52 protein-coding genes and 1 pseudogene are annotated in these 52482 nt (G+C 59.4%); 29 read left to right on the top strand and 24 right to left on the bottom strand.

All coding sequences use genetic code 11. The features are described 5' to 3' along the window. Positions 1 to 93 precede the first annotated feature (93 nt). Both ACW9JC_RS06730 and ACW9JC_RS06725 read right to left on the bottom strand, forming a co-directional pair. Positions 94 to 588, bottom strand: a complete 495-nt coding sequence (locus ACW9JC_RS06730; protein WP_338582494.1) for a SprT family zinc-dependent metalloprotease — start codon at positions 586 to 588, stop codon at positions 94 to 96. Positions 589 to 742: 154 nt separating this feature from the next. Continuing rightward, positions 743 to 1345, bottom strand: coding sequence for a Yip1 family protein (locus tag ACW9JC_RS06725; protein WP_338582493.1), 603 nt, complete (start codon positions 1343 to 1345; stop codon positions 743 to 745). A 268-nt stretch (positions 1346 to 1613) separates the two neighbouring features. Here ACW9JC_RS06725 and ttcA point away from each other — a divergent pair, with 268 nt between their 5' ends. Together ttcA and ACW9JC_RS06715 are read left to right on the top strand one after the other, a co-directional pair. Further along, entirely contained in the window at positions 1614 to 2438 is an 825-nt protein-coding gene (gene ttcA / locus ACW9JC_RS06720; RefSeq protein WP_217873618.1) for a tRNA 2-thiocytidine(32) synthetase TtcA, read from the top strand. A gap of 129 nt (positions 2439 to 2567) precedes the next feature. Beyond that, positions 2568 to 3242, top strand: a complete 675-nt coding sequence (locus ACW9JC_RS06715) for a DNA-3-methyladenine glycosylase I (protein ID WP_457454281.1) — start codon at positions 2568 to 2570, stop codon at positions 3240 to 3242. 114 nt (positions 3243 to 3356) lie between these two features. Here the strand turns inward: ACW9JC_RS06715 and ACW9JC_RS06710 are convergent, their stop codons facing one another. The 3 genes from ACW9JC_RS06710 to arsC are packed head-to-tail and all read right to left on the bottom strand — an operon-like array spanning position 3357 to position 4731. Beyond that, a complete protein-coding gene (locus ACW9JC_RS06710) occupies positions 3357 to 3782 on the bottom strand; it encodes a DUF2069 domain-containing protein (RefSeq protein WP_457454280.1) in 426 nt (141 codons plus the stop codon). A gap of 2 nt (positions 3783 to 3784) precedes the next feature. Beyond that, positions 3785 to 4381 carry an NAD(P)H:quinone oxidoreductase gene (gene wrbA / locus ACW9JC_RS06705; protein ID WP_338582490.1) on the bottom strand — a complete coding sequence of 199 codons (597 nt, stop codon included), beginning with the start codon at positions 4379 to 4381 and terminating at the stop codon, positions 3785 to 3787. Next, entirely contained in the window at positions 4378 to 4731 is a 354-nt protein-coding gene (arsC, locus tag ACW9JC_RS06700; protein WP_416129719.1) for an arsenate reductase (glutaredoxin), read from the bottom strand. Before arsC ends, wrbA begins: the two co-directional genes overlap by 4 nt. Before the next feature lie 114 nt (positions 4732 to 4845). Between arsC and ACW9JC_RS06695 the strand changes: the two genes are divergently transcribed. Further along, the gene (locus tag ACW9JC_RS06695) at positions 4846 to 5313 is read left to right on the top strand and encodes a TlpA disulfide reductase family protein (protein ID WP_338582488.1); all 468 of its coding nucleotides are present in this window, start codon (positions 4846 to 4848) and stop codon (positions 5311 to 5313) included. A gap of 89 nt (positions 5314 to 5402) precedes the next feature. Here ACW9JC_RS06695 and ACW9JC_RS06690 read toward each other — a convergent pair whose 3' ends face one another. Continuing rightward, on the bottom strand, positions 5403 to 5807 hold the full coding sequence (locus ACW9JC_RS06690) for an META domain-containing protein (protein WP_457454279.1): 405 nt from the start codon (positions 5805 to 5807) through the stop codon (positions 5403 to 5405). Next, a complete protein-coding gene (locus ACW9JC_RS06685; protein ID WP_007988765.1) occupies positions 5807 to 6241 on the bottom strand; it encodes a hypothetical protein in 435 nt (144 codons plus the stop codon). Before ACW9JC_RS06685 ends, ACW9JC_RS06690 begins: the two co-directional genes overlap by 1 nt. A gap of 134 nt (positions 6242 to 6375) precedes the next feature. Between ACW9JC_RS06685 and ACW9JC_RS06680 the strand changes: the two genes are divergently transcribed. Then, positions 6376 to 6774, top strand: a complete 399-nt coding sequence (locus ACW9JC_RS06680) for a hypothetical protein (RefSeq protein ID WP_457454278.1) — start codon at positions 6376 to 6378, stop codon at positions 6772 to 6774. Between the two features lie 5 nt (positions 6775 to 6779). Here ACW9JC_RS06680 and ACW9JC_RS06675 read toward each other — a convergent pair whose 3' ends face one another. Continuing rightward, positions 6780 to 7769 carry a 2-hydroxyacid dehydrogenase gene (locus tag ACW9JC_RS06675; RefSeq protein ID WP_457454277.1) on the bottom strand — a complete coding sequence of 330 codons (990 nt, stop codon included), beginning with the start codon at positions 7767 to 7769 and terminating at the stop codon, positions 6780 to 6782. A gap of 175 nt (positions 7770 to 7944) precedes the next feature. After that, the gene (locus tag ACW9JC_RS06670) at positions 7945 to 10698 is read right to left on the bottom strand and encodes a response regulator (RefSeq protein WP_457454276.1); all 2754 of its coding nucleotides are present in this window, start codon (positions 10696 to 10698) and stop codon (positions 7945 to 7947) included. Between the two features lie 215 nt (positions 10699 to 10913). Between ACW9JC_RS06670 and ACW9JC_RS06665 the strand changes: the two genes are divergently transcribed. From ACW9JC_RS06665 to ACW9JC_RS06655, 3 genes are all read left to right on the top strand, one after another. Further along, positions 10914 to 11633, top strand: a complete 720-nt coding sequence (locus ACW9JC_RS06665) for a response regulator transcription factor (RefSeq protein ID WP_457454274.1) — start codon at positions 10914 to 10916, stop codon at positions 11631 to 11633. Next, positions 11623 to 12981 carry a histidine kinase sensor domain-containing protein gene (locus ACW9JC_RS06660; RefSeq protein WP_457454272.1) on the top strand — a complete coding sequence of 453 codons (1359 nt, stop codon included), beginning with the start codon at positions 11623 to 11625 and terminating at the stop codon, positions 12979 to 12981. Before ACW9JC_RS06665 ends, ACW9JC_RS06660 begins: the two co-directional genes overlap by 11 nt. Positions 12982 to 13112: 131 nt before the next feature. Then, the gene (locus ACW9JC_RS06655; RefSeq protein ID WP_457454271.1) at positions 13113 to 13616 is read left to right on the top strand and encodes a hypothetical protein; all 504 of its coding nucleotides are present in this window, start codon (positions 13113 to 13115) and stop codon (positions 13614 to 13616) included. Positions 13617 to 13666: 50 nt separating this feature from the next. Here the strand turns inward: ACW9JC_RS06655 and ACW9JC_RS06650 are convergent, their stop codons facing one another. Continuing rightward, the gene (locus tag ACW9JC_RS06650; protein ID WP_457454270.1) at positions 13667 to 14047 is read right to left on the bottom strand and encodes a hypothetical protein; all 381 of its coding nucleotides are present in this window, start codon (positions 14045 to 14047) and stop codon (positions 13667 to 13669) included. Between the two features lie 653 nt (positions 14048 to 14700). On the opposite strand from ACW9JC_RS06650, the gene cysM reads away from it, so the two are divergent. The 6 genes from cysM (at position 14701) to ACW9JC_RS06620 (ending at position 21975) form a co-directional block, all read left to right on the top strand. After that, the gene (gene cysM, locus ACW9JC_RS06645; protein WP_457454268.1) at positions 14701 to 15603 is read left to right on the top strand and encodes a cysteine synthase CysM; all 903 of its coding nucleotides are present in this window, start codon (positions 14701 to 14703) and stop codon (positions 15601 to 15603) included. Further along, positions 15603 to 16955, top strand: coding sequence for a 23S rRNA (uracil(1939)-C(5))-methyltransferase RlmD (rlmD, locus tag ACW9JC_RS06640; RefSeq protein WP_457454267.1), 1353 nt, complete (start codon positions 15603 to 15605; stop codon positions 16953 to 16955). Before cysM ends, rlmD begins: the two co-directional genes overlap by 1 nt. Before the next feature lie 121 nt (positions 16956 to 17076). After that, positions 17077 to 19320 carry a GTP diphosphokinase gene (gene relA / locus ACW9JC_RS06635; protein ID WP_338582476.1) on the top strand — a complete coding sequence of 748 codons (2244 nt, stop codon included), beginning with the start codon at positions 17077 to 17079 and terminating at the stop codon, positions 19318 to 19320. 130 nt (positions 19321 to 19450) lie between these two features. Beyond that, on the top strand, positions 19451 to 20284 hold the full coding sequence (gene mazG / locus ACW9JC_RS06630) for a nucleoside triphosphate pyrophosphohydrolase (RefSeq protein ID WP_457454283.1): 834 nt from the start codon (positions 19451 to 19453) through the stop codon (positions 20282 to 20284). A gap of 28 nt (positions 20285 to 20312) precedes the next feature. Beyond that, the gene (locus tag ACW9JC_RS06625) at positions 20313 to 20855 is read left to right on the top strand and encodes a DUF2058 domain-containing protein (protein ID WP_416129728.1); all 543 of its coding nucleotides are present in this window, start codon (positions 20313 to 20315) and stop codon (positions 20853 to 20855) included. Between the two features lie 172 nt (positions 20856 to 21027). Next, entirely contained in the window at positions 21028 to 21975 is a 948-nt protein-coding gene (locus ACW9JC_RS06620; RefSeq protein WP_457454265.1) for a hypothetical protein, read from the top strand. A gap of 59 nt (positions 21976 to 22034) precedes the next feature. On the opposite strand, the gene ACW9JC_RS06615 is transcribed toward ACW9JC_RS06620, so the two are convergent. From ACW9JC_RS06615 to ACW9JC_RS06590, 6 genes are all read right to left on the bottom strand, one after another. Beyond that, positions 22035 to 22223, bottom strand: a complete 189-nt coding sequence (locus tag ACW9JC_RS06615; RefSeq protein ID WP_150704355.1) for a hypothetical protein — start codon at positions 22221 to 22223, stop codon at positions 22035 to 22037. A gap of 376 nt (positions 22224 to 22599) precedes the next feature. Further along, complete coding sequence (gene fabB / locus ACW9JC_RS06610; protein WP_338582471.1) at positions 22600 to 23820, bottom strand: beta-ketoacyl-ACP synthase I; 1221 nt, start codon at positions 23818 to 23820, stop codon at positions 22600 to 22602. An 11-nt stretch (positions 23821 to 23831) separates the two neighbouring features. Continuing rightward, the gene (fabA, locus tag ACW9JC_RS06605) at positions 23832 to 24347 is read right to left on the bottom strand and encodes a 3-hydroxyacyl-[acyl-carrier-protein] dehydratase FabA (RefSeq protein ID WP_003227150.1); all 516 of its coding nucleotides are present in this window, start codon (positions 24345 to 24347) and stop codon (positions 23832 to 23834) included. A 247-nt stretch (positions 24348 to 24594) separates the two neighbouring features. Next, positions 24595 to 26496 (bottom strand): ATP-binding protein, encoded by a 1902-nt coding sequence (locus ACW9JC_RS06600; protein WP_457454264.1) that lies wholly within the window; start codon positions 26494 to 26496, stop codon positions 24595 to 24597. Next, positions 26493 to 27425, bottom strand: a complete 933-nt coding sequence (locus ACW9JC_RS06595; protein WP_457454263.1) for an ABC transporter substrate-binding protein — start codon at positions 27423 to 27425, stop codon at positions 26493 to 26495. Before ACW9JC_RS06595 ends, ACW9JC_RS06600 begins: the two co-directional genes overlap by 4 nt. Before the next feature lies 1 nt (position 27426). Next, the gene (locus tag ACW9JC_RS06590) at positions 27427 to 29550 is read right to left on the bottom strand and encodes a TonB-dependent receptor plug domain-containing protein (RefSeq protein ID WP_457454262.1); all 2124 of its coding nucleotides are present in this window, start codon (positions 29548 to 29550) and stop codon (positions 27427 to 27429) included. A gap of 195 nt (positions 29551 to 29745) precedes the next feature. Here ACW9JC_RS06590 and ACW9JC_RS06585 point away from each other — a divergent pair, with 195 nt between their 5' ends. From ACW9JC_RS06585 to ACW9JC_RS06540, 10 genes are all read left to right on the top strand, one after another. Then, positions 29746 to 30771 carry an NAD(P)H-dependent glycerol-3-phosphate dehydrogenase gene (locus ACW9JC_RS06585; protein WP_416129734.1) on the top strand — a complete coding sequence of 342 codons (1026 nt, stop codon included), beginning with the start codon at positions 29746 to 29748 and terminating at the stop codon, positions 30769 to 30771. 30 nt (positions 30772 to 30801) lie between these two features. Beyond that, positions 30802 to 31149, top strand: coding sequence for a DUF4389 domain-containing protein (locus ACW9JC_RS06580; RefSeq protein WP_150704360.1), 348 nt, complete (start codon positions 30802 to 30804; stop codon positions 31147 to 31149). Further along, complete coding sequence (gene sixA, locus ACW9JC_RS06575; protein WP_448109001.1) at positions 31146 to 31601, top strand: phosphohistidine phosphatase SixA; 456 nt, start codon at positions 31146 to 31148, stop codon at positions 31599 to 31601. The genes ACW9JC_RS06580 and sixA overlap by 4 nt, the downstream gene beginning before the upstream one ends. A 168-nt stretch (positions 31602 to 31769) precedes the next feature. Further along, positions 31770 to 33425 carry an AMP-binding protein gene (locus ACW9JC_RS06570; RefSeq protein WP_457454261.1) on the top strand — a complete coding sequence of 552 codons (1656 nt, stop codon included), beginning with the start codon at positions 31770 to 31772 and terminating at the stop codon, positions 33423 to 33425. A gap of 32 nt (positions 33426 to 33457) precedes the next feature. Beyond that, the gene (locus tag ACW9JC_RS06565) at positions 33458 to 33901 is read left to right on the top strand and encodes a hotdog fold thioesterase (RefSeq protein ID WP_103397693.1); all 444 of its coding nucleotides are present in this window, start codon (positions 33458 to 33460) and stop codon (positions 33899 to 33901) included. 113 nt (positions 33902 to 34014) lie between these two features. Further along, the gene (locus ACW9JC_RS06560) at positions 34015 to 34818 is read left to right on the top strand and encodes an alpha/beta fold hydrolase (RefSeq protein WP_457454260.1); all 804 of its coding nucleotides are present in this window, start codon (positions 34015 to 34017) and stop codon (positions 34816 to 34818) included. After that, entirely contained in the window at positions 34815 to 35669 is an 855-nt protein-coding gene (locus tag ACW9JC_RS06555; RefSeq protein WP_338582463.1) for an alpha/beta hydrolase, read from the top strand. Before ACW9JC_RS06560 ends, ACW9JC_RS06555 begins: the two co-directional genes overlap by 4 nt. 50 nt (positions 35670 to 35719) lie before the next feature. Then, on the top strand, positions 35720 to 36379 hold the full coding sequence (locus ACW9JC_RS06550; protein WP_457454259.1) for a glutathione S-transferase family protein: 660 nt from the start codon (positions 35720 to 35722) through the stop codon (positions 36377 to 36379). An 8-nt stretch (positions 36380 to 36387) separates the two neighbouring features. Further along, a complete protein-coding gene (locus ACW9JC_RS06545) occupies positions 36388 to 37194 on the top strand; it encodes a DUF4892 domain-containing protein (protein WP_448108996.1) in 807 nt (268 codons plus the stop codon). 69 nt (positions 37195 to 37263) lie between these two features. Continuing rightward, a complete protein-coding gene (locus tag ACW9JC_RS06540) occupies positions 37264 to 38316 on the top strand; it encodes an AI-2E family transporter (RefSeq protein ID WP_457454257.1) in 1053 nt (350 codons plus the stop codon). A gap of 136 nt (positions 38317 to 38452) precedes the next feature. Here ACW9JC_RS06540 and ACW9JC_RS06535 read toward each other — a convergent pair whose 3' ends face one another. Continuing rightward, a complete protein-coding gene (locus ACW9JC_RS06535; protein WP_457454255.1) occupies positions 38453 to 39769 on the bottom strand; it encodes a putative porin in 1317 nt (438 codons plus the stop codon). A gap of 282 nt (positions 39770 to 40051) precedes the next feature. Here ACW9JC_RS06535 and ACW9JC_RS06530 point away from each other — a divergent pair, with 282 nt between their 5' ends. Then, entirely contained in the window at positions 40052 to 41176 is a 1125-nt protein-coding gene (locus tag ACW9JC_RS06530; protein WP_457454254.1) for a GNAT family N-acetyltransferase, read from the top strand. A gap of 15 nt (positions 41177 to 41191) precedes the next feature. On the opposite strand, the gene ACW9JC_RS06525 is transcribed toward ACW9JC_RS06530, so the two are convergent. From ACW9JC_RS06525 to ACW9JC_RS06510, 4 genes and pseudogenes are all read right to left on the bottom strand, one after another. After that, positions 41192 to 43024 (bottom strand): ABC transporter ATP-binding protein, encoded by a 1833-nt coding sequence (locus tag ACW9JC_RS06525; RefSeq protein ID WP_457454253.1) that lies wholly within the window; start codon positions 43022 to 43024, stop codon positions 41192 to 41194. Between the two features lie 93 nt (positions 43025 to 43117). Beyond that, positions 43118 to 43675, bottom strand: coding sequence for a peptidylprolyl isomerase (locus tag ACW9JC_RS06520; RefSeq protein WP_046816816.1), 558 nt, complete (start codon positions 43673 to 43675; stop codon positions 43118 to 43120). A 3-nt stretch (positions 43676 to 43678) separates the two neighbouring features. Beyond that, a pseudogene (locus ACW9JC_RS06515) lies at positions 43679 to 44484 on the bottom strand (alpha/beta fold hydrolase). A 14-nt stretch (positions 44485 to 44498) separates the two neighbouring features. Beyond that, on the bottom strand, positions 44499 to 45422 hold the full coding sequence (locus tag ACW9JC_RS06510) for a LysR family transcriptional regulator (RefSeq protein ID WP_457454252.1): 924 nt from the start codon (positions 45420 to 45422) through the stop codon (positions 44499 to 44501). Positions 45423 to 45472: 50 nt separating this feature from the next. Between ACW9JC_RS06510 and ACW9JC_RS06505 the strand changes: the two genes are divergently transcribed. The 3 genes from ACW9JC_RS06505 to ACW9JC_RS06495 all read left to right on the top strand — a co-directional run bounded on the left by ACW9JC_RS06505 (position 45473) and on the right by ACW9JC_RS06495 (position 47761). Then, positions 45473 to 45802, top strand: coding sequence for a 3-phosphoglycerate kinase (locus tag ACW9JC_RS06505; RefSeq protein ID WP_457454250.1), 330 nt, complete (start codon positions 45473 to 45475; stop codon positions 45800 to 45802). 150 nt (positions 45803 to 45952) lie between these two features. After that, on the top strand, positions 45953 to 46552 hold the full coding sequence (locus tag ACW9JC_RS06500; protein WP_457454248.1) for an FMN-dependent NADH-azoreductase: 600 nt from the start codon (positions 45953 to 45955) through the stop codon (positions 46550 to 46552). A 342-nt stretch (positions 46553 to 46894) separates the two neighbouring features. Further along, complete coding sequence (locus ACW9JC_RS06495) at positions 46895 to 47761, top strand: carboxylate/amino acid/amine transporter (RefSeq protein WP_457454247.1); 867 nt, start codon at positions 46895 to 46897, stop codon at positions 47759 to 47761. An 82-nt stretch (positions 47762 to 47843) separates the two neighbouring features. Here the strand turns inward: ACW9JC_RS06495 and ACW9JC_RS06490 are convergent, their stop codons facing one another. Continuing rightward, positions 47844 to 49142 (bottom strand): mechanosensitive ion channel family protein, encoded by a 1299-nt coding sequence (locus ACW9JC_RS06490; protein WP_457454245.1) that lies wholly within the window; start codon positions 49140 to 49142, stop codon positions 47844 to 47846. Positions 49143 to 49334: 192 nt separating this feature from the next. Between ACW9JC_RS06490 and ACW9JC_RS06485 the strand changes: the two genes are divergently transcribed. Further along, entirely contained in the window at positions 49335 to 50675 is a 1341-nt protein-coding gene (locus ACW9JC_RS06485) for a DEAD/DEAH box helicase (RefSeq protein ID WP_448108976.1), read from the top strand. A 63-nt stretch (positions 50676 to 50738) separates the two neighbouring features. On the opposite strand, the gene ACW9JC_RS06480 is transcribed toward ACW9JC_RS06485, so the two are convergent. Both ACW9JC_RS06480 and ACW9JC_RS06475 read right to left on the bottom strand, forming a co-directional pair. Beyond that, positions 50739 to 51014, bottom strand: coding sequence for a hypothetical protein (locus ACW9JC_RS06480; protein ID WP_457454244.1), 276 nt, complete (start codon positions 51012 to 51014; stop codon positions 50739 to 50741). Between the two features lie 100 nt (positions 51015 to 51114). Further along, positions 51115 to 51849: a DUF899 domain-containing protein gene (locus ACW9JC_RS06475; protein ID WP_416129751.1), complete on the bottom strand. Its 735-nt coding sequence runs from the start codon at positions 51847 to 51849 to the stop codon at positions 51115 to 51117. Positions 51850 to 52022: 173 nt separating this feature from the next. Here ACW9JC_RS06475 and ACW9JC_RS06470 point away from each other — a divergent pair, with 173 nt between their 5' ends. Then, entirely contained in the window at positions 52023 to 52412 is a 390-nt protein-coding gene (locus ACW9JC_RS06470; protein WP_457454243.1) for a transcriptional regulator, read from the top strand. Positions 52413 to 52482: the final 70 nt, after the last annotated feature.

Raw genomic sequence — 52482 nt, 5'->3', positions numbered from 1 at the left:
GGTTGGGGTCGTTCACAAATTTTATGCACAAAACCAATACCTGTGGGAGCGGGCTTGCCCGCGATGAGGCCGGTTTGGGCACAAAAAATCCAACTACTCGACCCGCATCTCCCCACTGAACACCAAGGTACTGCGACAGCGCCGACACAAATACCGCCGCCCCTGCCGCACCAGGCCATGACGCTGTGACGAAAACGGAAAATCACTGTCAGGGCACGGGCACTTATAGATGTAGCGGGTCACGCTGCGGCGTTTGACGTCGTAGGTGTGGCAACGATTGGGCGGCAGTTCGTACACGCCGCGCATGATCAGTTGCCACTCTTCACCGTGGGGCTGGATGCGGTCGCCGAACAGTTGATGGGCGATCAGGTGTGCGACTTCATGGGCCACGGTCTGCTTGAGGAAGTCTTCGGTGTTTTCCCGGTACAGCTGCGGGTTGAAGCGCAGCAGGTTCTCGTGCAAATGCGCGACACCGGCTTTTTGCCCGCGCAGCTTGAGGCTCACCACGGGGCGCTTGAAAGGTCGTTTGAAAAAGGATTCGGCTTGTTGGAAACAGTCTTCGACGCGGGTATTGAGTTGCTCGGGCATGCTTGATGGATCTCCAGAGACGTCGAGTATGCCGCAACCCCGGGGCCTTGCGAATCGCCAAGGCGCCGAATGGTCGCGACCGTTTCTGTTGCTCAAGCAGTAAAAGGCCGCCTTGCGGCGGCCTGTGTCGGCAGACTCTAGTTATTCTGTGCAGTCAGTTCGTATAGACCGGCCCCACGCCGAGTCCCCAGACAATCACGGTGAACGCCATTATGGCCACCAGCACCACCAGGCCTACGGCGAGCACCGAGCTGGAAAACAGGAATCCCTCGTCAGATGGAATGTTCATGAAGGTCGGTAACCCGACATACAGCAGGTAGACGGTGTAGCAGATCGCCGCAGTGCCGATGATCATCCCCAGCCACAAGTGTGGATACAGTGCCGCCACACCGCCAATGAACAGCGGAGTCGCGGTGTAGGTCGCGAACGCCACGCAACGGGCCAGGCTGGGGTTGGCATCATAGGTGCGGGCCATCCAGTGAATGAATGCCCCCATCACTGCAACTCCCCCGAGCATCGCCAGGTAGGACATGACCGACATCCATAGCGCACTTTCCATCGTCAGCATCACCGGTGCGCGATTGCCGATGACCCAACCGACCTGCGTGGTGCCTATGAACGCCGACACCGCAGGGATCGCCGCCAGAATCAGTGTGTGAGTCAGGTACATGTGGCTGATGCTTTCCTCCTGGTCGCCGCGGATTTCTTTCCATTCTTGGTCAGGGTGGGTGAAGAGCCCCACTACGTGATGGATCATGCCAGTCACTCCTCTTGTTTTTACCGTCGCCCCCCAGTGGAGCGCCTACGGGCCAATGGCCAAGTAAGTAATAGGTCTGGAATTCGAATGCGACCTTATGTCGCAGTATAGGAAGGTCTTAACCGCACAAGGAGCAGGGGCTTAGAGCAAATTGCGCTGTAAAGCAGCGGGGTAATCGCTGAAGGGTCTGTAGACCATAGACTCTTCGCCCTGCGAGTGTTTTTGCGTAAAATGCCCGCCTTTCGTCACACCTCACGGATTTCGCGTCATGGGCACTCTTACGGTCAACCAGAACAAACTGCAAAAGCGCCTTCGCCGTCAGGCCGGTGAGGCGGTTGCCGACTTCAACATGATTGAAGACGGCGACAAGGTCATGGTCTGCCTGTCCGGTGGCAAGGACAGCTACACCATGCTCGATGTGCTGATGCACTTGCAGAAGGTCGCGCCGATCAAGTTCGAGATCGTGGCCGTGAACATGGACCAGAAGCAGCCGGGCTTCCCTGAGCATGTGCTGCCGGCCTACCTCAAAGAGCTAGGCATCGAGTACCACATCGTCGAGAAAGACACTTATTCGGTGGTCAAGGAACTGATTCCGGAAGGCAAGACCACCTGCTCGCTGTGCTCGCGCCTGCGTCGCGGCACGCTGTACACCTTCGCCGACGAAATCGGCGCGACCAAAATGGCCCTCGGTCATCATCGCGACGACATCGTCGAGACGTTCTTCCTGAACATGTTCTTCAACGGTTCGCTCAAGGCCATGCCGCCTAAACTGCGGGCCGATGACGGTCGCAACGTGGTGATCCGCCCGTTGGCCTACTGCAACGAAAAAGACATCCAGGCCTACTCGGACCTCAAGCAATTCCCGATCATCCCGTGCAACCTCTGCGGTTCCCAGGAAAACCTGCAGCGTCAGGTGGTCAAGGACATGCTCCAGGAGTGGGACCGCAAGACGCCGGGGCGCACCGAGAGCATTTTCCGCAGCCTGCAGAACGTGATCCCGTCGCAACTGGCGGACCGCAACCTGTTCGACTTCACCAACCTCAAGATCGACGAGACGGCGGCTTCGCGCTTCGTCAATGTGGTCAACCTCTAAACACGATTACTGTGGGAGCCAGCCTGCTGGCGATGGCGGTGTGTCAGACACATCATTGTTGACTGACACCCCTTCATCGCCAGCAGGCTGGCTCCCACAGGTTTTTCGTTTCTATCCTCAGGAGAGGGCATGCGCGACTACAAGTGGCTGAACGAATACTGCTTGAACCGTTTCGGTTCGGCAGCTGAACTGGAAGCCCATCTGCCCGTTCCCAAAACTCCGGCACAACTGCGCGACATCACCGACGATCGTTACCTCTCGACCATGGCGTTGCGGGTGTTCCGCGCCGGGCTCAAGCACAGCCTGGTGGATGCCAAGTGGCCGGCCTTCGAAGAAGTGTTCTTCAAGTTCGACCCGGAAAAAGTCGTGCTGATGAGCGCCGAACATCTCGAACGCCTGATGCAGGACGCGCGGATCATCCGCCACTTGGGCAAGCTCAAGAGCGTGCCACGCAATGCGCAGTTTGTGCTGGATGTCGCCCACGAGAAGGGCAGCTTCGGGGCGATGATCGCCGAATGGCCGGTGACCGACATCGTCGGCCTCTGGACCTTCCTGAAAAAGCGTGGCCATCAGTTGGGCGGTTTGTCGGCGCCGCGTTTCCTGCGCATGGTCGGCAAGGACACCTTTGTGCCGAGCTACGACGTGGTGGCGGCGTTGAACGCGCAGAACATTATCGACAAAGTGCCGACCAGCCTGCGTGACCTGGCGTTGGTGCAGGATGTGTTCAACCAGTGGTACGAAGAAAGTGGCGGGCGGCCGATGAGCCAGATTTCGATGATGCTGGCTTATACTGTCAATCATTGAGACCGGGTTGTACTCATCGCTGGCAAGCCAGCTCCCACAGAATCTCTGTTGAAACACAAATATGTGATCGACGTAAAAACCTGTGGGAGCTGGCTTGCCAGCGATGAGGCCAGATCAGGCGACGGAGACTTGGCCCTCGCCAGCCAACTTGCGGTTCAACTGATATCGCCACCGCACATACAACAGCGCCGAACAGAATACCGCCAGGCTCGCACCCATCTCCAGCAAACCGAAAACCTGCCGGTTCGGGTCATACGCCGCCAGTGCGCCCTTGATGAAATACAGGTTCACCACAAAGCACATCCATGAATGCCCGCGCGGGCTGCCGATAATCATCCCCGGCGCCAGTATCAGCAGCGGCACCAGTTCGATCAGCAAGATCACCCATGGCCGCGCGCCGTGCAGATCGGCGACCAGCAGGTAGTAAACGCACAGCAGCCCCACCAGACCCAAAAAACACAACAGGCTGATCACGCGCATCGCCCGGACGCGGGGTTTGAGCCAATCGACGGCGGGCAGGATCTTCGGCTTCTTGGCCACGCTCAGCCCTCCAGCTTCTGTGCAGTCTTTGCCAGGCGCATGCCCAGCGCGCGGCACAGCGCCACTTCGTGTGAATCCAGACCGCTTTTGCCATCAGCCCCGGCGTGGTGGCTGGCGCCATAGGGCGTACCGCCGCCCTGGGTTTCCAGCAATGCCGATTCGCTGTAGGGCAGGCCGGTGATCAGCATGCCGTGGTGCAGCAACGGCAGCATCATCGACAGCAGGGTGGTTTCCTGGCCGCCGTGCAGGCTCGCCGTGGAAGTGAACACGCCGGCCGGTTTGCCCACCAGCGCGCCGGTCAGCCACAGGTTGCTGGTGCCGTCGAGGAAGTATTTGAGCGGCGCCGCCATGTTGCCGAAGCGGGTCGGGCTGCCGAGGGCCAGGCCTGCGCAGTTTTTCAGGTCGTCGAGGCTGGCATAGAGCGCACCTTCGTCCGGAATGTCCGGCGCCACGGCTTCGCACTCGGTGGAAATCGCCGGCACCGTGCGCAACCGCGCTTCAAGGCCGGCCTGTTCCACGCCTCGGGCAATCTGCCGGGCCATTTCGTTGGTCGAGCCGCTGCGGCTGTAATACAGAACCAGAATGTACGGCGCACTCATGGCAACAATTCCAGGATCTGCTCCGGCGGACGGCCGATGACGGCTTTGTCGCCGACTTCGAGAATCGGTCGCTCCATTAGTTTCGGGTGGGCGGCGATGGCGGCGATCAATTGCGCCTCGCTCAGATTGCTGTCGGCGAGGTTGAGGGTTTTGTACTCGTCCTCGCCGGTGCGCAGCAATTGCCGGGCGCTGATCCCGAGTTTGCCCAGCAGACTCTGAATCTGCGCGGCGTCCAGCGGGGTTTCCAGGTAGCGGACCACGGTCGGGGTCAGGCCACGGGCTTCCAGCAATTCGAGCGCTCCGCGGGATTTCGAGCAGCGCGGGTTGTGATAAAGCGTCAGATCGGTCATGTGCGGGTCGCATCTTGCGTAAGGTGGCGGCTATTCTAACCGTGCAGCGCGCATTCCAGAACCGCGAGAGGCGATGGGTCGCAGGCGCATTCAATTTTTGACAAGGAACACGACATGACAAGGCGACTGGCAGCGGCATTGACGATCATCGGGGCGTTGATGCTGGGGGGCTGCGGTAACGACTACGGGATCGATCAGAACGGGCAGAAGGTCGCCGCCGAGCGTCTGGACGGTAAATGGCTGGTGCTCAATTACTGGGCTGAATGGTGCGGCCCGTGCCGTACCGAGATTCCGGAGTTGAACACCTTGGCCGAGCAGCTCAAGGACAAGAAGATCGGTGTGTTCGGCGTCAACTTCGACAATGTGCAGGGCGAAGAACTGAAAGGCGCCAGTGAAAAACTTGGTATCAAATTCACTGTGCTGGCGCAGGACCCTTCCGAAGTGTTCGAACTGCCGCGCAGTGAAGCGCTGCCGGTGACCTACATCATCGATAACAAGGGCAAGGTGCGCGAACAGTTGATGGGCGAACAGACGGCGGCGGGGGTGATGGCGAAGCTGGAGGCGTTGCAGGCCAAGAATTAAAGCAAAAGATCGCAGCCTTCGGCAGCTCCTACAGGGTGTACGAAAATCCATGTAGGAGCTGCCGCAGGCTGCGATCTTTTCAAAGGGACTCAACCCTCTTCAAGCCACCAGCGCAGCGGCTTGCCTTCGGCCGGCCAGAAGCGCATCTGCTCGATCGACGAGACGTCCCAACGCTGCACGCCCTCCAGCGCCTGAAGGAAGCGTTTTTCCTGCTCCATCAGCGCTGGCGCGCACAGTTTGCGGGTGCTGCCGATCTTGCCGAAGCTCAGCTTTTTGCCTTCCAGGGTGTACGGCGCGAACCAGTGGTTGCAGCCGCCGTTGCCGTAGGCGCGACCGTCTTCACCGAGGGTGATGGTCAGGTGGCTGTAATCCATCAACGGCCGCTCGCCGATCCACTCCAGAATGTAGCTGCGGTTTTGTTGCAATTGCACAGGCTCGGCGGCACAACCCAGCAGGCTTGCACCGACCATACCGGCCAGGGCGAGGCGTTTCATCACGCGGGCTCCTGACATTTCGGGCACAGGTGTTTTTCGCCGACGGTGGTCCAGCCCAACTCGGCAATCCGCGCGGTGGCGGCAGGCTTTTCGGCCTTGTTGCCCAGCTTGGCGTCGACCGCGAACTCGAAGCTCAACTCTTTGGCGCAGCTGTCGCAGTTCACTTGCCAGGTGTGGATCGCCAACTCGCCGAACACCGGACCGCTGGCCACCGCGACCCATTGACCGGGCGGGTTGATCAAGTGGCGAACCGTTTCGACGGTCAGGCGCATGGACAAGTCCTTGGCACCTTTGAGGGTCACTACCAACACGTCGTTGTTACGAATCGAGCCGCCGTTGCCGGTGACTTGATAACGCCCCGGCACCAGGGCGCGGCATTCGGTGAGGGTGTGTTGCGGGTTCATCAGGCTGTAGCGGAAATCGTGTTCGACCATGGGTCCTCCAAATATGCGCGATATGCTAGCACGGGCTTGCGCGCAGCATGGCGCAGGCAGATGACCTTCGATCAGGTTCAATTTAACGGTCGAGTCATGGCACACTGCCGCTTTTGCATCCCTAAGGAATGGACATGGCGTTAATCGAGTGTTTTGAATGCAAGCAACGCATCAGTTCAACGGCGCCTGCTTGCATTCATTGCGGTGCGCCAGCACAGGCAGGGCAAGCGACAGCCTCGCCGCAGGAAACAGTGATTTCGTTCGGGCGGTTACCCACCAATGAAAGTGTGCCGCGGGTGACACCTGCGGCGTTTGGGCGTCGACGCAAACTCGAAGCTGAACCTGAACCTCAAATCCAGGCCCCGGTTGCAGCGCCCGCAGGACCGCGCCCGGTAGAACTCTGGCTGAAGATCATGGTGTTTTTGCTGCCGCCGTTTTTTGTCTGGTTCCTGCTGCGCCCCGGGCATAGCTGGCTGGCGCGTTTGCTCGGTTTTGGTTGGCTGGGGCTGATGATTGTTTTGTCGAAAGCCTGAGCCGATCAGCCCTCGACCTGATTCTGTAGCGTACCGGCCGCCCACGCTGCGATGTTCTGCAAGGTGGTTGCGGCAATCGCGCCCAGGGCTTCGCGGGTCAGGAAGGCTTGGTGCGCGGTGATGATCACGTTGGGGAACGTCAGCAGTCGCGCCAGGACATCGTCCTGCAAGGGCAGGTCGGAACGGTCCTCGAAAAACAGCTGCGCCTCCTCTTCATAGACGTCCAGCCCCAGATAACCCAACTTACCGTTCTTCAACGCCTCGATCAGCGCCGGTGTGTCCACCAGACCGCCGCGACCGGTGTTGATCAGCATCGCCCCCGGTTGCATGTGCGCCAGTGATTCGCGGTTGATCAAATGTTTGCTCTGTTCATTGAGCGGGCAGTGCAGGCTGATGATCTGCGATTCGGCCAGCAGTTGCGGCAGGCTCAGATAACGGGCGCCCAGCGCTTCGACCTGAGGGTTTGGGCATGGGTCATACGCCAGCAACTGGCAACCGAAGCCGTTCATGATTTTGGCGAAGGTCGCGCCGATCTGCCCGGTGCCGACCACGCCCACGGTCTTGCCCACCAGATCGAAACCGGTCAGCCCATGCAGGCTGAAATCGCCTTCGCGGGTGCGATTGTAGGCGCGGTGCAAACGGCGGTTGAGTGCCAGGATCAGCGCCACCGCGTGTTCGGCCACGGCATGGGGCGAGTAGGCCGGAACGCGCACGATCGCCAAGCCCAGGCGTTTGGCCGCTGCCAGGTCGACATGGTTGTAACCGGCCGAGCGCAGGGCGATCAAGCGTGTGCCGCCGGCGGCCAGACGTTCGAGCACCGGGGCGCTGAGGTCATCATTGATGAAGGCGCAGACCACTTCGTGATGCTCGGCCAACGCTGCCGTATCGAGGCTCAGTCGTGCCGCTTGAAAGTGCAACTCGATGCCCGAGGGCAAGTCGGCGGCAAGAAAACTGTCGCGGTCGTAGGTCTGGCTGCTGAAAAGAATCGTGCGCATGCTGTCCTCTTGAACACTGATGTCCTGGCGCTCTCACGCATCTGGAGCTGCCGAAGGCTGCGATCTTTTGACCTTGATTTTTGGCGATCACGAAGCCGCCCAAGATCAAAAGATCGCAGCCTTCGGCAGCTCCTGCATTATTAGCCCTTCCACTGTTCGACCACGTTGAGCTGAATCAAGCATTGATCCGCGCCTGGGCGGCCAGACGATTGATCGCCCGGTCGAGTTCTTCGAGCGCGCCGAAGGCTTTCGGGTCTTGTTGCTTGAGCAGGGTTTCGCTGCGTTGGCAGGCGGCGCGCAGTTGCGGTACGCCGCAATAACGAGTGGCGCCATGCAGGCGATGGACCCGTTCGATCAGGGCGTTGTGATCGTGGCTTGCCTGGGCCTGGCGAATCGCTTCGCGGTCGGCTTCCAGCGAAGCCAGCAGCATTGCCAGCATGTCTGCCGCCAAATCGGCCTTGCCGGCGGCCAGGCGCAAACCTTCTTCGTGATCCAGCACCAGCAATTCGTAGGCGCTGCCGTGGCTGTCGCCAGAACGCTCCGGGACCTGATTGCGCAGCGCCAGGCCACTCCACTTCAACACCACTTGCGCCAGTTGCCGTTCGCTGATCGGTTTGGTCAGGTAGTCGTCCATGCCGCTTTGCAGCAATGCGCGTTTTTCGTTGGCCATGGCGTGGGCGGTGAGGGCGACGATCGGCAGCGGCGTGCAATGCCGTTCGCTTTCCCACTGGCGGATCGCTTCGGTGCTCTGGCGTCCGTCCATGCCGGGCATCTGCACGTCCATCAGCACCAGATCGAAGGTCTCGCTCTGCACCGCTTTGATGGCGGCGTAACCACTCTCCACGGCCAGCACTTTGGCGCCCATGTCTTCGAGCAGGGTTTGCACCAACAGCAGGTTGGCCGGGTTGTCGTCGACGCAAAGCACTTTCGGCGCGCGGCTGGAGACCGGTTCGCCGGGTTCGCTGCGGGGCAGGCGCGGGTTGACCAGATCGGACAGCGCACGCCGCAGCTTGCGGGTGCAGGCCGGTTTGGCCTGGAGCTGGCTGTGCGGGTTGGGCACCGAGAGGTGGAACAGCGTCTGTTCCGTGGTCGGGCACAGCACCAGCACTTTGCAGCCCAGGTGTTCGAGGTCCCAGATGTGCTGGTTGAGGCGCTCAGGCGGCATGTCGTTACTAGTGACACCCAGCACCGCCAGGTCAATCGCCTGATCAGTCTGATGCGCGCCGGTTACGCCATTGGTCAGGCTTTCCAGGGTATTGAACGGGGTGACGGCGAGGCCGCAATCCTCCAGTTGGTGCTGCAATGCCTGACGGGCCAGCTCGTGGTTTTCCAGTACCGCCACGCGCCGGCCGAATAGCGGCGGACCGGGCAGGTCTTCGGCGTCGTCACGGGTTTTCGGCAGGCTCAGGCTGATCCAGAACTCCGAACCTTCGCCCGGTGTGCTGTCGACGCCGATCTCGCCGCCCATCTGTTCGATCAGGCGCTTGGAAATCACCAGTCCCAGGCCGGTGCCGCCGGGTTGTCGCGACAGCGAGTTGTCGGCCTGACTGAACGCCTGGAACAGCGCGCGCACATCCTGGTTCGACAGGCCGATGCCGGTGTCCTGGATGCTGATGCGCAGTTGCACGCTGTCTTCGTGTTCTTCTTCAAGCATGGCGCGGGCAACGATGGTGCCTTCGCGGGTGAACTTGATCGCGTTGCTGACCAGGTTGGTGAGGATCTGCTTGAGCCGCAGCGGATCACCCACCAGCGACAACGGCGTGTCGCGGTAAACCAGGCTCACCAGTTCCAGCTGCTTGGCGTGGGCGGCCGGGGCGAGGATGGTCAGGGTGTCCTGCAGCAAGTCGCGCAGGTTGAACGGAATATGGTCGAGCACCAGTTTGCCGGCCTCGATCTTCGAGAAGTCGAGGATCTCGTTAATGATCCCCAACAGGCTGTCGGCGGATTTTTCGATGGTGCCCAGGTAGTCGAGTTGGCGCGGGGTCAGCTCGCTTTTTTGCAGCAGGTGCGTGAAACCGAGAATGCCGTTGAGCGGCGTGCGGATTTCGTGGCTCATGTTGGCCAGGAACTCGGACTTGATCCGGCTCGCTTCCAGGGCTTCCTTGCGCGCCAGGTCGAGCTCGATGTTCTGGATTTCAATGGTTTCCAGATTCTGGCGCACGTCTTCGGTGGCCTGGTCGATGCTGTGCTGCAATTCTTCCTGGGCATTTTGCAGGGTGCCGGCCATGCGGTTGATGCCGGACGCCAATTCATCCAGCTCCTGGCTGCCGAGGGGCGGCAGGCGGGTTTCCAGATGACCGTCCTTGAGTTGGGCCACGGCTTGCTTGATCTGGCTTAACGGACCATTGATCGTGCGCCCCATGCGCAATGCCAGCAGCGCCGCCCCGCAAAGACCGGCGGCGATCATCATCAGGCTGGCAAACAGGCTGCGGTAACCGCGCAGCAGCATGCCGTTGTGGGACAGTTCGAGCTCGACCCAGCCCAGCAGGCGGTCGGCTTCATCGGGAATCACGTCACCGGCCAGATTGCGGTGTTTACCGAACACCGGCAGTAAATAACGGGTCGCGTCATTGCCGCTGCGGCGCAGCATTTGCGAGCCGTCGCCCAGGGGCGCCTGATTGAGCATGGTCGGCCCGGCGTGGGCCAGGAGTGTGCGGTCTGGCGCGAGAAAGGTCACGGCACGCACGTCCGGTTGTTCCAGGGACTGCGTGGCGATGCGTTCCAGCAACTCATTGTTGTGGTGACCCATGGCCGGCGCCACCAATGGCGCCAGTTGCTCGGCGATCATTTCACCGCGCTGCATCAGTTGGGTTTGCAGGTCCGATTGCTGCATCCAGGTAAAATAGCCGCCCAGGACCAACGCCATCAGGCTGGTCGGCAACAGGGTCAGCAACAACACGCGGCCTTTAATTCCCAGTTTCTTGAGCACGCATCTCTCCTGCATCCAGCTATCGATAGACCTGCGCATGCGTCCGGCACGCGTCACCTGCGCAGTGTAGCGATTTGCAGGCGGGCAATCTTTGTAAAATTGATGTCGTCATTCGTCGGTCGGTTCGACACTTTTACAGGCTGGGAGAACCCTTGGGTTGCCCTGTGCGATGCAATCTTGAATAATTGTCAACTGAGAATTATTTGCAGATACTCATGACTCCCATTGCTGCCGGCCATCCCCGTATCCTTTCCATCGAAGACGACCTCGTGCTCGGTGCCTATGTCCACGAGCATCTGGGCCGTAGCGGCTTTCAGGTGACCTGGTGCCAAAATGGCCAGGAAGGTCTGGACGCTGCCCGCGATCACGCCTTCGATGTGGTGCTGATGGACATCCTGCTGCCGGGCCTGGACGGATTGTCGGTGCTGACGCAATTGCGCCAGAGCCATTCCACGCCGGTATTGCTGATGTCGGCGCTAGGTGCCGAGGCGGATCGCATCAGCGGCTTCCGCCTGGGCGCCGACGACTACCTGCCCAAACCCTTCAGCATGGCCGAGTTGCGCGTGCGCATCGAAGCGATTCTGCGCCGGGTTGCACTTGATCGCCGGCCTACAACGGCGGCGATTGCCCCGGCGACGGACAACCTGCGTTTCGACGACGATCTGTTCGAGGTTTTCTACGGCGAGCAGGCGGCCGGCCTGACCCGCAGCGAATACCGGCTGCTGGAAACCCTGAACCGCAACGGCGATGAAGTGTTGAGCAAAGCCTTCCTTTATCAACATGTGCTGCAACGCGGTTACGCGGCCCATGACCGCAGCCTGGACATGCACATCAGCCAGATCCGCCGCAAGCTCAAGGCCATCGGTTATACCGAGCGTGAAGTGCGCACGGTCTGGGGCAAGGGTTATATCCTGAGTGCCGGCGATGAAATGTAATTTGCCGGGGCGGCACTCGCTGTTCTGGAAACTCGCCTGTCTGCTGGTGGCGTTCTGTCTGCTGATGATCTGGCTCAGTTGGTCCTGGGGCCGCTATATGGAGGAGCGCAACCAGTTCCTCTCGGACGAGGCCCGGGGCGCCCTGACGCGCTACTCCGCCGAAGCCGAGCAGGCGTGGCGTCAGGACGAGCGTCAGGGCGTCGACCGCTGGCTGCAAAGCATGCAACGCCGGGAAAAGAGCTGGGTGGGCGTCATCGGCGGTGATTTGCAGTCCTTGGGCAGCCAGGCATTGACCGACAAAGACATCGAGCACCTAACCTTTCTGCGCGGCCTCGATTGGCCCATCCACAAAAAAGGTCGGCCATGGATGCGCGTGCCGTTTCCCGGCGATCCTTCCGCCGGCAGCCTGGTGATCGAACTGCCCCAACGATTCGTGCCCGGGCAATACCGGGTGTTCTGGCGCGTGATCACCAACGGCGTGATTCCGGGACTGTTCACCTTGCTGCTGTGCGTCGGGTTGTACCGCTTGCTGGTGGTGCCGCTCAATCACCTTCGCGCACAGGCCAATGCCTGGCGCGCCGATCAGTTGAACGTTCGGCTGTCGAGCCGGACCACCAATCGCTCTGATGAATTGGGTGAACTGGGCAGGGCGTTCGATCACATGTCCGAACGCCTGCAAACTACCGTGGCGCTGCAACAGCAATTGCTGCGCGACCTGTCCCACGAACTGCGCACGCCGCTGAGTCGCCTGCGGGTGGCCAGCGAAAGCGAACAAGGGCTGGAAGCCCTGCGCGAGCGTATTGGCCGCGAAGTCGATGGCATGCAACGGCTGGTGGAAGACACGCTGCAACTGGCTTGGCTCGACACAGAACGCACGCGATTGCCCGATGAAGCGATCCAGGTCCAGGCCTTGTGGGAAATGCTCACGGAAAACGCCTGCTATGAAAGTTGCTGGTCGCCCGCCCAATTGCGCTGCGAGGTCGATGCTTCCTGCTGGGTGCGCGGTAATCTCAACACCCTGGCCCAGGCGCTGGAAAACATGCTGCGCAACGCCATTCGGCATTCTCCGGCCGGCGGCATCGTCGCCCTCGGTGGCCGACGTGCGGGCAAGTACTGGCATCTGTGGCTGGAGGATCAGGGCGGCGGAGTCGAGGAAGCAGATCTTGAGCGGATCTTCCTGCCGTTCACGCGCCTGGATGGCTCGCGGCCGGGCAATGGCGGCTTTGGTCTGGGCTTGAGCATCGCCAGGAACGCGGTGCAGCGTCAGGGCGGAAAGCTTTGGGCGCAGAACGCCGGGAGCGGGTTGCGGATGAATATGCGGTTGTTGGTTCATACGTCGCCGGTTTAACCGGCAATGTTCAAATTGTAGTTTTGAGATAATTCGCAACATCTTTACATGGCATTCCTTGGACAAAACTCTCAAGGTTTAAAGTTGGGTGGCGATATCTAACTTGAGAATAAAATTCAGGGAGATGTTTGATGAATATTAATTTTCCGGTGTTGTCGATGAAGGCAGATGCCTACGTCGTCAAGAATCCTCATGAAACTACCAATAGCTACACAAAGAAGAATGCCGATGATGCTGTTGAATCATTGAAGTTGATTGGCGAATCTTCATTGGGGGCGTTGAAGGATTTGTTGCGGGGCTACGATTTTACATCAGTCAGTACAAATGAATTGACGAAAATTGGGCAGGCGCTCTATCACGATGATCTGATAGATATTCATATGTATGATTTTCTTTCTTTGGGCAATATGGCGTTTGATGAACGTGGTCATAAGGCCGAGACAGACGTGAAATTTAATGCGATTGCCATGTTCAACCAGTTACTGGAGGAACGGCAGGCGATTGGCAGGTCGGAATCTGCGTCGAGTTTTCATGAAATAACGAGTGCCTTGGTACGTGTGAATCATGCACTGGGGGCACTGTCTTTTTTTGCAAACACCCCTCAGAATCACCTGGCCGTCAACGTTGAGGCCTGAATAGACCGGTGCACGATGATGAAAGCTGCGTGCACCGGCAGATCACCTATTTATCGGCCATAACGTGTTGTGCCGGAATACCCTCTGGCTACATTGTGGTCATTTTTCAGGCGAACCCTGTAGCTGCCCAACTCACCAAGAGTCGACACATTACTTCTATTGCCTCCATCGACTTTAGTCCAGATTGAACCATTCAATCTGTCAATGAATTGGCTTGGGGGATTACTAACGCCTAAGGCCGTAATAGTAGAGGTGATATTTGCTTGTCGACATCCATTTGCGCCGGTAATGGTGAAAGGGCCTTGAACGATTACTTCCGAGTTGGCAGGCACGATTCCACTATAGGTGTTCTGAATGTAAACGCATGCAGCAGAGACTTGGCCGCTCGCAATCATCAGTGCGGCAAAGGGTAGGGCGAGTAAAATCTTCATCGGTTTTCTTCCTTGAGATAAATCCAGTTTGGCTAAGTTAAGGTGTGAGCATCACCAGCGAGTCATCGCTTGTCCCGCACCCTATGAGCAGTCAGACGTCGTGTTTGACTGAACATTGAAAAAGATTATCTGTAAGTTCTGATGCCAACTAGTTCATGCATGCCGTTGCGAGGTGCAGGAAATTTCCGATGAGCACATTCTTTTTTCCTACAGAAAAGTGCATTTGCTGACAGCGATTTGTTACCCCTTGTTTTTCAGGACGGAATGGAAAATTGACCGAACCACCATCAGGCTGATCATGGCGGAGTGTTCCCGAGTTGTTGTACGAAATTTCCGAAAGGGTATCACCGGCATTTTGAGGCTTCCTTGACCGTTTAAGCTCTGGCTTTTACTCATCCTCAAGGAGTCAGGCCTGCTTACCGCCCCGAAGAAAAAGTCGCACCACTGGCGCGACAATTTTCGTAGTCGCACAACCTGATCATGCTTGGTCAGAGCAACCACCCGGAAGTGCGCGAGTTTTACTGGCCCAAGCAGAAGCCTGCTGATCCAGCCCCTTATTCCCAGAAGCCATAAGCACCACACTTTGCGTGATATGGCCTTCCGAGGTTTGCCGGTATGATAGGCGCCCCCGCAGTCTGGATTGCGAATACGCCATGACCTTGCAGTACCCAACCATCGCCGATTGCGTCGGCAACACTCCGCTGGTTCGTTTGCAGCGCCTGCCCGGCGCCACCAGCAATACCCTTTTGCTCAAGCTCGAAGGGAACAACCCGGCGGGTTCGGTCAAGGACCGTCCGGCGCTGTCGATGATCACCCGCGCCGAATTGCGCGGGCAGATCCACGCCGGCGATACGCTGATCGAAGCGACCTCGGGTAATACCGGCATCGCGTTGGCCATGGCCGCCGCGATCAAGGGTTACAAGATGATCCTGATCATGCCGGACAACTCCAGCGCCGAGCGCAAGGCCGCCATGACCGCCTATGGCGCCGAGCTGATTCTGGTCAGCCAGGAGCAAGGCATGGAAGGCGCCCGCGACCTCGCGCAGAAGATGGAAGCCGAAGGCCGTGGCAAGGTGCTGGATCAGTTCGCCAACGGTGACAATCCCGAGGCGCACTACACCACCACCGGCCCGGAAATCTGGCGTCAGACCCAGGGCGGCATCACCCATTTCGTCAGTTCCATGGGCACCACCGGGACCATCATGGGCGTTTCGCGCTACTTGAAAGAGCAGAACGAAAATGTCGAGATCATCGGTCTGCAACCGATGGAAGGCTCGGCGATCCCGGGCATCCGTCGCTGGCCCCAGGAATACCTGCCGAAGATTTACCAGGCCGATCGCGTGGACCGGATCGTCGACATGGCGCAAAGCGAAGCCGAAGACGTGACCCGTCGACTGGCCCGCGAAGAAGGCATCTTCTGCGGCGTCTCTTCGGGCGGTGCCGTGGCGGCGATGCTGCGTTTGTCCAAAGAAGTTGAAAACGCGGTGATCGTCGCGATCATCTGCGACCGTGGCGACCGTTACCTGTCGACCGGCATTTTCGACGCGCCCAACTGATGGCCAAGCATGAGAGAGGCCTGCGCTTCCAGCCCACCGGCGGCAGCAAGGCCCCGCAAGTCCCGACCGGCAAAAAGCAGCGCCTGACCATCGAGCGCCTGGCCAATGACGGTCGCGGTATCGCGTTTTTCGAAGGCCGGACCTGGTTCGTCATCGGCGCTTTGGCCGGTGAAGAGATCGAGGCGCGCGTACTTGGTGCCCACGGCAAGGTGGTCGAGGCGCGTACCGAGCGGGTATTCAAGGCCAGCGAATTGCGTCGCCCGGCACCGTGCCCCCATGCCGGCCGTTGCGGCGGTTGCAGCGTGCAGCATCTGCCTCATAACGAACAGCTCGCCCTGAAACAGCGCATGCTCGCCGAGCAATTGTCCAAGGTCGCCGGTGTCGAACCCGAAGAATGGGCGGCGCCTTTGAGCGGTCCGGAATTCGGCTACCGTCGCCGCGCCCGCGTAGCCGTGCGTTGGGACATGAAGGCCAAGAAACTCGAAGTCGGTTTCCGCGCCGCCGGCAGCCAGGACATTGTCGGTATCAATGAGTGCCCGGTGCTGGTACAGCCCTTGCAACCGATCATGACCCGTTTGCCGGAGATGCTCCGTCGCTTGAGCAAGCCTCAGGCACTCGGGCATGTGGAACTGTTCAGTGGTTCATCGCTGGCAGTTTTGCTGCGACACATGGCGCCGTTGTCTGAAGCCGACCTGACGATCCTCAAGGATTTCTGTGCGTTCCATGAAGCCCAGTTATGGCTGCATGGCGACGGCGAGCCGCAACCGGTCGAGGCCGATCAATCGTTGGGCTATCGTCTGGAACAGTGGAATCTGGAACTGGCTTACCGGCCCGGAGATTTCGTGCAGGTCAACGCCGGGGTCAACGAAGCGATGGTGGCCCAGGCGCTGGACTGGTTGAAACCGACCGCGGATGAGCGCGTACTCGATCTGTTCTGCGGCCTGGGCAACTTTGCCTTGCCGCTGGCCCAGACCGTTCGCGAAGTGGTGGCGGTGGAAGGTGTGCAGGTGATGGTCGAGCGGGCAGCCGCGAACGCCGCTAGCAATAATCTGCATAACGCGAAGTTTTTTCAGGCCGATTTATCCCAGCCTTTGACCGACGCCGAATGGGCGCGCGAAGGCTTTTGTGCGGTACTCTTGGACCCACCGCGTGACGGTGCTTTCGAGGTCGTGCGCAAGCTCAAGACCTTGGGTGCCGAACGGTTGGTGTATGTGTCGTGCAACCCTGCAACTCTGGCGCGCGACACGGTCGAATTGATCAAGCAGGGCTACCGGTTAAAACGTGCCGGGATTCTCGATATGTTTCCTCAGACGGCACATGTCGAGGCCATGGCGTTATTTGAAGCGAGCTAGGATGCTCGTCTGGTCCGACTGGCCCGCCCGTGCAGCCACGCACCAGCCCGACGTGGGCGCACGGGCAACGAAGGTCAGCGATTTGACGCATTGAATCTGCGTCGTAGGGAAGGTAAGCAAGATGGTACAGGTGAGAGCACACCAGCCGATCAACACCGACGGCAGTATCAATCTCGAGGCTTGGCTCGATCATGCGGTCAGTGTCGATCTGGCACTGGATCGCGAAGCCTTGAAGGAGGCCTGCGAGTTCGCTCGCGAGTCTGAGCAACAGGCCAATGCGGCCAAGAATCTGTGGTCGGAAGGAAACTCGAGTTTCCGCACCGGCCTTGAGATCGCCGAGATTCTCGCCGACCTCAAACTCGATCAGGATTCGCTGGTCGCCGCGGTCCTGTACCGTGGCGTGCGCGAAGGCCAGATCCAGCTTCCGGCGATCAGCCAGCGCTTCGGTCCTGTAGTGGCCAAGCTTATCGACGGTGTGCAGCGCATGGCCGCGATCAGCGACAGCTTGAGCCCGCGTAAATCCCTGGTGCTCGGCACTCAGGGCCAGGTTGAAAACCTGCGCAAGATGCTGGTGGCCATGGTCGACGACGTTCGCGTCGCCCTGATCAAACTGGCCGAGCGCACCTGCGCGATCCGTGCGGTAAAAACCGCCGACGACGAAAAGCGCAACCGCGTCGCCCGTGAAGTCTTCGACATCTACGCGCCGCTCGCCCATCGCCTGGGGATCGGTCATATCAAGTGGGAACTGGAGGACTTGTCCTTCCGTTACCTTGAGCCCGATCAGTACAAGCAGATCGCCAAGTTGCTCCATGAGCGGCGACTGGATCGCGAGCGTTTCATCAGCGACGTGATGAGCCAGCTGAAAAACGAATTGCAGGCCACCGGCGTCGATGCCGACATCAGCGGCCGGGCCAAACACATCTATTCGATCTGGCGCAAAATGCAGCGCAAGGGTCTGGAATTCAGCCAGATCTATGACGTGCGCGCCGTTCGCGTGCTGGTGCCGGAAATGCGCGATTGCTACACCGCGCTGGGTATCGTTCACACCCTGTGGCGACACATCCCGAAAGAGTTCGACGACTACATCGCCAACCCGAAGGAAAACGGCTACCGCTCGTTGCACACGGCAGTGATCGGCCCCGAGGGCAAGGTGCTGGAAGTGCAGATCCGCACCCACGCCATGCACGAAGAGGCAGAGCTGGGGGTTTGCGCGCACTGGAAGTACAAAGGCACCGACGTCAAGTCCGGCTCCAATCACTACGAAGAGAAAATCTCCTGGCTGCGTCAGGTGCTCGAGTGGCATGAAGAGCTGGGTGATATCGGTGGTCTGGCGGAACAGCTGCGGGTCGATATCGAACCTGATCGCGTCTACATCTTCACCCCGGACGGTCACGCCATCGACCTGCCGAAGGGCGCGACGCCGCTGGACTTCGCTTACCGTGTGCACACCGAAATCGGTCACAACTGCCGCGGCGCCAAGATCAACGGGCGCATCGTGCCGCTCAACTACAGCCTGCAAACCGGTGAACAGGTCGAGATTATCACCAGCAAGCACGGCACCCCGAGCCGTGACTGGCTGAACCCGAACCTGGGTTACGTCACCACCTCGCGGGCGCGGGCAAAGATTGTTCACTGGTTCAAGTTGCAGGCCCGTGACCAGAACGTCGCGGCGGGTAAAACCCTGCTTGAGCGTGAGCTCAATCGCCTCGGTTTGCCGGCGGTGGATTTCGACAAGCTGGCTGACAAGGCCAACATGAAAACCGCCGAAGACCTGTTCGCCGCCCTCGGTGCCGGCGATTTGCGCCTAGCGCAACTGGTCAACCTGGCGCAGCAACTGGTCGAGCCGGAACGCGGCAACGAGCAACTGGAGCTGATTCCACGCAAGGCCACCGGCTACAAACCGGGCAAGCGTGGCGACATCCAGATCCAGGGCGTCGGCAACCTGATGACCCAGATGGCCGGCTGCTGCCAGCCGTTGCCGGGGGACGCCATCGTCGGTTACATCACCCAGGGCCGTGGCGTGAGCATTCACCGCCAGGACTGCGCCTCGGTGCTGCAACTGGGCGGGCGCGAGCCGGAGCGGATCATCCAGGTCAGCTGGGGGCCGGTGCCGGTGCTTACCTATCCGGTGGACATCGTCATTCGCGCCTACGACCGTTCCGGACTGCTGCGTGATGTTTCGCAGGTGCTGCTCAACGAGCGCATCAACGTGCTGGCGGTCAACACCCGCTCGAACAAGGAGGACAACACCGCGCTGATGTCCCTGACCATCGAGATTCCGGGGCTGGACGCGTTGGGTCGGTTGCTCGGGCGAATTTCGCAGTTGCCGAACATCATCGAAACGCGGCGTAACCGTACGCCGTGAGGATGACTTCGATCCTTTGTGGGAGCTGGCTTGCCAGCGATGCAGGCAACTCGGTCTCTCTGGAGCATCGAGGTGATGCCATCGCTGGCAAGCCAGCTCCCACAGGGTTTTGTGGTGAGACAGAAAAATGATGTACAGCCTTGAAGACCTGCTTCACCTCATGAACCGCCTGCGCGATCCGCAGTTCGGTTGCCCATGGGACATCAAGCAAACCTACGCCACCATCGTCCCGCACACCCTTGAAGAAGCTTACGAAGTCGCCGATGCCATCGAGCGCGGGGACTTCGATCACTTGCAGGGTGAGTTGGGCGATTTGCTGTTTCAGGTGGTTTATTACAGTCAGCTGGCCCGGGAAGAAGGGCGCTTCGAGTTTGCCGGCGTGGTCGATAGCATCACTCGCAAGCTGATCCGTCGTCATCCTCACGTGTTCCCTACCGGCGACTTGTACGCGCCGCTGGACGTGCCGCGCCTGAATGAAGACCAGGTCAAGCAACGCTGGGAAGAGATCAAGGCTGAAGAGCGCGCAGAGAAATCCGCGGCACCGGAGCAGTTGTCGTTGCTCGATGACGTGCCCGCTGCATTGCCGGCATTGTCACGTTCGGCAAAATTGCAGAAGCGGGCAGGGCAGGTCGGTTTCGACTGGCCGGACGCCTTGCCGGTGCTCGATAAAGTCCGTGAAGAGCTTGATGAAGTGCTCGAAGCCATGTCGGAAAACGATCCGGTGGCTGTAGCTGACGAGATCGGTGACCTGCTGTTTTCCGTGGTCAATCTGGCACGTCATCTCAAGGTTGATCCGGAAACCGCGCTGCGTGGTGCCAACAGCAAGTTCGAACGACGCTTCCGTTTTATCGAACAGGCATTGCGCGACACCCACCGTCCCATGGAAGATTGCACCCTCGAAGAGTTGGACGCCTTATGGGGCGAAGCCAAACGTCAGGAAAAGAATTTGCCCAGCTGCGGTTGAGCAGTTGCCTAAGTGAGTAATAAGCACCATGAGCATTTCCCTTCGCGACCAGTTGCTCAAAGCAGGACTGGTCAACCAGAAGCAGGCCAAGCAGGTCAGCAAAGACAAGCAGAAGCAACAGCGCCTGGCCCACAAAGGCCAGGTCGAACTCGATGATTCCCAGCAGCGCGCGGCTCAGGAAGCCATGGCCGAGAAGGTCAAGCGCGATCAGGAGCTCAATCGTCAGCAGAAGGAAAAAGCCGAGGCCAAGGCCCGTGTCGCGCAGATCAAGCAATTGATCGAAGCCACGCGCCTGCCGAAGTTGACGACCGAGGATTACTACAACTTCGTCGACGACAAGAAGGTCAAGCGCCTCTCGGTCAACGCGCTGATGCGCAACAAGCTCAGCAACGGCTCGCTGGCCATCGTCCATCACGCCGGCGGCTACGAAGTGATCCCGCGTGAAGCGGCGCTGAAGATCCAGGAGCGCGATCCGCAGCGCATCGTGCAGATGAACGTCAAGACTGAAGAAGTCAGTGTTGAGGACGATCCGTACGCGGCCTATCAGATTCCTGATGACCTGATGTGGTAATCGACTCGATGCTCTAGCGGGCTTACATGTTTGCTAGCACTTCAAGAGTTTTTGCACATTGAACCCGAAAGATTGTATCGATACGATCTTTCGGGTTTTCTTTTTTCAAAAAAATTTAGTTTTAATGATCTGGAGAAAACAAATGGAATGAACTTCAATAAGGATTAAATCAATGCTTGTAAGTATCGCTTCGTTACGTCAGCCAACTTTCAAATCGCAGTTTTCAAAGCAACGGTCGTCCTATCAAACCATCAGCGAATATCTGGTGAGTGAGTTGGATGCACGGGTTGACCATGTGCTCTGGAAAATAAAAATGGCCGCGAAGGCCGCCCGAGAGGACCATGACGGGGCCGCCTGCCTTTTCTTCACACTGCCTGAGTTCTTCTGGAACATCCCCTGGCATGAGGTCCGCAGCGAAGCGGAGCTCCATGAACTGAACTCTGCCTATCTGGAGAAGGTGCCCGAAGGTGTAGCTTCATTGATGACAGAACTTCCAATTGAACGGTACGGCAAGATTGTATTGCTGGCGGGGAGTTGTGCGACGCTCATCAAAGTTGGAGAAGGTGAATCGAGTTATTACGATGTTATTAATTACCTGCTGGCCATTTCCAATAAAGAATATGAAGTTGACAGGCCATTGATGTCGATGTGGCCGAAACGCCATGTATCAGGTATCGACTTTGGCAAACACTTGAGTATGGATGGGGACTTTTGGCTATTCAGGCTTTCCGAAGAGATCGTCGTCAGGGTGAAGAAACTCAGTAGCGTGCGGGCCGAGCATAGTTACGTTGATGGATATGAAGGTAAGTTTATCAATAGCCTCGTCAATGGCTGCCCCTTCGGTATCAATCTGTGCCTGGATTACTACAACTTGGAGGAGGGCGAGCGCGACAGCCAGGTTGAGCTCACCGAGGCAAAAATCGATTTCCTGATCGCCTGCGGCATGGATTTCGATTACGCCAAGCGTCACCCGTCATCGTTGCAGTTTTCGATTCGCAATGACGGAATGGGCGATGGCGAAGTCGAAGTGGTCAGGCTTGAAGCGGGTCGGATTGTTGATCGAGTCCCGTCGGTGCCGATCGAGAGCGACCTGTATTTGACGTTGCTTGAGGTTGTCTGAAAGAGATCGCAGCCTGCCCGGCAGGGAAGGGGCAGGCTGCATCGTGATGGAAGCGTTTTTCAACCGGTCGCCAGTTCGCGCTTATGCTCCAGCGTTTCCAGTTCAGCCTTGTAGTTGTGGGCGTCGATCTCGTTGTGGAACATCCCGACCAGCAAACCTTGTTGATGCACATCCCAGATGCGGATACCGGCGGCTACGCCTTCGTGGGATTTATGTGAATCGTCGCGTTCAGTCACTTTTACAGTCATCTGCTAGCTCCAATCTCTGTTATCTGCAGCAAGGCGTGTGCAGGACTCTGTTATAGGGTTTGGTAGCTTGCTAAGTAAACGACTGAGTTTGGAAAGGGACTGTTGCAGAATCGGAGAAAATCCCGCAGGCCTTGAAATACGCGACATTCAGTCGCAGGCCGTTGAGTTTCATGACAAATGCTTCATGTTCAGAAACGGCAAATGCCCCTGTAGGAGCTGTCGAAGGCTGCGATTTTTTGATCTTGCCTTGAAGTCAAAAGATCGCAGCCTTCGGCAGCTCCTACAGGATTTGTATATGTCTTGAGGTTTTTTCAAAAGGCAAAAAAACGCCCCGAACCAGTCGGGGCGTTTTCATGTGCGGCTCAGCGGCGGGGAATTACTTGCCTTCCCAGCGCTTCAGCACCAGCGTGGCGTTGGTGCCGCCGAAACCGAAGCTGTTGCTCATCACAGTGTTGATGGTGGCGTTTTCGCGGGTCTTGGTCAGCACCGGCAGATCGGCTACTGCAGGGTCCAGTTCGTCGATGTTGGCGGAGCCGGCAATGAAGTTGCCTTCCATCATCAGCATGCAGTAGATCGCTTCGTGAACGCCGGCGGCGCCCAGGGAGTGACCCGACAGGCTCTTGGTGGAGCTGATGGCTGGAGCCTTGTCACCGAACACTTCACGCACACCTTTCATTTCCGCGACGTCGCCGACCGGAGTCGAAGTGCCGTGGGTGTTCAGGTAGTCGATCGGGGTGTCGACGGTGGACAGCGCCTGCTGCATGCAGCGGATCGCGCCTTCGCCGCTCGGGGCAACCATGTCGTAGCCGTCGGAAGTCGCGCCGTAGCCAACGATTTCCGCGTAGATCTTCGCGCCGCGGGCCAGAGCGTGTTCCAGCTCTTCTACCACGACCATGCCGCCACCGCCGGCGATGACGAAACCGTCACGGTCCGCATCGTAGGCACGGGAGGCTTGTTCCGGGGTGTCGTTGCGTTTGCTGGACAGGGCGCCCATGGCGTCGAACAGGAACGACTGGCTCCAGTGCTCTTCTTCACCGCCGCCGGCGAACACGATGTCCTGCTTGCCCATCTGGATCTGTTCCATGGCGGTACCGATGCAGTGAGCACTGGTGGCGCAGGCAGAAGCGATGGAGTAGTTCAGGCCCTTGATCTTGAACGGAGTGGCCAGGCAAGCGGAAACGGTGCTGCTCATGGTCCGCGTTACACGGTATGGGCCGACGCGCTTGACGCCTTTCTCGCGCAGGATGTCCAGCGCTTCCATCTGGTTCAGGGTCGATGCGCCACCGGAACCGGCGATCAGGCCGGTACGCGGGTTGGACACCTGCTCTTCGGTCAGACCGGAGTCAGTGATGGCGTCTTTCATGGCCAGGTAGGCGTAAGCCGCTGCGTGGCCGACGAAGCGATAGATCTTGCGATCGATCAGCTCTTCAAGGTTGAGGTCGATGGAGCCGGAAACCTGGCTACGCAGACCCATTTCGGCATATTCCGGGTTGAACCGGATGCCAGGGCGGCTTGCACGCAGGTTAGCGGAGACGGTCTCTTTGTCATTGCCCAGGCACGAAACAATGCCCAGACCAGTGATAACGACGCGGCGCATGCGGATAACCCTTAGAAGTTGTCAGTGGAGGTGAACACGCCGACCCGGAGGCCTTCGGCGGTGTAGATTTCGCGACCGTCGACAGTAACCGAACCGTCGGCGATGGCCAGGTTCAGCTTGCCCTTGAGGACGCGCTTGATATGAATGTTATAGGTGACTTTCTTGGCGGTCGGCAGGACCTGGCCGAAGAATTTCACTTCGCCCGAACCCAGGGCGCGACCGCGGCCCGGCAGGCCTTGCCAGCCGAGGAAGAATCCGACCAGTTGCCACATGGCGTCGAGGCCCAGGCAGCCCGGCATCACCGGATCGCCTTCGAAGTGGCAGGCGAAGAACCAGAGGTCCGGATTGATATCCAGCTCGGCGACCAATTCACCTTTGCCGTACTTGCCACCTTCTTCGCTGATCAGGGTGATGCGATCAACCATCAGCATGTTCGGGGCGGGCAGTTGCGCGTTACCTGGGCCGAACAGCTCACCGCGACTGCAGCGCAGCAGGTCTTCCCGGGTAAAGGCGTTTTGTTTGGTCATGCGAGCTCCTCAATAGTCCCATGCGGCAGGTGGGGCAAATCTTCCCGGCCGATCGAAGCGTTCATGCCTCGAACCGGCAGCCTACTCATAGACTATTGCGTTGTGGTGAAAGTCACAGCACCAAGGACATGAATGTACACTTGTGCACTGAAATTTTTATTCAAGCCCCTTTTCGGGCCTGTTCGGGTGCCTAAGACTGCCGCACTTTCGCCTTTCACGCCAGTCGCAGATGCTCGAAAGGCCTGTACTACTGCACCCAGCGCTGCAGAATTTGCTGAAGATCAGTACGTTTGAAGGGCTTGGCCAGATAATCGTTCATCCCCGCCGACAGACAGGCTTCGCGATCGCCCTGCAAGGCATTGGCGGTCAGGGCGATGATCGGCAAGTCGGTGCAACCGGGCAGCTGGCGAATCTGTCGGGTGGCCTCGTAGCCATCGAGGATCGGCAATCGGCAGTCCATCAGGATCGCTTCGAAAATCAGGCTCTCGGCACTGCGCACCGCCTGCACGCCATCGGCGGCGACGCTGACTGTAAAGCCGAGACTGCGCAACATGGCTTCGATGACCGTCTGGTTGACCGGATTGTCCTCGACCAGCAACACATTGCGCCCTTCACCGTCGCCTTTGCCTGTGGGCGCGCGCGGCGCCAGTACCGGCAAAGGCTGTTGAAACAGCGCCAGCGGGATTTCCAGGGTGAACACCGAGCCGCGACCTTCTTCGCTCTGGGCGCGCAAGGTGCCGCCCATGCGTTCGGCGAGCGTGCGCGCAATCGGCAGGCCCAGGCCGGTGCCGCCGTAACGTCTTGAAATAGAACTGTCGGCCTGCTGGAACGCGTTGAACATCAGTTCCAGGCTCTCGGCTGCGATGCCGATCCCGCTGTCGCGCACCGTGCAGGTAAACCACAGCAATTCGTGATCCAGTGACTGCCATTGTGGTTCGATGGACACGCGACCCTGCTCGGTGAACTTCAGCGCATTGCCGATCAGGTTCACCAGAATCTGCCGGATTCGCGTCGGATCACCCTGAACCTGAAGCGCCCGCATGTCCTCTGGAACCTGCAATTGCAAATCGAGGCCGCGCTGTGCGGCGCTGTGCTGGAACGCCTGGGCGCAGCTGCCGATCAGGTCGGCGAGGTTGAACGGAATGTGTTCCAGCTCCAGTTCCGAGCGTTCGATACGCGAGAAATCCAGAATGTCGTTGATGACTTTCAGCAGGTGTTCGGTGGATTCAGAAGCCAGCGCCGCGTATTCCACCTGTTCGTCGGTCATCTGCGTGGTTTCAAGCAACTGCAGCATACCCAGCACGCCATTCATCGGCGTGCGCAGTTCGTGGCTCATCATCGCGAGGAAATCGGACTTGGCGTTGTTGGCCTTTTCCGCTTCCTCGCGCGTCTGGATCAGTTGCGCCATGGCTTGATGCTGTTCACGGCTGGCCTGTTCGAGACCGCTGGCCAGGTTGTTGATGTGTTGCGACAGGGCGCCCAGCTCGGTGTCGTCGACGATGGGCAGCGGTGTTTTGTAGTCGCCGTCCTGGATCGCCTTGACCGCGTTGCCGATGTCGCGGATTGGTTGCGACAGGCTCCCCGCCAGGCGTCGGGCGAGCACGAAGGTAAACAGCAGCGCGAACAGCGCCAGAATCGCAGCCTTGAGCAGGATCTCCTGCTGGCGTTGACTGAATGCATCGTTGGACAGACCGACGATCACCCGGCCCAGATAGTCCTCGGCAGGCGCATTGCTGGCGACTTTGTTGTTCTGGAAAAAATCATTGTGCAGCGGCACCCGTTGCAGGCGCACCGGTGCCTGGAACACTTCGACTTGATGCGGGCGTGTGTGGTCGGCCGACGGTTGCTCGACGTACACCAGAATCCGGTTGGCGCTGTCCTGCACTTCCAGGAAACGCACGTTGGGCGTGGCCAGCGTGGCCTTGAGCAGGCTCTCCAGCACCTCGTTGTTGCCGGAAATCACCCCGTATTCAGTGGCCGGGGCCAATTGGTTGGCGATCAGTTGGCCGGTGTGGTTGAGCTCTTGGCGCAGGTCCTGGATCCGCACAAAAGTGAAGAAACTGATCAACAATAATGTCAGCAACAGGGCAGGGCCGAGGCTGATGAGCTGGGTCCGGGTGTTGATGTCCCAACGGCGACGGAAGGTCATGGACGGCGTTCTCTTTCGGCCAACAGTGTTGCGACAGACGCTTCGTTTATCTGTTCCATACCTAATGAACGAGCCACCTGCGGGTTGCTTGAGACTTTGAAACGAAGCGGGTAGAGCGTGCGCGGCCACGTCGCGGGTGGCTGGTCGAGCAATTGATCGAGTATCACCAGCCAGTCACCCTGATCGGTGTAAGTGCTGGCCAGGCTTCCGGCCCTGACGAACCCTGCGTTGGGGCCGATCAGCGCCAGTTGTCGCGAATAACTGCTGAGCAGCAGGTTTTTCGCGGTTTTCTGGTTGAACAGATCGGGGTCATCGAGGCCCAGCAGCACATCGCTGTTGTTGAGCAAGGTCTGCAATGGACGACTGTCGTGGGTGTTGTCCCAGCGTTCGGTGACCACCTCAAGCCCAAGGGTGTAAGCGGCCCGGCGCAGTTCCTTCAACAGAAACTCGCTGTGATCGTCATACAGCACGCCGACCCGTTTGACCTGGGGCAGCAAGAGTCGGGTCAGGCGCAATTGGCGGTCCAGCGGCGGATCGCTCCAGAGCAGGCTGAGGTATGGCGGCAGGCTGTCACCCAAGTGTTGGCGCGCTTGCAGTCGGCTGATGCGCATCACCAGCGTCGCCGGACCTTCCGGGTCTTGCAGGCGCCAGTCGAGGCTCGGCAGGTCGAGCAGAATCAAACGCGTGTCGTCGTCCAGTTTTTCTGGTGCCGGCAGATCGGCCAGCGGCTGGAAGCGCACCTGATCGCCAGGGCGCAATTCACGCAGGGCCTGAATGAAAGATTGCACGCCGGGGCTGTCCTCGGCGCCGGTCAACAGGATGTCCGCAGCGTTGGTCGACAGGCTGCTCAGCCAGCCAGCGATCACCAGGCACAGCATGGCCATCAGGTGCCCCACACCTGGCGACTTGCGTGGCGGACAATGCGCCATCTTAAAACGCCAGCTCCGCGCTGAAGTACAGCACCCGGCGTTCGTCGTAGTTGTTGTCGACGAAAGTGGTGGGTTGATTGTCGAGGCGTTGCTGGAGCACGCCGGCCAGTTCCAGATTGGCCTTGCCGAGGCGAATCTGCTTGGCGATACGCGTGTCGACCCGCTCGAAGCGGTAACCGTTGAGTGCATCGTCGCCATAATAGAAGAGTGCGCTGTTCCAGCCCTGACCCCAATCGCGCAGCCAGCCGACGGAGCCGCTGTTGCGTGCGGTCTGTAGCGCATCCTGCGGGTTGCTCGCATCGGAATCGACGTAGGCGTAGGTCAGGCGCAGTCGGTCGGCAGTGCCGACTCTCCAGTCGAGTTGGGTTTCGGTTCCCGAAAAACGTGCCGTGTTCGAGTTGCTTGCAATGTACTGGTTGTTGCGCAGCGGCTCGCTGATCATGCCGGTGATTTCGTCGTAGAACAGCTTCACATCGACCGCCAGCCCCCACTCGGCAAAGTAGCCGTTGTAGCCCAGTTCCCGGGAACGCATGTGCTCCTGATCGAGGTCGCCGGGGCCGCGTGTCTTGACGAAGTAACGGGCGCTGGACTGGCCGTAGGCCCCGGGCTGGATGTTGGTGACGCGGTAACTCCAGTTGACACTGTTCTCGAACATGTCCGGTGAGCGAATGGCTTCGGAATACACCGCACGCAACCCGTGGCGCGGGTTGATCAAGTAATTGACCGCCACCCGCGGGGTCAGCGAACTGCCGATCAACCGCGTGTCTTCGAACATCGCGCCGCCCTGCAGCAACCAGTGTTCACTGGCGCGCCACTCAAGTTGGCCGAAGGCCCGCCACGTCGTGTCATCGAGGGTGCCATTGAAGTAGGTCTCGGAATCCGCCCGGTCGTAACGATAGTTCACGCCGCTCACCAGCCGCAGGCTATCGGACAGGCTCAGGGTGTCCTGCAATTCAAGATCGTAGCGCGTTTCCCGGGCGCTCTGGTCGATGTCGCCGCAAACGGTCTGGCTGGCGCCGTTGCGCCATTGATCGAGGACCTGATTGGCCAACGCCTGCTCGGCAGGCGTACCCGACGGCGCACCGGGTCCGGTGAAGCGCGTGATGTTGCGGGCCAGGCGCTCGGTGTAGTTCGGGTTGAGCTGCCAGAGTTCGGTCAGTTGCGGGCTGAACGACACCTCGGCATCACAGGCGCGCCAGGTTTGCTGGCGATCCCAGTGCTGGGCCGAACCCTGGATATACAGGCTGTGATCGGGATTGATGTCGAGATTCCAGCGCAGCGAGCCGGCGTAGTCCTTGGCCTTGACGTCGGAATCGTCCCCGGCGCGGGTAATCCCCGAGAACACCGGGCGGTAGGTATAGGGGCGCTGGTTGCCGCCTTCTTTGGCGTTCAATTGCCAATCGATACTTTGTTGCTCGTTGAGCGTCTGGCTGACCGCCAGGTTAAAGCGATTCAGGCGGCGACTGTCGTGATAATCGGCGCCCCGACGGTCGCTGTCGAAGCCATCGTCCTGCTGGCCGGAGAGAGACAAACGCAAGTCGCCATCCTCCCAACCCACGCCCTGGCTAGCATAAAAGTCGTTGATGCCACGCTGGCCGCGGGTGATTTTCATCCGCGTGCCGTGGCTGTCCGCCGGGTTGCGGGTGATGATGTTGACCACCGCCATCAGCGCGTTGGCGCCGTAGCTGACGGTGTTGGGTCCACGAAAGACTTCGATGCGCTCGATGTCTTCCATGGCCACCGGGATGTCGCTCCAATCCACCGTGGCCAGGCCCGCGCGGTACACCGAACGGCCGTCGATCAATACCTGCATGCGTCGCGCTTCGCCAGCGCTGGTGCCGTGGTAGTTCACGGTGGCCTGATTGCCGCTGATGTTGCCGACCATCATGCCCGGCACCAGCCGCAGCACCTCACTGATGTCCCGCGCGCCGCTGGCGGTGATCAGCGCATTGTCGATCACCGTCATGCTCCCCGGCACGGCGGCCGGCGACTGCTTCAGGCGCGTGGCCGTGAGCACTTGCGGCAGCGGATCGCTGTCCAGGAACAAGTCGTCAGCCAGCAATGGCGAGCTGAAAACCAGCGCCAGCACCAACGGCGAGTGGGGAGATGGAGAGCCCAGCGACACAACACATCCTTGTTAATTATTGTTGGCGCGCATGTTAACCGAGCCCGATGACTTTTCCAGTCACGATGTCAGCATTTTCCGCGGTTTTATCGGACTTGTTTCCATCTGCGCGGGTAATTGACGCGGGGGCTGGCCGCGACTGGGGCGCTCCGTATAATGCCGACATCGCCACTGGTATGGATTAACGGATTGCATATGACTGAACAGCGCCCGATTGCGGTCCTGGGAGGCGGAAGTTTTGGTACCGCCGTGGCAAATCTGCTGGCCGAGAACGGCCATCAGGTCCTGCAGTGGATGCGTGATCCCGAACAGGCCGAGGCCATTCGGGTCAATCGCGAAAACCCGCGTTACCTCAAGGGCATCAAGATTCTGCCCGGCGTAACCCCGGTCACCGACCTGCAAGCGACCCTGGAAGCCTGCGACCTGAGTTTCGTCGCACTGCCGTCCAGCGCGTTGCGTTCAGTGCTGGCCCCGCACGCCGAATTGCTGCGCGGCAAAATGCTGGTGAGCCTGACCAAAGGCATCGAAGCCCAGACCTTCAAATTGATGAGCCAGATCCTCGAAGAGATCGCCCCGCAAGCGCGCATCGGCGTGCTGTCCGGGCCGAACCTGGCCCGTGAGATCGCCGAACACGCGCTGACCGCCACGGTGGTCGCCAGTGAGGACGAAGAACTCTGCGAGCGTGTCCAGGCCGTTCTGCATGGCCGCACTTTTCGCGTTTATGCCAGCGCCGACCGTTTCGGCGTGGAACTGGGCGGGGCGTTGAAAAACGTCTACGCGATTATTGCCGGCATGGCGGTGGCGCTGGACATGGGCGAAAACACCAAGAGCATGCTGATCACCCGGGCGCTGGCGGAGATGACCCGGTTCGCGGTGAATCAGGGCGCCAACCCGATGACCTTTCTTGGCCTGGCGGGCGTGGGCGATTTGATCGTGACCTGCTCTTCGCCAAAAAGCCGCAACTACCAGGTCGGATTTGCCCTCGGCCAGGGCTTGAGCCTGGAAGAGGCGGTCAACCGCCTGGGCGAAGTGGCCGAAGGCGTGAACACCCTCAAGGTGCTCAAGGCCAAGTCCCAGGAGGTCGGCGTGTACATGCCGCTGGTCGCCGGGCTGCACGCGATCCTGTTTGAAGGGCGCACGCTTGAACAGGTGATCGGCCTGCTGATGCGCGGCGAGCCGAAGACTGACGTCGACTTTATTTCCACCAGCGGTTTCAACTGAGCCCACTACTTAACCGGAACGGAGCGAAACATGAACGATCAGAAAGTAGAAGCCAAGTACGAATCCATTTTGCTGCGAGTGCTGTGGATGATCGTCTTTGTGCTGGTCTGGCAAGTGGCGCAATTCATCCTGGGCGCCGTGGTGCTGGTGCAGTTGATCTATCGTTTGATTTATGGCGCTCCGAGCGCCAGCCTGATGAACTTCGGCGACAGTCTGAGCCAGTTCCTGGCGCAGATCGGTCGTTTCGGCAGTTTTCACAGCGACCAGAAGCCTTGGCCGTTTGCCGATTGGCCAACGCCGCGTACGCCGGAAGGTGAAGCGCCGCACGTCGTGGCGCCAGCGCCACACCCGGCCCGAGATGAGGAACCCAAGCTATGAAAATCTGGGTATTGCGTCATGGTGAAGCGGTGCCACACGGCTCCCGCTCCAGCGATTCGGAGCGGGAACTGACGGACCACGGTCGTGAAGAAGTGCTGCGCAGCGCCGCGTTTTTGATTGGGCAGCCGCTGACGGCGATTTATGCAAGTCCGTACCTGCGAGCGCAGCAGACTGCACAGCTGGTGCACGAGGCATTGGGTTTCAAACCGGAAATCCGCACCGTCGAATGGCTGACACCGGACACCGAGCCGGACAAGGTGGCGGAACAGATGGTCGCGGTAAGCAACGTGTTGCTGGTCAGCCACAACCCGCTGGTGGGGAATCTGCTGAGCTACCTGCAACATGGCGCCGGGCATCCGCCGGAGAGGGTCAGCACGGCCGGGCTGGCGGAGCTCAAGGGCGATGAACTGCTGGTCGGGTCAATGAAGCTCGACAGCATCAAGCACCCATAAAAGCAAAGATCGCAGCCTTCGGCAGCTCCTACATCGGGATGGTGTGCACCCTGTAGGAACTGCCGAAGGCTGCGATCTTTTGATCTATTTTTTTCTTACAAAATTTCAACCAAGCACTTGCTTGGTTAGCTACGCTTGCTCCAGACCAAAACCAAAGGAGCGAGTCGCATGTCTGCCGCTTTTCGTTTGCCGCTGGACGTTTTCTACGAGCGTGAGGCCCGCCATCCGCGCCAGCGCTTTTTGGTTCAGCCCATCGGCGGTGGGCAAGTCGAGACCCTGACCTGGGCCGACGTAGGTCATCAGGCTCGCTGCGCCGCGCATTGGTTGCGGGCGCGGGAGTTGCCCCAAGGCAGTCACATCGCTCTCATCTCGAAAAACTGCGCGCACTGGATCATCGCCGACCTGGCGATCTGGATGGCCGGGCATGTTTCGGTGCCGCTGTACCCCAACCTCACGGCCGAATCCGTGGCCCAGGTGCTGGAGCACTCGGAAGCGGCGCTGGCCTTTATCGGCAAGCTGGACGATTGGCCCGGCATGTCTCGCGGGGTCAATCCCGATCTGCCGACCATCAGCCTGCCGCTGCATCCGCCGGGCACCTTCAATTTCAGCTGGGACGATCTGCAACACAGTTCGCCGATCCAGGACGACCCCAAACCCGGCGCCGATCAACTGGCGACCATCATCTACACCTCCGGCACCACCGGCATGCCCAAAGGCGTGATGCACAGCTTCGGCAATCTGGGTTTCGCCACCACGCGCGGCACGCAGTTGTTCGGCCTCAATGAGTCGGATCGACTGCTGTCGTATCTGCCGCTGTGTCACGTGGCGGAGCGAATGTTCGTTGAACTGGCGTCGATCTATACCGGGCAAACCGTGTTTTTTGCCGAAAGCCTCGACACCTTCCTGGCCGATCTGCGGCGCGCCCGGCCGACCGCGCTGTTTGGCGTGCCGCGTATCTGGACCAAGTTCCAGATGGGCGTGTACGGCAAGATCCCGGCAAAACGCCTCGACTTCCTGCTGGGCCTGCCGATTATCGGTAAGCGGGTCGGGCATAAAGTCCTCGCCGGGCTGGGGCTCGATGCCCTGCGCGTGGCGCTGTCCGGTGCCGCGCCGGTGCCGCTGAGCTTGCTGCTGTGGTATCGCAAGCTCGGGCTGGACGTGCTGGAGGTATATGGCATGACCGAAAGCTGCGGCTATTCGCACATTTGCCTGCCGGGGCAGAACAAACCCGGCTGGATCGGCAAGCCTTGCCCGGAAGTCGAGGTCCGCATCGATGAGACGGGCGAGGTCATGGTGCGCAGCGGCGCGACCATGCTCGGCTATTTCAAGGAACCGCAGAAAACCGCTGACACCATCACCGAGGACGGTTTCCTGCGTACCGGCGACAAGGGCGAAGAAGACGCCGAAGGCAACCTGCGCCTGACCGGGCGCCTGAAGGAAATCTTCAAGACCAGCAAAGGCAAATACGTGGCGCCGGCGCCGATTGAAAATCGCCTGGCGGTGCATTCGCGTATCGAACAGGTGTGTGTGGTCGGCGATGGCTTGAGTGCGCCGCTGGGCTTGTGCGTACTGTCTGCCGTCGGGCAACAAGAGGCGCGGGCGGGGTTGCATTCCAGCCTGGAAAAGCTGCTGGAGGAGGTCAACAACGCCCTCGACAAACACGAGCGTTTGCGGCGTCTGGTAGTGGTAAAAGACAGCTGGGCCGTTGAAAACGGCTTCCTCACGCCAACCCTGAAGATCAAGCGCAACGTGATCGAAGCGGCCTACGGAGCGCGCTTCGAAGAATGGAGCGAGCGCAACGAAGCGGTGCTGTGGCAGGATTGAGGCACGAATAAAACCAACAAGGAAAATCTGCGATGAGTCTGTGGCGCACCACTCCCAACATCGAACAGTTGAACGCGATCCAGAAAAACACCATCGGCGAAGTGCTGGATATTCGCTTCGAAGCCTTCGATGAAGAATCACTGACCGCGAGCATGGTCATCGACCACCGCACCCACCAGCCTTACGGCTTGCTGCATGGCGGTGCGTCGGTGGTGTTGGCCGAAAGCGTCGGCTCCATGGCCAGTTACCTGTGCATCGATGCCAGCAAATTTTACTGCGTTGGGTTGGAAATCAATGCCAACCACTTGCGCGGCCTGCGCAGTGGCCGGGTGACGGCGGTGGCCAAGCCGATTCACATCGGGCGCACCACCCATGTCTGGGACATCCGCCTGACCAGCGATGAAGGCAAGGCCAGTTGCGTATCGCGGCTGACCATGGCGGTGGTGCCACTGGGTGAGAAGCCGCCGGCACGTTGACGGCGATCCATAGCTTTGACCGGACTGTCATCATTCCTGTCAGTTACGGTCATTGCTGTAGGACGCGGTCTTACGGACAATCAACGCCTGTTCTCGCTCATGGATTTGCCGGTATGTCGCAACAGGTATTTTTCGCCCACGCCAATGGTTTCCCTTCGGGCACCTACGGCAAATTGTTCGCGGCGCTGGCGCCCGAGTATCAGGTGACGCATCTGGAGCAGCACGCTCATGACCCGCGTTTTCCGGCGGACGACAACTGGTACAACCTGGTGGACGAGCTGATCCATCACCTCCGGCAGCAACCTGAACCGGTGTGGGGCGTCGGCCATTCCTTCGGCGGGGTCTTGCACCTGCACGCAGCATTGCGTTGCCCCGAGCTGTATCGCGGGGTGGTCATGCTCGATTCGCCGGTGCTGACCCGTACCGATCAATGGGTGATCCGCGCAGCCAAGCGTTTCGGTTTCATCGATAGGTTGACGCCTGCCGGCCGCACCTTGGGACGGCGGGAAGAGTTCGCCGATCTTGAAAGCGCCCGCCACTATTTCGCCGGCAAAACCCTGTTTCGCGGTTTCGACGCCGAATGTTTTGACGCCTATCTGCAGCACGGTTTGCACAAGGTTGGAAACAAACTGCGCCTGCGTTTCGACCCTGCGACGGAAATCAGCATCTTCCGTGGAGTGCCACACACCAGCCCTGGCAGCACACGGCAGCTGAAAGTGCCGCTGGCGGTGGTGCGCGGGCACAAAAGCCGGGTGGTGATGCGCCATCACGTCAGTTCGGTCGGACGCCTGCCGCAGGGTGAAGTCCTGACCATGCCCGGTGGCCACATGTTTCCCCTCGAACGTCCGCAGGACACTGCCGCGATGCTGAAAAACCTGTTCAGCCGCTGGGACGGTCGTCAACAGGATTGCGCATGAGCAACGTCGTCGAAGAAGTCCGCCTGAGCCTGCCGCACATCGAGCTGGCGGCGCATCTGTTCGGTCCCGAAGACGGTTTGCCGGTGATTGCCCTGCATGGCTGGCTAGACAACGCCAACAGCTTCGCCCGGCTGGCGCCAAAGCTCAAAGGCCTGCGCATCATCGCGCTGGACATGGCCGGGCACGGTCATTCCGGGCATCGCCCGCCCGGCGCGGGCTACGCCATGTGGGACTATGCCCACGATGTGCTGCAAGTCGCCGAACAGCTTGGCTTGCATCGATTTGCGCTGTTGGGGCACTCCATGGGCGCGATCGCTTCGCTGATCATTGCCGGCTCGCTGCCGGAGCGTGTCACCCATCTGGCGTTGATCGATGGTGTGATTCCTCCTACAGACAAAGGCGAAAATGCTGCCGAGCGAATGGGCATGGCCCTTCAGGCGCAGCTGGATCTGCGGGAAAAACGCAAACCGGTATACGACAACCTCGACCGAGCCATTGAAGCGCGCATGAAAGGCTTGGTGGCAGTCAGTCGCGAAGCCGCCGAACTGCTGGCCCAACGTGGCTTGATGCCGGTGCCGGGCGGTTACACCTGGCGCACCGACAATCGCCTGACACTGCCATCGCCGCTGCGTCTTACCACCGAACAGGCGATGGCCTTCGTCCAGCGCATCAGTTGTCCGGCAAAACTGGTGGTTGCCGCCGACGGCATGCTCGCCAAACATCCTGAATTGCTGGAACGTCTACCCTTTAGCCGTGAACAGCTGCCAGGCGGCCATCATTTGCACTTGAATGACGAGTCCGGTGCCGACCTTGTCGCAGACTGTTTCAATCGGTTTTTCGCCATTCCTTGACTTGCACCGGGCAACTGTCGAGGCTGGGCGGGTTGAAATGGGAGACAACCATGATAGATCTGTACACCGCTGCGACCCCGAATGGCCACAAGGTCTCTATCGTGCTCGAGGAACTCGGCTTGCCCTACACGGTGCATGCCTTGAGTTTCGACAATAAGGAACAGAAGTCCGAAGACTTCCTCAAGATCAACCCCAATGGCCGGATTCCGGCGATTGTCGACCGCGCCAACGGCGATTTCGCCGTGTTCGAATCCGGCGCCATCCTGATTTATCTCGCTGAAATGACCGGCAAGTTGATGCCAACCGACCCCAAGGGGCGTTCGGTGGTCTTGCAGTGGCTGATGTTCCAAATGGGCGGAATAGGCCCGATGCAGGGCCAGGCCAACGTGTTTTTCCGTTATTTTCCGGAAAAACTCCAGGGCGCCATCGACCGCTATCAGCATGAAACCCGCCGCCTCTACGAAGTGCTCGACACGCGTCTGCAAATCGTCGAGTTTCTTGCCGGCGAGTACAGCATCGCCGACATCGCGACCTTCCCGTGGGTGCGTGGTTATGAGTGGTCCGGAGTCTCAGTAGACGGCTTGACGGCGTTGCAACGCTGGATGGCGACCATCGAGGCCCGGCCTGCTGTGCAGCGTGGTTTACTGGTGCCGCAACGCGCCGATGAAGCCAGTGTCATCAAGGGTGCCCAGGCCATGCTGATCCGATGAGTCTATCGATGCGATCCCTCAGTCTGCTGGCGCTGTGCAGTTTCAGTCCCTTGTTGTTCGCCGCTGATGTTCCAGGCAGCCAGGACCTGCCGATCGTGCCGCGCATGGTCGATGCGCAGATCGTCGACTATCGCCCGGCGGTCGATCTTGAGCGGATTTATCCGCTCGGTTCGATCCGCAAGATCAGCGGCCAGCTGCGCTTTGATGGCCAGGTCAGCGCCCGTGGCACTGCGACGTCGGTGACGTACGAGCTGCCGCCGGAGCATTCGGCGACCCAAGCCTTCACCGCTGCCCGCGAAGCCTTGCAAAAGCAGGACGCGCAATTGCTGTTCTGGTGCCAGGCCCGCGATTGTGGCGAAAGCAGCCTGTGGGCCAACGAAGTGTTCGGCAACGCCAAACTCTACGGCTCCGACAATGAGCAGGCGTACCTGCTGTTGCGCCTGGCGGCACCGAAAGACAACACGCTGGTGGCGCTTTACAGCATCACCCGCGGCAATCGCAAAGCCTACCTGCACGTCGAACAGTTCGAGGCGGCCGCACCGCTGGGCGATTTGCTGCCGACCTCCGCAACCTTGCTGCGCGAACTCAAAAGCACCGGCGAACTCGACTTTCCCAAACTGACGGAGACGCCGGACGATACTTGGCTGCGTTTGATCTCCCGTGGTCTGAATCTGGACACCACGTTGCGGGTCAGTGTTTCCGGTCCGAATGCCGAAGCCTGGCGTCAGGCGTTGATCGACCAGGGCGTGCGTGCGGCGCGGATGGAAACCGGTAGCGTCGAAGGCTCTGGCCTGCACATCGAGCTGTTGCGCTAGGCTGTATCTGGCGAACGCGCGTGGTGCGTTCGCCTATCCTTTTGACGACTGATTTTTTCGAGACCTTGGATGATCAATAACGATCGGCTGTTGGTGCAGATCCTGCTCCTGGTGCTGTTTGGCGCGAGCTTTTGGGTGATGGCGCCGTTCTGGTCGGCGTTGTTCTGGGGCGCGGTGCTGGCGTTCGCCAGTTGGCCGTTGATGCGCCTGCTGACCCGTTGGCTCAATGGCCGCGAATCGCTGGCGGCAGCCCTGTTGACCATGGGCTGGATGCTGTTGGTGGCGGCGCCGCTGGTGTGGCTGGGGTTCAACCTGGCGGACCATGTACGTGATGCCACGGCGTTCTTCAAGGATGTGCAGGTCGATGGCCTGCCGGAAGCACCGGCCTGGCTGGGTGGCATTCCATTGGTGGGCGGTCGTCTGGTGGGGATCTGGAACAGCATCGATCAGCAGGGCGCGGCGATGATGGTGTCGCTCAAGCCTTATTTCGGCCAGGTCGGCAACTGGCTGCTGGCGCGCAGTGCGCAGATTGGCGGCGGCATTCTCGAACTGACATTGAGCATCGTCTTCGTGTTCTTTTTCTATCGTGACGGGCCACGGCTGGCGGCGTTTGTCCATGGCTTGCTCGAGCGCCTGATCGGCAAGCGTGCCGGCTACTACATCGAACTGGTGGCGGGCACGGTGCAGCGAGTGGTGAACGGGGTGATCGGCACGGCGGCGGCTCAGGCCGTGCTGGCGCTGATCGGCTTCCTGATTGCCGGTGTGCCGGGGGCGCTGGTACTTGGCATCGTGACGTTCCTGCTCAGCCTGATCCCCATGGGACCGCCGCTGGTATGGATTCCGGCCACGGCCTGGCTGGCCTGGAAAGGCGAGTACGGGATGGCGATATTCCTCGGCATCTGGGGCACCTTCATCATCAGCGGCGTGGACAACGTGCTCAAGCCGTACCTGATCAGTCGCGGCGGCAACTTGCCGTTGGTCATCGTGTTGCTGGGGGTGTTTGGCGGGTTGATTGCGTTCGGCTTCATCGGCCTGTTCATCGGTCCGACGTTACTGGCGGTGGCGTACAGCCTGTTGACCGACTGGAGCAAGAGTCAGGCACGGGTCGAAGACCGTCGCTGAATGGAGAGGGGATCATGCGGTAAAGCTGGAAAACAGACTCGCGTTGATCCGGCGGACGGATGATGGGGACCGTCAGACCAACGCCAGCTGTAAAAGCGCCCCGGGCTTCCTTGCCCGGGTCGTGTAGCGGGGTGAATCAGAACTTCGCTTCAGCATCCAGTTGCAGGGTGTTGATGTCGGAGTCTTTCAGGTTGGCGTTGGTGTAGTCAGAGTTAGCCATGAAGTACGTCGCGCCGAGGTTGAAGTTCTTGTCCAGCTCGTAGCTCACTTTCAACTTGCTGCCGCGCGAACCGGTGAACCCGTTGGCGAAGTCGGAGTCGGTGAAAGCGCCAACCACGGAGTTACGTTGCACGTCGCGGTAGTTGTAGTCGATGGCAAAACCGTAGACCTTGGTCTTCACACCGGCGAGCCAGGCAGTGTCCTGGTCGTTGCTGGCATCGTCGTTGTTGACGTACTGACCGTACAGCGAGAGTGGCAATGGCAGGCCACCGATGTCGAGCTGACCAAAGCCTTCGAACAGCTTGAACTGTTCGTTCGGGCTGTTGCCGTTGATGGCCAGCGCGGCCGGAATGGAAGTACCGCCCGGGGTGATGTCGTCGTCGTTGTCGTAACCGTAGACGCTGCCGCCCAGAGTCAGTTTCAGGTTGTCGGTGATGCCAAAGCGCGCGCCCAATTGGCCAGCGTACAGACGCAGGTCGTGCTTGAACTGCACGCCATCGCCATCGACGTTGTCCTTGAGGGTGTAGTGACCGGCGCTACCGAACAGCTCGGTGCTGCCGCTCAGCGGGTACTTGTACGACAGGGACAGACCTTCAGGGCTGATGTCGCTATCCCAGATCACGTCGCCCATGCTCACCCATTGCTGTGGCATCTTGCCGCCAACGATGTGCAGGTTCTTGATGGCGTCGGGGTGGTAGTCGACGTAACCCTGGTCCAGCCAGATCTGCTTCTTGTCGAAGTAGTTGTCCAGGCTCTGGTTGGTGGAACGCGGGTCATCGTTGTTGCCGGTGGCGATACGGATACCGGTGTCGACCTGCGGGTTGATTTCGGTATAGGCACCCAGGCGGGCACGAATACGCTGACGATCCTGGTCTTTGTTGTTCGAAACGCCATCGTTGTGGACGTTTTCCTGACGGAAGCGCACGTCGCCCTTGAACTGAGTCTTGGCAGCCCACGCCAGTTTCTGGTCGAAGGTGCTCAGTTCATTGGTTTTCTTCGCAGTTGCGGCGATTTGCTCGTTGGTCTCTTGTTGGGCCTGACGGGCAATTTGCTGGTCTTTCTGATCCCTAGCCAGCTCGGCTTGCAGTTCGCTGTACTGCGCGTTGGTAATCGAGCCGTTAGCTTTGAGCATGTCGAGCAGTTTGGCGTCGACTGCGGCGCTGGCTGGAACACTCATGGCCAGCAGCAGGCCACCACACAGGGCCGCCGCAGTTTTCGTGGAAGCAAGACGCATATCAATCTCCGAAGATGAGAGTGGATGGCTGAGCCATCCAGGGCACAACCGACCAGTGATGGACGGAAAACAGTGGCCGGGTTAGAACCCGACGCTCTAAAAACAGGCGCCAGTATCGCGACGGTTTATGACAGTGCAGTGGCAATGTGATGGCATGTCGGTGACGATACAAAGTCGTCGCGAACTGTTGAGTTAGAGCGCTGTCGTCGAATTGATCGTGTGCATTCGGGAGCGATCGGCGATACTCGCGGGGCTTTCACGCCAAGAAGAGTGAGGACGGTAATGCCGTTGCAACGCCTGCAAAGTCTGTCTGAAATCGCCCCGCAAACGTGGGACGCGCTGGTGCCCGAAAATCAGCCGTTTCTGAGCCACGCATTTCTGAGCGCACTGGAAGACAGCGGCAGTGTCGGGCCACATTCCGGCTGGCAACCCGAGCATTTGCTGCACGTCGAAGGGGATCGTTTGATTGCCGCTTTGCCCAGCTATCGCAAGTGGCATTCCTACGGCGAATACGTGTTCGACCACGCCTGGGCCGATGCCTGCGAACGTGCCGGAATCGATTACTACCCCAAACTCCTGACCGCCGTACCGTTCAGTCCGGTCAGCGGCCCGCGACTGCTGGCAGCCAGCGTCGAGGACGGTTTCGAGTTACTCAAAAGTCTGCCGGGATATCTGGAAATCGAACAACTCTCCAGTGCCCACATCAACTTCACCGACCCGTTCACCGATGCCGCATTGGCCGAGCAACCGGGCTGGATGCAACGCATCGGTTGTCAGTATCACTGGCAAAATCGCGGCTATCGCGACTTTCAGGATTTCCTCGATGTGCTGAGTTCGCGCAAGCGCAAACAGATGCGCAAGGAACGTGAGCAGGTGGCGGGGCAGGGCTTTGAGTTCGAGTGGCTGGAAGGGCGGGAGCTGACCCAGGCGCAGTGGGATTTTGTCTATGCCTGCTACGCCAATACGTACGCCGTGCGTAGGCAAACGCCTTATCTGACGCGCGAATTTTTCAGCCTGCTGGCCGAGCGCATGCCGCAATCGATTCGCGTGGTGTTGGCCAAACAAGGCTCACGGCCGGTGGCGATGGCCTTCAGTCTGGTGGGGGGCGACAGCTTCTACGGGCGCTACTGGGGCTGTCTGGCGGAGTTCGATCGCCTGCATTTCGAGACCTGTTTCTACCAGGGTATGGACTATGCGATTGCCAACGGCTTTCAGCGTTTCGATGCTGGTGCCCAGGGTGAGCACAAGTTGATTCGCGGGTTCGAACCGGTGATCACTCATTCCTGGCATTACCTGCGCCATCCGGGGTTGAAGGCGGCAGTCAAAGACTTCCTTCAGCAGGAACGGCTGGGTGTGTTGGCGTATGCCGAGGAAGCGCGGACGGTGTTGCCATACCGCCAGCAATAAAGCAAAGATCGCGGTTCAATCGATCCCGACAAAGCCCCCAGTCTGATGCTGCCACAACCGCGCATACAAGCCGCCGTGGGCCAACAATTCGGCATGACTGCCGGTTTCGGCGATCTTGCCGTTCTCCAGCACCACCAGCCGGTCCATCCGGGCGATGGTCGAGAGCCGGTGGGCGATGGCGATCACGGTTTTGCCCTGCATCAGGGTTTCCAGGCTTTCCTGAATCGCCGCTTCGACTTCCGAATCCAGTGCCGACGTGGCTTCATCCATGATCAGGATCGGTGCGTCCTTGAGCAACACGCGAGCGATGGCGATCCGCTGACGCTGGCCGCCGGAAAGTTTCACCCCGCGTTCACCGACATGAGCATCGAAACCGATGCGACCTTCAGCATCCGAAAGCGTTGGAATGAATCCGTCGGCCCGAGCCTTATGCACGGCCTCCCAGAGTTCGGTATCGGTGGCATCGGGCTTGCCGTAAAGCAGGTTGTCACGGATCGAGCGATGCAGCAGGGACGTATCCTGAGTGATCATGCCGATGCGTTCGCGCAGGCTTTCCTGGCCGACGTCGGCGATGTTCTGGCCGTCGATGAGAATCTTCCCGCCTTCCACGTCGTAGAGGCGCAGCAGCAAATTGACCAAGGTTGATTTGCCGGCGCCGGACGGGCCGATCAGGCCGATCTTCTCACCCGGTTTGATCGTCAGGTTGAGCCCGCCGATGATCCCGCTGCGCTTGCCGTAGTGGAAGTCCACGCTCTCGAAACGCACTTCGCCACGGGCTACGGTCAACGGTTTGGCCTGGTCGCGGTCGGTCACGCTGACCGGCTGCGAGATGCTCTGCAAACCGTCCTGCACCATGCCGATGTTTTCGAAGATACCGGTGACCACCCACATGATCCAGCCGGACATGTTGACGATGCGGATCACCAGCCCGGTGGCCAGCGCAATGGCGCCCACGCTGATCAGCGATTGCGTCCACAGCCACAGGGCCAGGCCAGTGGTGCCGACGATCAGCAAGCCGTTCATGCTGGTGATGACCACGTCCATGCTGGTCACGACACGGCCGGCCAACTGGGCTTTTTCGGTTTGTTCCTTGATCGCTTCGCGGGCGTATTGCTGCTCGAAATTGGTGTGGGCGAACAGCTTCAGGGTGGTGATGTTGGTGTAGCCATCGACGATCCGCCCCATGAGTTTTGAGCGCGCATCCGAGGCGATCACCGAACGATCCTTGACCCGTGGTACGAAGTAATAGAGGGCGCTGATGAAGGCGACGATCCAGGTCAGCAGCGGGATCATCAGGCGCCAGTCGGCTTCGGCGAACAGCACCAGCGAACTGATTGCGTAGATCAACACATGCCATAACGCATCCACTGCTTGCACGGCGGAATCGCGCAGGGAGTTGCCGGTTTGCATGATGCGTTGGGCGATGCGCCCGGCGAAGTCGTTCTGGAAAAAATTCAGGCTCTGCTTGAGCACGTAGCTGTGGTTTTGCCAGCGGATCAGGCTGGTCATGCTCGGGCTCAGGGTCTGGTGCACCAGCAGGTCATGCAGGCCGACGAACACCGGACGCAGGATCAGCGCGACCACCACCATCCAGGCCAGTTCGATGCCGTGTTCCTTGAAGAAATCGGCGTTGGGCGTGCCTTGGGCCAGGTCGATGATGCGACTCAGGTAGCTGAACAGCGCCACTTCGATCAGCGCGCCGAACAGGCCAACGATCAGCAGGGCGACGAAACTCGGCCAGACCTGCTTGAGATAATAGGTGTAGAAGGGCAGGACGCGGTCCGGTGGCGCGGCTGTCGGGGCGTCGCGGAAGATGTCGATCAGTTTTTCAAAACGGCGATAAAGCATCGGTTTCTCGCCCGCGCACGGGCTCTCCTTTAAACGGTTTGAGCGTTGCCGGCAGAACCGGCAACCGCTCTGACATCCTTGTCCAGCTTAGTCTCAGTCGATTCGCTTGGCCGACTTGATGAACACCGGATCAGCCGGTACATCCTTCATGCCGCTGCGAACGGTGGTTGGCGAATTGACGATGATGTCGACCACGTCCATGCCTTTGACCACCTTGCCGAACACAGCGTAGCCGTCACCCTGGTCGAGGAAATCGTTGTCCTTGACGTTGATGAAGAACTGGCTGGTGGCCGAGTCAGGTACCGAGGTGCGGGCCATGGACAAGGTGCCACGGACGTTGACCAGACCGTTCTTGTGCTCGTTCTTGATCGGCGCCTTGGTTTCTTTTTGCTGCATTTGTTGAGTGAAACCGCCGCCCTGCACCATGAAGCCCGGAATCACGCGGTGGAAAATCGTGTTGTTGTAGAAGCCGCTGTCCACGTACTCAAGGAAGTTCTTGGTGCTGATCGGGGCCTTGACCGGGTCCAGTTCGATTTCGATCTGGCCATTGGTGGTTTCCAGCAGAACATGCGGCGCCTTGGCAGGCGTTGCCGCCATCAGGTTGGCGGCAAACAGTACGGAGCCAGCGGCGAGGGCGATTTTTTTCAGCATGGGTCAGTGATCCTGAGTGTGTTGGTGTCGACTGCGGTGAGAAACTCGAGCAGTGTCTGGTTGAATTGATCGGGCTGGTCCAGCGGGGTGGCGTGACGCGAATCGGCGATCACTGCCAGCCGCGCATCGGGCAGCAGTCTTAAGTAGTTTTCCTTCAGCGAAACCGGTGTGTAGTCACGGTCGGCGCTGACGATGAGGGTTGGACAGGTGACCTTTGAAAGTCGTTCCTGGACACCCCAACCGACAATGGCATCGAAGCTGGCGAGATAAGCATGTTTGTCGTTTTTTGCCCAGCGTTCGGCCATCTTTTGTCGCAATTCTGCCTGCTCGGGTTTGGGAAACAATTTGCCGCCCAGGGCTTTACCGATGGTGCGAAGGCTGAGCGCGCGCATCAGGCTCCAGCGTTTGAACCACTGCCAATAGTCGTCGCGGCTGCGCAGTTTGACCTCGGGCGCGCTGTTGACGATGCACAGGCTTTTAAGCAGTTGCGGCTGATCCACGCCGAGTTGAAAACCGATCATGCCGCCCATGGATAGTCCCACATAATGTGTCGGACCGAGGTTCAGATGCTCGATCAGCGCCACCAGATCGGCGCTGAACCCGGCGATGCTGTAGCGCTCGCGGGGCTTGTCGGAGCGGCCGTGGCCGCGCACATCCGGGACGATTACCCGGTAGCGGGCAGCCAGCGCGGGGATCTGTTTTTCCCAGTCCAGGGTGCTGGAACCCAGGCCGTGGACCAGCAGCAACGGCGCGCCGTGGCCATATTCCTCATAGTGCAGGTTGCAACCTTCGTGTTCGAAATAGGCCATGCATACACTCCGTGTCAGGCTTGTTCAGGGGCGGCGAACGGTGCGTCCAGCGGCGCGGTGTCGAAGGTGCGCAGCAACTCGACGAGAATCTGCGTCGCCGGGCCGAGCGGTTTGTCCTTGTTTGAATACAGGTAAAAACTCGGGTTACGGCTGCCGCCCTGATCCAAAGGTAGCAGCTTGAGCGTGCCTTCCCTGAGTTCCCGTTCGATCATGTGCCTTGGCAACCAGGCGAACCCCAGGCCGCTGCCGACGAAAGTCGCGGCGGTGGCCAGGCTGCCGACGGTCCAGCGCTGCTCGGCACCGAGCCAGCCGACGTCCCGTGGTTGCTGGCGACCGGAGTCGCGGATGACCACTTGCATGTGGCTTTCCAGATCCTGGAAATTCAGTTCGCGGTTGAGACGATGCAGAGGATGTTCGGGGTGGGCGACCGCGACGAATTCGACATCGCTCAGCTCCGCGCCGAGATAACCGGGAATGCTGAACCCGGTGATGGCCAAATCGGCCACGCCTTCGAGCAGAACTTCTTCCACCCCCGACAACACCTCTTCGCGCAAACGCACCCGGCAGCCACGGCTTTGCGGCATGAACGCGGTCAGGGCGCGGACGAGGCGGGCGTTCGGGTAGGCGGCGTCGACCACCAGGCGCACTTCGGCTTCCCAGCCTTGTTCCATGTGGTGGGCCAGGTCTTCCAGCTGACTGGCCTGTTTCACCAGTTGCCGGGACCGACGCAGCAGCACGCCACCGGCTTCGGTGAGCACCGCTTTGCGGCCGTCGATGCGCAGCAACGGCACGCCGAGTTGATCCTGCATGCGCGCCACGGTGTAGCTGACCGACGATTGCGAGCGGTGCAGCGCCTCGGCGGCCTGGGCGAAACCACCGTGGTCGACCACGGCCTGAAGCGTTCGCCATTGATCAAGGGTCACGCGGGGCGCTTTCATGATGAGCTCCTGTTGTCCTAAGCTGCGCAGTTCTTATTGGAGACTGCTGAATGAAAAATCTGTTTTATTCAAGATCGGGTTTTGTACTGCTGGCGATGTTGCCGCTGACTGCGTTTGCTTACCCGATCGACATACAAAAAGAGCTCAATGGCCTGAAGATTGACTACACGACCTACGCCTCCGATTACGACATGGGTTCCATCACCGTGAACAACTACGGCGACACCGCTGCCGAATGCTCGGTGGTGTTTCGCAATGGTCCTGAATCGCCGAAGACCCGCAGGATCAACCTCGATGCCGGCAAAAGCGCGGATCTTTCAGCCAAGTTCAACCGCAAAATCATCAAGCTGTACATCAGCATGACCTGCAAGCCGAAATGACATCCAGCGGAGCAGGCCAACTGACCATGCTCCGCTTATAAACGAAATTCTTGATCGGTTATAGCAATTATTTGCGCTTTTTCATCGATATGGCACTGTTTAACCTTCACTCCATCGACCTACAGCATTCTCAGATGGAGGCTACATCCCATGTCCCGCGTTCTGATCATCGAAAGCAGTGCCCGCCAGCAAGACTCGGTTTCCCGTCAACTGACCCAGACCTTCATCAGCCAGTGGAAAGCCGCACACCCGAAAGACGAGATCAGCGTTCGTGACCTGGCCGTCAACCCGGTGCCGCACCTCGACATCAACCTGCTGGGCGGCTGGATGAAACCTGCCGATCAGCGCAGCGACATCGAACAGCTTTCCCTGGAACGCTCCAATCAGTTGACCGACGAATTGCTGGCCGCCGACGTACTGGTGATGGCCGCACCGATGTACAACTTCGCGATTCCAAGCACGCTCAAAGCCTGGCTCGACCATGTGCTGCGTGCCGGTGTGACCTTCAAGTACACCGAAACCGGTCCTCAAGGTCTGCTCAGCGGCAAGCGCGCCTACGTGCTGACGGCTCGCGGCGGGATCTACGCTGGTAGCACCGCCGATCACCAGGAACCGTACCTGCGTCAGGTCATGGGCTTCATCGGTATCCACGACGTGACGTTCATTCACGCCGAAGGTATGAACCTGGGGGGTGACTTCCAGGAGAAAGGCCTGAACCAGGCGAACGCCAAGCTTTCCCAAGTGGCCTGACCCGTTAATCGCCAGATAATCACCGGATGGTCTAGTGACCTGGCGCAACCCTTCAAGCCTGTACGCGCATCGAACCTCCCTTTGCACTTATTGCTCCTGAGTGCTGCCGCCCGATTGAACGCTTTAGCGAGATCGGGCTTTTTTTTGCCTGCGATTTTGTGAACAACGCAGAACCTGTAGGAGCCGAGCTTGCTCGCGATGGCGCTGGATCAGTTTCATTGATGTTGGCTGACACTCCGTCATCGCGAGCAAGCTCAGCTCCTACAAGGTTTTGTGTTGGTCGATGGTTAGCGATAAGGGGCAAAACCCGCTATCGTCGCCGCCATTCAAAACGAGGCGAGCATGGGCTATCTACTTTTTGTCACGCTGATCCAGGCGTTTTCCTTCAGTTTGATCGGTGAATACCTGGCCGGTCATGTCGACAGTTACTTCGCGGTGCTGGTGCGCGTGCTGCTGGCGGGGCTGGTGTTTATTCCGCTGACACGCTGGCGTTCGGTCGAGCCGGCGTTCATGCGTGGCATGTTGCTCATCGGCGCGCTGCAATTCGGCGTGACCTATGTCTGCCTGTACCTGAGCTTTCGCGTGTTAACGGTGCCGGAAGTGCTGTTGTTCACCATCCTGACGCCGCTGCACGTGACCCTGATCGAAGATGCGCTGAACCGCCGCTTTAATCCGTGGGCCTTGATCGCGGCATTGGTGGCGGTGGTAGGCGCGGCGGTGATTCGCTTTGACCGGATCAATCCCGACTTTTTCATGGGCTTCCTGTTGCTGCAACTGGCCAACTTCACCTATGCCGCCGGGCAGGTCCTCTACAAGCATCTGGTCGCACGGCATCCGAGCGACCTGCCGCATTACCGGCGCTTCGGCTATTTCTATCTGGGTGCATTGGCAGTGGCGTTGCCGGCGTTCCTGCTGTTCGGCAAACAGAATTTCTTGCCCGAAGCGCCGCTGCAATGGGGCGTTCTGCTGTTCCTCGGCCTGGTCTCGACCGCGCTGGGGCTGTACTGGTGGAACAAAGGCGCGTGCCTGGTCAATGGCGGGACACTGGCGGTGATGAACAACCTGCATGTGCCGGTGGGATTGCTGATCAATTTGTTGATCTGGAATCAGCATGAGGAGCTGGGGCGGTTATTCCTTGGCGGGAGTGTGATTCTGGCGGCGGTGTGGATCAGTCGGTTGGGCATCAGGCGAGAGATGAGCATCGTGTAGGAGCTGGCGCAGCCTGCGATCTTTTGATCTTTAAAATCAAAGGATCGCAGCCTTCGGCAGCTCCTACAGAGGAATTGTGGGGTTACATCACATGTTTTTCGGGCGCATGAATATGGCTCGCGCCGAGCACAGCCGGCAGCAACCCGGCCCGCAAATCCGTACCACTGGGCTGCTGGTACAGGCTCAAGCCAAACTCCGGCAGCACTGCCAGCAAGTAATCGAAAATATCCCCCTGAATCCGTTCGTAATCAGCCCACGCCGTGGTGCGGGTGAAGCAATAGATTTCCAGCGGAATACCCTGCGCGGTGGTCTGCATCTGCCGAACCATGCAGGTCATGTTCGGCTGGATCTCCGGGTGGCTCTTCAAGTACGCCAGCGCATAGGCGCGGAACGTGCCGAGGTTGGTCATGCGTCGGCGGTTGGCCGACATGGCCGCGACGTTGCCCTGGGCCTCGTTCCACGCCTTCAGTTCGGCCTGTTTGCGGGACATGTAGTCGGTCAGCAAATGAACCTGCGACAACTTCAGCTCTTCTTCATCGCGCAGAAAGCGCACGCCGCTGGCGTCGATGAACAGGCTGCGTTTGATCCGGCGACCACCGGAAGCCTGCATGCCGCGCCAGTTCTTGAATGACTCGGACATCAGGCGCCAGGTCGGGATCGACACGATGGTCTTGTCGAAATTCTGCACCTTGACCGTGTGCAGCGTGATGTCCACCACGTCGCCATCGGCACCGACTTGCGGCATCTCGATCCAGTCGCCGACCCGTAGCATGTCGTTGCTGGTCAACTGCACGCTGGCGACGAACGACAGCAGGGTGTCCTTGTAGACCAACAGAATCACCGCCGACATGGCGCCCAGACCCGACAGCAGCAACAGCGGCGAACGGTCGATCAGCGTGGCGACGATGATGATCGCGCCAAACACGTACAAGACCATTTTCGTCAGTTGCACGTAGCCCTTGATCGAGCGGGTGCGGGCGTGTTCGGTGCGGGCGTAGATGTCCAGCAACGCATTGAGCAGGGCGCTGACCGCCAGCAGCAGAAACAGGAAGGTGAAGGCCAGCGCCACATTGCCGAGAAAATTCAGGCTGGTTTTGCTCAGGTCCGGCACCAGGTTGAGGCCGAACTGGATCACCAGCGAGGGGGTTATCTGCGCCAGGCGATGAAACACCTTGTTCTGCAGAAAGTCATTGATCCAGTGCAGCGCCGGCTGGCGACCGAGCATCTTGGCCGCATGCAGTATGAGATAGCGCGCCACCCGTCCGAGGACCAGCGCAATCGCCAACAGCAGCAACAGCGACAGGCTGGAGTGCACGAGCGGATGCTGATCGAGGGCACCCCAAAGGTCCAGGATGTTGATCCAGAGCTGTTTGATATCCATGGTCAAAAACGATTCTTCTGTAAGACGCGAGAGGCGATTAGAGCATTTAAGACGCTTTGTATTACGTTCGAGGACAAATGAGGCAACAAAAAAGCCACTGTTTACTGTCGTTTGCATAAAGAAACTCGGCCTCGGCGCTCGAAACCGGTACCCTATGCAGCTGTTTTTTTGCATTTCTTCGAGGTAGCACCCGTGTTTTCCCAATTCGCCCTGCACGAACGCCTGCTCAAAGCCGTGGCCGAGCTGAAATTTGTCGAGCCAACGCCTGTGCAAGCAGCGGCCATTCCGCTGGCGCTCCAAGGGCGTGACCTGCGGGTGACAGCGCAAACCGGTAGCGGCAAGACCGCTGCATTCGTTTTGCCGATCCTCAATCGCCTGATCGGCCCGGCCAAGATCCGCGTCAGCATCAAGACCCTGATCCTGCTGCCGACCCGTGAGTTGGCACAGCAGACTCTGAAAGAAGTTGAACGCTTTTCGCAGTTCACCTTCATCAAGTCCGGCCTGATCACTGGCGGCGAAGACTTCAAGGTCCAGGCCGCCATGCTGCGCAAGGTGCCGGACATCCTGATCGGTACGCCGGGCCGGATGATCGAGCAACTGAACGCCGGCAACCTCGACCTGAAAGAAGTCGAAGTGCTGGTGCTCGACGAAGCCGACCGCATGCTCGACATGGGTTTTGCCGAGGACGTACAGCGTCTGGTGGACGAGTGCACCAACCGCCAGCAGACCATGCTGTTCTCCGCTACTACCGGTGGTTCGGGCCTGCGCGAGATGGTCGCCAAGGTGTTGAACAACCCTGAGCACCTGCAGCTCAACGCGGTCAGCCAACTGAACGAAACCACCCGTCAGCAAATCATCACCGCTGACCACAACCAGCACAAAGAACAGATCGTGAACTGGCTGCTGGCCAACGAGACTTACCAGAAGGCCATCGTCTTCACCAACACCCGGGCCATGGCCGACCGCATCTACGGTCGTCTGGTGGCGCAGGAATACAAGGCGTTCGTGCTGCACGGCGACAAGGACCAGAAGGATCGCAAACTGGCGATCGACCGTCTGAAGCAGGGCGGGGTGAAAATCCTCGTCGCGACCGACGTCGCCGCTCGCGGCCTGGACGTGGACGGCCTGGACCTGGTGATCAACTTCGACATGCCGCGCAGCGGCGACGAGTACGTGCACCGCATCGGTCGGACCGGCCGCGCGGGCAACGATGGCCTGGCCATCTCGCTGATCTGCCACGGCGACTGGAACCTGATGTCGAGCATCGAGCGCTACCTCAAGCAGAGCTTCGAGCGCCGCACCATCAAGGAAGTCAAAGGCGTCTACGGCGGACCGAAAAAGGTCAAGGCCTCGGGCAAGGCTGTCGGTGTGAAGAAGAAAAAGACCGACGCCAAGGGCGACAAGAAAAAAACCGCCGCCAAGACCCCGACCAAGCGCAAGAGCGTCAATCGCCCGAAAAGCGATTCGCTGGTGAGCAAGGACGGCATGGCCCCGCTGAAGCGTCGCAAGCCGGAAGCACCGGCTGCTGAGTAAATGCTTTAGGCAGTGGACATAAAAAACCGGACAGATGTCCGGTTTTTTTATGGGCGGCGTTTATCAGCTCTCGGCTTTTTTCTCAGCCACTCCCAACTCTTTCAAACGCTGATCGATCAACTGGCACTTGTCAGGAAGATCTTTCGCAGCAGTACCCAGGTCCATTTTCTGCAACTCGTCGTTGATCTCCTTGGCCTTGGTCGGGTTTTGCTCGGTGAGTTTTGTGACTTCCTTGGCCAGTTGTTCGCGTTTTTGGGTGGCTTCCTCAGGGGTGCAGGCCCAAGCGGGCAGGGCGCAGGCGAGCGTGGCGGCGAGGGTGAGCTTGAGCAGGGTTTTCATGAGTCAGGCCTCAGTTCCGGTTAAGGCGGGTTAACCGGTTGAGGCCTGGAGGTAGGAAAAAGTTCAGCGCTGGCCGCCAGTACCTGTGGAGGAACGCTGGTTACCCACCGTGACAGCAACTTGCCGAGGTCTTGTCATCGTACTTGTCGTGGTGTTTCACCCACTCCATGATTTCCTCTTCATTCCTGCCTTTGGGCGTCAAATCGAGGTAGTTGTAGGCGCCGACCAACATGTCCAGGCCCCGGGCATAAGTCGAATAGGTGTGAAAAATTTCGCCACCCTCGTTGCGATAAAACACGCTCAGGCCGGGAAGTTCTTCCTCGGAGCCGTCGGTTTTTTCGTAGTTGTAGGTAGCCTTTCCGGCGGCGACATCTTCGGCTCGGGCCGAGACGCCAAAGTCGTAGTTGAAATCGCAGCCTTCCGACGATACCCAATCAAATTTCCAGCCCATACGCCGCTTGAACGCCTGGAACTCGGCGAACGGTGCGTGGGACACCGCCACCACGGCCACGTCATGGTGGGCCAGGTGCTGGTTGGCGCCGTCGATGTGGTCGGAGAGAAACGAGCAACCGGGGCAGCCTTCGTCCCAGCCGTCGGCAAACATAAAGTGATAGATGACTAACTGACTGCGGCCGCCAAACAGGTCGGCGAGTTTCAGTTCGCCGTTGGGACCCTGGAAGTGGTAGTCCTTGTCGATTTTCACCCAAGGCAAGGCGCGGCGTTCGGCGCTGAGTTTGTCCCGTTCCTTGGTGAAGGCTTTTTCGTGCGCCAGGTGTTGTTTACGGGCGGCGAGCCATTCTTCCCGGGACACGACGGGATGATTCTGAATGTTCATAGTGATTTCTCCTGCGTGGGGCTGGGAGGTGACTTACACAGCCTAGTCGTTTGGCTTGCCTGCAATTCGACATACCGCCGGTCGGTAGTGGCAAAAAACCAAGCTGAACGGCTGTAGTCCATGCCGGTCACAACCTATGTAGCCCCTCACTCACGGGCACCGGAGGTTGCAGGATGACGACTTATAACTGGGATTTGATCGAGCGCCTGCTGCATGAAGTACAGCACGGCGAAGCCAGCTTCACGCCAAGGCCTTACGCCGAACAGTACGCGGCGGAAAAAGCGTCGGAAGGTGAGCAGACCGAGAACCTTGACCATCTGAAAGCGGTGGCGGGTGAGTACGAAAAATTACTGCTGGAGCGGGGTTACATCGAGCCTCGGCCGGAGGAGCAGGGTGGCACCGGGTCCAATTACATTTTGACGCCCCGGGGTTCCAGTTTGCTGAGCCTGATCGACAGTAGCATTCCGGGTAATGATCATCCGCGGCAAGTACTTGATGAGCAGGCAGATGCGCTGGATGAAGTGACATTTGATGAGGTGGCGTCGAGGGCGCAGATTGCCTGACAGGTCAGTTGATTCCCCATGTAGGAGTGAGCCCTGCTCGCGATAGCGGTGGATCAGCCGACATTTTTAT

The sequence above is a fragment of the Pseudomonas sp. SDO5591_S426 genome (genome assembly GCF_054070755.1).
The sequence above is the reverse complement of the archived record's forward strand: the minus strand, read 5'-3'. Positions and strand labels throughout refer to the sequence as shown.

Excerpts from the sequence above, each read along its gene's own strand:
- ACW9JC_RS06585 (WP_416129734.1), top strand. The coding sequence starts at position 29,746 with ATGACTGAACAGCGCCCGATTGCGGTCCTGGGAGGCGGAAGTTTTGGT.
- ACW9JC_RS06730 (WP_338582494.1), bottom strand. The coding sequence starts at position 588 with ATGCCCGAGCAACTCAATACCCGCGTCGAAGACTGTTTCCAACAAGCC.
- ACW9JC_RS06530 (WP_457454254.1), top strand. The coding sequence starts at position 40,052 with ATGCCGTTGCAACGCCTGCAAAGTCTGTCTGAAATCGCCCCGCAAACG.
- ACW9JC_RS06660 (WP_457454272.1), top strand. The coding sequence starts at position 11,623 with ATGAAATGTAATTTGCCGGGGCGGCACTCGCTGTTCTGGAAACTCGCC.
- ACW9JC_RS06500 (WP_457454248.1), top strand. The coding sequence starts at position 45,953 with ATGTCCCGCGTTCTGATCATCGAAAGCAGTGCCCGCCAGCAAGACTCG.
- ACW9JC_RS06475 (WP_416129751.1), bottom strand. The coding sequence starts at position 51,849 with ATGAACATTCAGAATCATCCCGTCGTGTCCCGGGAAGAATGGCTCGCC.
- ACW9JC_RS06680 (WP_457454278.1), top strand. The coding sequence starts at position 6,376 with ATGGCGTTAATCGAGTGTTTTGAATGCAAGCAACGCATCAGTTCAACG.
- ACW9JC_RS06510 (WP_457454252.1), bottom strand. The coding sequence starts at position 45,422 with ATGAAAGCGCCCCGCGTGACCCTTGATCAATGGCGAACGCTTCAGGCC.
- relA (WP_338582476.1), top strand. The coding sequence starts at position 17,077 with ATGGTACAGGTGAGAGCACACCAGCCGATCAACACCGACGGCAGTATC.
- ACW9JC_RS06535 (WP_457454255.1), bottom strand. The coding sequence starts at position 39,769 with ATGCGTCTTGCTTCCACGAAAACTGCGGCGGCCCTGTGTGGTGGCCTG.
- ACW9JC_RS06600 (WP_457454264.1), bottom strand. The coding sequence starts at position 26,496 with ATGACCTTCCGTCGCCGTTGGGACATCAACACCCGGACCCAGCTCATC.
- ACW9JC_RS06715 (WP_457454281.1), top strand. The coding sequence starts at position 2,568 with ATGCGCGACTACAAGTGGCTGAACGAATACTGCTTGAACCGTTTCGGT.
- ACW9JC_RS06650 (WP_457454270.1), bottom strand. The coding sequence starts at position 14,047 with ATGAAGATTTTACTCGCCCTACCCTTTGCCGCACTGATGATTGCGAGC.
- ACW9JC_RS06655 (WP_457454271.1), top strand. The coding sequence starts at position 13,113 with ATGAATATTAATTTTCCGGTGTTGTCGATGAAGGCAGATGCCTACGTC.
- ACW9JC_RS06595 (WP_457454263.1), bottom strand. The coding sequence starts at position 27,425 with ATGGCGCATTGTCCGCCACGCAAGTCGCCAGGTGTGGGGCACCTGATG.
- ACW9JC_RS06505 (WP_457454250.1), top strand. The coding sequence starts at position 45,473 with ATGAAAAATCTGTTTTATTCAAGATCGGGTTTTGTACTGCTGGCGATG.
- ACW9JC_RS06520 (WP_046816816.1), bottom strand. The coding sequence starts at position 43,675 with ATGCTGAAAAAAATCGCCCTCGCCGCTGGCTCCGTACTGTTTGCCGCC.
- ACW9JC_RS06490 (WP_457454245.1), bottom strand. The coding sequence starts at position 49,142 with ATGGATATCAAACAGCTCTGGATCAACATCCTGGACCTTTGGGGTGCC.
- ACW9JC_RS06525 (WP_457454253.1), bottom strand. The coding sequence starts at position 43,024 with ATGCTTTATCGCCGTTTTGAAAAACTGATCGACATCTTCCGCGACGCC.
- fabB (WP_338582471.1), bottom strand. The coding sequence starts at position 23,820 with ATGCGCCGCGTCGTTATCACTGGTCTGGGCATTGTTTCGTGCCTGGGC.
- ACW9JC_RS06550 (WP_457454259.1), top strand. The coding sequence starts at position 35,720 with ATGATAGATCTGTACACCGCTGCGACCCCGAATGGCCACAAGGTCTCT.
- ACW9JC_RS06570 (WP_457454261.1), top strand. The coding sequence starts at position 31,770 with ATGTCTGCCGCTTTTCGTTTGCCGCTGGACGTTTTCTACGAGCGTGAG.
- arsC (WP_416129719.1), bottom strand. The coding sequence starts at position 4,731 with ATGACCGATCTGACGCTTTATCACAACCCGCGCTGCTCGAAATCCCGC.
- ACW9JC_RS06495 (WP_457454247.1), top strand. The coding sequence starts at position 46,895 with ATGGGCTATCTACTTTTTGTCACGCTGATCCAGGCGTTTTCCTTCAGT.
- ACW9JC_RS06685 (WP_007988765.1), bottom strand. The coding sequence starts at position 6,241 with ATGGTCGAACACGATTTCCGCTACAGCCTGATGAACCCGCAACACACC.
- wrbA (WP_338582490.1), bottom strand. The coding sequence starts at position 4,381 with ATGAGTGCGCCGTACATTCTGGTTCTGTATTACAGCCGCAGCGGCTCG.
- ACW9JC_RS06625 (WP_416129728.1), top strand. The coding sequence starts at position 20,313 with ATGAGCATTTCCCTTCGCGACCAGTTGCTCAAAGCAGGACTGGTCAAC.
- ACW9JC_RS06620 (WP_457454265.1), top strand. The coding sequence starts at position 21,028 with ATGCTTGTAAGTATCGCTTCGTTACGTCAGCCAACTTTCAAATCGCAG.
- ACW9JC_RS06545 (WP_448108996.1), top strand. The coding sequence starts at position 36,388 with ATGCGATCCCTCAGTCTGCTGGCGCTGTGCAGTTTCAGTCCCTTGTTG.
- ACW9JC_RS06480 (WP_457454244.1), bottom strand. The coding sequence starts at position 51,014 with ATGAAAACCCTGCTCAAGCTCACCCTCGCCGCCACGCTCGCCTGCGCC.
- ACW9JC_RS06470 (WP_457454243.1), top strand. The coding sequence starts at position 52,023 with ATGACGACTTATAACTGGGATTTGATCGAGCGCCTGCTGCATGAAGTA.
- ACW9JC_RS06540 (WP_457454257.1), top strand. The coding sequence starts at position 37,264 with ATGATCAATAACGATCGGCTGTTGGTGCAGATCCTGCTCCTGGTGCTG.
- ACW9JC_RS06695 (WP_338582488.1), top strand. The coding sequence starts at position 4,846 with ATGACAAGGCGACTGGCAGCGGCATTGACGATCATCGGGGCGTTGATG.
- ACW9JC_RS06690 (WP_457454279.1), bottom strand. The coding sequence starts at position 5,807 with ATGAAACGCCTCGCCCTGGCCGGTATGGTCGGTGCAAGCCTGCTGGGT.
- rlmD (WP_457454267.1), top strand. The coding sequence starts at position 15,603 with ATGGCCAAGCATGAGAGAGGCCTGCGCTTCCAGCCCACCGGCGGCAGC.
- ACW9JC_RS06675 (WP_457454277.1), bottom strand. The coding sequence starts at position 7,769 with ATGCGCACGATTCTTTTCAGCAGCCAGACCTACGACCGCGACAGTTTT.
- ACW9JC_RS06560 (WP_457454260.1), top strand. The coding sequence starts at position 34,015 with ATGTCGCAACAGGTATTTTTCGCCCACGCCAATGGTTTCCCTTCGGGC.
- ACW9JC_RS06565 (WP_103397693.1), top strand. The coding sequence starts at position 33,458 with ATGAGTCTGTGGCGCACCACTCCCAACATCGAACAGTTGAACGCGATC.
- cysM (WP_457454268.1), top strand. The coding sequence starts at position 14,701 with ATGACCTTGCAGTACCCAACCATCGCCGATTGCGTCGGCAACACTCCG.
- sixA (WP_448109001.1), top strand. The coding sequence starts at position 31,146 with ATGAAAATCTGGGTATTGCGTCATGGTGAAGCGGTGCCACACGGCTCC.
- ACW9JC_RS06725 (WP_338582493.1), bottom strand. The coding sequence starts at position 1,345 with ATGATCCATCACGTAGTGGGGCTCTTCACCCACCCTGACCAAGAATGG.
- ACW9JC_RS06665 (WP_457454274.1), top strand. The coding sequence starts at position 10,914 with ATGACTCCCATTGCTGCCGGCCATCCCCGTATCCTTTCCATCGAAGAC.
- ttcA (WP_217873618.1), top strand. The coding sequence starts at position 1,614 with ATGGGCACTCTTACGGTCAACCAGAACAAACTGCAAAAGCGCCTTCGC.
- ACW9JC_RS06555 (WP_338582463.1), top strand. The coding sequence starts at position 34,815 with ATGAGCAACGTCGTCGAAGAAGTCCGCCTGAGCCTGCCGCACATCGAG.
- mazG (WP_457454283.1), top strand. The coding sequence starts at position 19,451 with ATGTACAGCCTTGAAGACCTGCTTCACCTCATGAACCGCCTGCGCGAT.
- ACW9JC_RS06615 (WP_150704355.1), bottom strand. The coding sequence starts at position 22,223 with ATGACTGTAAAAGTGACTGAACGCGACGATTCACATAAATCCCACGAA.
- fabA (WP_003227150.1), bottom strand. The coding sequence starts at position 24,347 with ATGACCAAACAAAACGCCTTTACCCGGGAAGACCTGCTGCGCTGCAGT.
- ACW9JC_RS06580 (WP_150704360.1), top strand. The coding sequence starts at position 30,802 with ATGAACGATCAGAAAGTAGAAGCCAAGTACGAATCCATTTTGCTGCGA.